The organism is Gemmatimonadota bacterium, assembly GCA_026706345.1.
In the GTDB taxonomy this organism is placed as follows: domain Bacteria; phylum JAAXHH01; class JAAXHH01; order JAAXHH01; family JAAXHH01; genus JAAXHH01.
Genome location: JAPOYX010000013.1, coordinates 1 through 57,671, shown reverse-complemented (window position 1 = coordinate 57,671; position 57,671 = coordinate 1). Strand labels below are relative to the sequence as shown.

Here is a 57,671-nt window from a genome sequence, read left to right as displayed (position 1 = left end):
TTCGCAGGGTCCGGCAGGTCAGCCCGGAGCGAAGGGTGATCAGGGTCCGGCAGGTCAGCCCGGAGCGAAGGGTGATCAGGGCGATACTGGTCCGAAAGGTGATCCAGGTCCCAAGGGTGATAAGGGCGATACTGGTGACTCAGGTATACCGGGTGGCATTCCCGACCTCACCACCATTCTCGCGGACGTTCACCACATCACGATCATCCGCGGTTCCAATGAGAAGAAGTACTATTATCTCGCTCCGAATTTCGATCAGGGTGGTGACAAGAAAGACGGAACAGGTAATAAGTTGTCGCCTCTCAACCTGATTGCCGGTACCGAGGATATGCTCACGGCGAAAGCGGCGTCTCAATCAGGCGACATGGTTGACGTGATGTTTTCATGGTCGTCTAATTCTGACGAGGTTGTGTCGATAGATGGAGACGGCATGATCGAAGCTGGCCTTTCCGGTGAAGCCAAGTTATCCTTAATGGTCGACGGACGGGGCATTAAGATAGATATCAATGTCAACGTCGCCGGCGCCATAGACCATGTTCTCGTAGCCGGTCCAGGTTCCCAGAAGACTTCAAAGGATGCCGGTTACAGCCTTGTCATACCCGAGGGGTCTTCGGTGAAGTTGGCGGCTACGGCGCATGAAAAAGATGCGTCCGAAATAGCCGGCGCTTCGTTCGAATGGGCTTCCAGCAACCCCGCGGTAGCATCCGTCGATGGAGGGACTGTTTCCGCAAATGGTGCGGGCTCGACGTCCATCACGGCAACATCAGGTGGAAAGACCAGCAAGCCGGTTAAGATCACCGTTACGCCGATTGGAGATTTCCAATATCGGTTGCGTGCTGTCCGTAAGTCTGACTACACGCTGAATATCGCTCGGAAGAACACCGACAAGACGCATGATGACTACGGCGTGCCGGCACTGACGGAAGCTAATTTTAACCCAGCGAACACCTTGGAAGGTACCACCAAGATCACCTACACGATACGCGTGGAAGAGCGAAATGCGGAAGGGAATTGGGTGGTTGCTACTACGGACCCTGGCCGAACCCTAGCTATATCGCTTGAGAGCAACGATACTGATGTCATTAGTTTCGATAGACACAACGATCTCGCTGATCCTGGTGCAAGTCCGGCGGTAGAGGTCGAAACGATCAGGGATATGGTCACTGCGGCTGCTGGACTAGCCACTTACGAGTTCGACCAGCGCCATGTTAATACGGCGTACGGCGAAACATCGGTTACGGCTACAGCCGACGGTGCTGAGAGTACTTCGTTCGTGATTGGTGTTGCGGCTCCTTAATAACCATCGAATCTCGGGATAATCCGGGCCCGTAGCCAGGGTACTGACAGAGTCCTGTGATGGGTGAGTGGTCATGCCTGCCAAGGTTGTGGCCACTCGCCAAGTTCAAGGGTGGCTCCCGGTATTATCCTGACAGGACAGTGTGACAAGACTACATCCTGGACACACTCGTCTTGGCATTTGTATCAAGTCACCTTAGAACGTCTTCCCGTTCGCCCCAAGTAGGAGCCTCGGCCACTGAAAAGGGCGATCGGTCCCGCGAAAAAGAAAAGCCCCGTTGCAGGTACGGGGCTTTTCTGCGTTCAACGATTTAAGGAAAGGAAATTCGCGGTTCATTCCCTTGACCCTCCCCTAGTCGAACGGTTATCATTCAGGATGACGACATTGCCGGTCGTCCGTGTCCTCCGGTAGACTTAGTGAGGGCCATCGTTTCCATCAGTTCGTACCCGCGTGTTGATCTTCCCGGAGTCCTGAATCTCCTTGCGAACCCTGTTCATCGGCGACATTCACGGCTGCGCCCGTGAATTCGAACAACTGCTTTCCAAACTGGAATTCCAACGGGATACGGACCTCCTCTACCTGACAGGCGACGCCTTTACCAGGGGACCGGACCCCGTCGATGTATGGACACTGATCCATGATACCGGGGCGAGGATGGTCCTCGGCAACCACGACTACCGGCTGCCGGACCGGCTCCGAAAGCACTTGTCCGGAACCCCGGTTCCCACGCGATGGCGCGATTACCTTCAGACCCTGGAATCACTCGCACGGGTTGCCGATTCCCTGATCCCCTGGCTTGAATCGCTGCCCCTGTGGATAGACGAGTCCGAATTTCTCCTGGTCCATGCAGGGATCAATCCTGAAAAAGGCCTGCAAGGCACTACTACGGACGAGTTTCTCGTCATCCGGACCTGGCCGCCCGTGGACGGTCTTGTGGGACCGCGATGGCATGACGCCTACGATCCATCGGGAAAGCTGATCATATTCGGCCACGACGCGCCCGGGGGGCTCGTCGTCAAGCGTCGGGACGACGGCTCGCCCTACGTGATCGGCCTGGATTCGGGATGTATCTACGGCGGCCGGTTGACTGGTTACGTGCTGGAGGAAGACCGGTTGGTGCAGGTAGAATCCAGCCATCCCCGGAGCGTGCGCGCGGATTCAGGACCCTCAACACTGTCTTGATCCGTGCCTGGTTGTCCGCTCGGAACCTACCTTGCCTTCAAAAATGTTTTTATTCTTCGAGAATCAGTGGAGGTATTCTGTCTATTCCATTTAGAGAATACCCGCATCATATTTGCTAGATGGGATTACAGGCATGGCATGTCAACAAGGAGTAAACCGATGTGGGGCAACTGCAAAGAGACCTGGGGCATTTGCAAAGAGACGTGGGGCAATTGCAAAACGATATGCGAAGGTTGGAGAATACAGTTGGCCGGCTGGACAACGCTGTTCACGGTTCCGATAGCCAGGACGGTATACTAACCAGATTGAGCGTGATAGAACAAACGATGGCGACAAAAACCTGGGTATTGGCTCTCGCACTGGTGGGACTGGTTAACTTCGCCGGGTTGCTGGTCGCTATGATCAAGATATGGTAATGGGGCTTGGCCAACGGAAGGCCGTTTGAAAGGACTGGTTCAAATCATGTCGACTGAAAGTACGAACCACGAAGGACGGATAGAACGCCTGGAAGGCATCATCGAACAGATAGACAAACGCCTATCCCGGATCGAGACGGTAGTGATCGGTCAATTGGTTATGACCGTTGCGATCCTCTTAAAGTTGTTTATCTCGTGATCCATTACACAGGTACACACTAAAAAAATCGCCCAAAAAGAGATTCAAATGGAATCGATACCTTTGTGGTTGCCCGCGGTTGCTGCCGTACTGTTGATCGCTGTAATCGGGGCTGTCGGAAAACTGTGCCTTTGGATGGGGAAGAGAGAAGCAATAGAAAGTGGAATCTTAACGACTCTCGAAGACATCAATGAAGATATCCGGGTGATCCGGATTGCGATTACGGATCTTGTAACCGGCAACGATTCCAGCCCCCGTCAGTAAGATTCAGGAACCACAGGCATCGTGGACACAATGCGTAATGTATTGGGAGGGAATGGAATGACCGAGTCAGGTTGGTGGCAGCGTCACGGCGCAGTCTTTACATCGATAATCACCCTTATTTCAGTATTAACGTATTTGCATGTTTCGTTAAACTCCATAAGGGATGAAATTGGAAGTGAAACAGGTAGCTTGAGAAACGAAATGGGTAGCTTGAGAAACGAAATGGGTAGCTTGAGATCTGAATTGCGCACTGAAATGAGTAGCTTAAGGACCGAAATCAAAGCGGAGATCAAGGATTTGCGGGCATCGTTGGACCGGGTGGAGACTAAGGTGGATGAGGTGAGGGGTTACTTGAGATTCAACGCTTCCGCACCACAGGACGAACCACCCCCAAGGTAATAAACCCAGATCATGGGGGCGATAGCACAGCCTGCTGCTCCCGACCAGGCATTCAGACGTGCCAGATGTACAGATCCCGGTTGACCAGCGGGAGATCCACCCAGGCGCCGCCGCGGCGGTGGCTTTCGGCGACGGCGATGCAGGCTTCCGTGATGTGGTGGGCGATCTCGACATGGCCGAGGCTTTGCTCGTCCGTCTCGTATGCACGGATGAGATCTTCGAGGCAGGACACGACCGTGCTCTCAGGCGTAACGAATTCGAACGGCACTTCCTCCCAGGTGCTGCGACCCTTATGATCGTCTCCTTCGTCGAGCGGCGCGCGCCGCAATGATGCGCCGGCCCCGTTGTTCAGCGACCGGATGGTCCCTTCGGACCCGATGATCTCGTACTCCCATCCCGCCGCGGGGATCGACCACGCACGCACACCGTTCTCGAAGTCCAGTTCGTACGTCGCGATCGGGTCGTAGGGGATGTGATCGTCTTCGATGACGTAGTCCCGGGGGTCGATCTCGCCGCGAACGGACCTGATGACGGGATCACCGAGCAGCCAGGAGAGCGTGTCGATGGAATGGATGTGACCGTGCATCAGGGATGAACGCGCGTAGTGGATAGCCGCCCTGGGTTCGCCCACGTCGCCTCTCAGGACCGCGTTCCGCACCACGCCGTAGCGGTTGTCGAATCTGCGCAGCACGCCCGTATTGAACACCGTTCCGTGCTTCAAAACGGCGTCGTGGATATCGTCGGCCGCGGCCATGGAGCTGGCCATGGCCTTTTCCACGTAGAGCATGGGCACGCCCAATTCCGCCAGTGCGACGGCCAACTCGGCGTGGGAATCTCCGCGGAACGACGCGTCGGGCGCCTCCCGGGCCGGTTTCTGCAGACCCGAGGCGGTGGTGCATACGGCAACTATGTCGGGGCGTTCCTCCCGGACCATCTCCCGGAAATCCTCGTACAGGGCGTGGACGCCCCAGCGCCTGGAAAAGTCCTCCCTGCGTTCGGAGCGCAGGTCGCAGCCGGCGGCGATCTCCAGCCGTTCGCTCGCCCTGCTGGCCGCCGCGATGGAATAGGGCAGGGGCGTGTGGCCTTCGTCGTCGATCGTACTGCCCATGCGGCCCAGTCCGATGATCCCTACGCGATAAGTTTTCATGATGCGCCTCGGATGCTATAGATCTTTACGATTGGCCTATGAAATAAACCAGGGAATGTGAACCCCGCTGAAGATAGAACCGCGACCGCAACAAGGCAAAAACAATCTGGATCGCCTCGCAACGGCACCGGCGAAATGTATTGACACGCCGGTGGTGTCGGTTTAGCATGGCCTTACCCTATTTCCCCCCTTAAAACGATGGCCAAAATCAAAGTTCAGCAACCTCAGGAGACGGATCATGGCGTCGCTACCCACCACGAACGCGGGCTGGCTTGAACTCGGCAATGAGTACCTGTTGCGTCATCCGATGCGCACCGCGCCGCTGGTTCCCGAACGCGGCGACGGGCTTTACATGTGGGACGTGGAAGGCCGGCGGTTCATCGACTTTCAATCGGGTCAACTTTGCGTGACCCTGGGCCATTCCCACCCGGAATACGTAAAGGCCCTCTGCGACCAGGCCCACAAGATCATCCAAGTGGGTACGACTTTCATCGCACCGTCGGAGGTGTTGCTGGCCAAGAAGATGGCCGAAATCGCGCCGGACCCGCTGCAGAAGTCCTTCTTCGCCTGCACGGGATCCGAATCCAACGAAATGGCCCTGCGCCTCGTGCGGAAGTACACGGACCGCTTCGAGGTGATCGCCCTCATGCGCGGCTACCACGGGCAGTCCTACGGCAGCGCGTCCATCACCGGAAGGGGCGGCATGCTTCGGGAAGGATACGGGCCCATGCCCACCGGCGCTTCTTTCATCCCGACGCCATACGAATACCGGTGCCAGTTCTGCCGGGATGAAGCCTGCTGCAACCTGGGATGCGCAGACGCGGCGGAGAACGTGATCGACTCGTCCACCTCCGGACGGCCCGCGGCCTTCTTCTTCGAACCGCTGATGAGCGCGGCGGGACAGATCGTGCCGTCCAAGGAGTGGATCCAGCGGATCGTGGAGATCTGCCGGGAACGGGACATCCTGACCGTGGCGGACGAGGCCCTGACGTGCTTCGGACGGACGGGCAAGTGGTTCGCCTTCGAGCACTTCGATTTCGTGCCCGACATCGTGACCTGCTCCAAGGGACTCGGCGGCGCCGTGCCCCTGTGCGCCGTGATGACCAGCGCGGAAATCGCGGACGCCGCGGTGGCAAAGGGATTCATGCCCTTCTCGTCCCACGCCGGAGACCCGCTGCTCTGCGAGACCGGCCTGGCCAATATCGAAATCGTCGATCGCGAGAACCTGGTGGAAAACGCCCGGGTCGTGGGCAACTACTTCATGGACCGGCTCAAGGTGATGGAGGCGGAATATGAAATCGTGGGCGAGGCCCGGGGGCTTGGCCTGTGCCTGGGGCTCGAACTGGTGACGGACAAGCAGAGCCGGGAGCCCAATTTCGAAGGCGCCGCTATGGTGACGGAGTACTGTTACGAGAACGGGCTCTGGCTGCCCATCGTGCCCAGGATGCTCAACAAGGACCCGTTGAGCCTGCGCTTCATGGAACTGTCGGGTTCCCAGGTACTGCGGTTCATGCCGCCCATCACCATCACCGAAGCGCAGATCGACGAATCCCTCGAGATCATCGAGGCCGGGGTACGCATCGCCGAAGAAAGAACGGCGCGGATGGCGCCAGCGGTGGTGTAGTAGGAATAGGCTTCGCGGGCGACGCGGTGCCCCGAAATTATCGATCGGGGTGGATTCCTGCGCTCAGGACAGGCGCACGAAGATGTACCAGAGTCCGATGGAGATGTAGGTCGCGGTGATGGCGACCATGATGACCCGGGTGAGCGGATGGGGCTTCACCCACGCGGGGAAGGCCCGGGGAACGAGCACGTAGTTCAGGTAGATCAGGCCGGGACAGAAGAGCCCCATGGCCATGAAGGCGATGACGCCCCGGATGATGAGCAGGTCCCCGGGCTGCGCGAGGGGTAGCGTGATCGTGGTCAGCAGGGTGAAGACCACGACGAAACCGTAGTACAGCGTGCGGAAATGAAACCGCCTCGCCCGCTTCACGTTGGCGTAGATGAAGTCGGCCTGGATGCGGGCGAATCCGTCGGTGGACTGCAGCCAGGCATCGCACAGAAAAGCCGCGGCGACGATCAGGAAAACGACTTTGCCGATGGCGCCCCAGCTGACCTCGAAGAAAGCGGACTGCACCACGGCGATTTCCCAGCCCTCGGGAACGATGCCCTGCGGCTTCAGCAGGGCCCAAGCCAACCAGCACATGATGATGGTCGTGACCAGGTTCAGCGCGACGCCGAGTCCGGATTCGAGCTTCAGGTACCGCATGAACTTCCCGTAGTTTATCCGGTTGGCCTCGTTGTCCTCGAAGGCATAACCCGTCGCCGAAATAGCCTCTGGCGCGGCGCGCAGGGGACTGGTTATGCGCCCGATATAGGCCGACATCCCCACGCCTTTGTCCCGCATCCAGTAGGACAGGAAGAGCTGGCCGAACCCGCCGGCCCCGGCGAAGACGATGGCGGTGAGCACCGTGGACAGGTCCGCGGGGTCCCAGTTGGCGGGCCTGTGGTAACCGGGCGTCAGCAGGACGCCGAAGAATTCGCCCGCCACGTCTAGTACAGGCCGCTGGAAAACGGCAAAAGCGATTCCCACCATCGTGATGACGACCACGGCCACGGTAAGTCGTTCCACGATCAGGTAGACCACCCGGCCCATGAACAGGGCGACCAGGTAGATGCCGATGGTCAGGTAGGCCCAGAAAAGCGACTGACCCCGGACCGTCCATCCGAAGGGAAACCCGGTAAGCTCCGCCAGCGCGCCGCCACCCGCCGACGCGTAGGCGCCGAACCAGATGTTCTCCAGGAACACCCCGACCCAGATGGCCGACACGTACCACTTCCCGATGCGGCTGAAGCCGGTCAGGGCCGTCTCGCCCGTCATGATTGTATACCGGGCGATCTCCACGTTCACCCAGAACTGCATCAGGGCGGCCGGGATGAGCAGGCCGATGAAGGCCGCGCCGTACTTGGCGGTCAGGTAGGGCCACCAGATGAGCTCGCCGCTGCCCTGGGCCAGTCCGGCCCAGACGATGCCGGGACCGATGTACTTCAGCATGCCGGCGAAGGTGGGCACGGCGGCCAGTTTCAGGGGCGCCAGCTTGCCGAGCGGACGGGTAGCTTCGGTAGGGGTTTCGGCAGACATGAAATAGGATCCGAGAATTGGCGTTACTTACCGTCTAATTCATATAGTCCAATTAACGTAGAAGACGAACTTTCGACCAGAAAACGGGGAAAGTTGAAGGATCCGTCGAACCGGCATAGTACACGGGGGTGCGAGATAGTTCAAGCACAAAAACAACACCACAGGCGCTTGATTCTACAGGTTTCTCAAGGTCGGACTCGCAGCCAGTCGCTTGATGAATTTGCGGCTGTAAATCCATTGACTGCCTGCCATTGCCCCGATAGCTTGCAATTGAAGGAGATCAAATGTGAACGAAAGAAAACCACATAGCTCCAACGAAGAAGTAATGGTCGAAATCTATTACAAAGACAACAGTATCAAAAACCGGTTGGCCAGACTTGAAGCGTCAGATGATCACATCAGATACCTGATCGAAAGTAACGCTACGTATTTTCGGTGGATCATCGGCATTATTCTAGCCGCCTGTATTTCTATAATGATCAAACTGGTTTTTATTCCATGAGGATGGGTTATGTCGAAGAAGAAAGGACGGATTCTGGACGTGGACGTCGGCGAGCGTCTCAAAAGCGCGTTGATGGATGTTTTAAGCGACGAAGAGATCGTCGCATTGCGCATGGAAGTCGACGTTGAAGTCAAGAGCGGATATACCGATAAAGCGTGGTACGCCTGGAAGAACCCTGTTTTTACCCAAAGCGTCTCCTCCGGAGGCATCTAACTAAACCACGTACTCGCAACGCGACACACCCTGAAAGAGACCAAACCATGATGGACTTCCCCATTGTAGACACCCACGTACATCTGTGGGACCCGAATCACCTGAGATACAGCTGGCTGGACGACATACCCCTGCTGAACCAGCGGTACCTGCTGGAGGAATACCGGCAGGCCTGCGGGGACGTCCAGGTGGAGCAGATGGTCTTCGTGCAGTGCGAATGCGACGCGGGCCAACACGTCCAGGAAGCGGAATGGGTATCCGGCCTTGCCCGGCAGGACGACCGGATTCGCGGGATCGTGGCCAACGCGCCGCTCGAACGGGGCGCGGCCGTCGATGAAGATCTCGAGACTCTGGCCGCCATTCCGCTGGTCAAGGGTATCCGCCGCCTGCTGCAGTCCGAAGACGCCGGCTTCTGCCTCCAGCCGGCGTTCATCGAAGGGGGCCGCCTGCTGCCGTCCCACGGGCTGTCTTTCGACATCTGCATCTTCCACCCACAGCTGGCGAATGCGATCGGATTCGTAAGACAGTGTCCCGAAGTCTCCTTCATACTGGATCATATCGGAAAACCCGACATCAAAAACCAGGTCTTCGACCCGTGGAAGGACGAACTGAGGACCCTGGCGGAAATGCCAAACGTGTCCTGCAAGGTGTCGGGCCTCGTCACGGAGGCCGACATGGAGCGGTGGACGCCCGAGGACCTGAAACCCTACATCGACCACGTGATCGCGTGTTTCGGCATCGACCGCGTCATATACGGCGGGGACTGGCCCGTCGCCTTCCAGGCTACGGAGTACCCGCGCTGGGTGGAGATCCTGTCGTGGGCGACCAGCGGACTCTCCGACGCCGAAAGACGCAAGCTGTTTCGGGACAACGCCATCTCCTTCTACCGGCTGTAACGGCTACTTTCTGTTTCATGACCCTCGCCTCCCTGCGTCAGAAGCTTCTACCCGACGGACCGGTACTGGACATCCACGTACATCCCCTGAACTGTTTCGGATCCTTTGGGGTTTCCTCGCCTGTCGAGGATGCGGAAAGACTGATCGCGACCGCCCGCCGTTCCGGCGTGACCCGGATGTGTGTGTTTTCGCTGTACGAAACCACGCCCTATGAACCCACCTTCGAACAGTGCCGACTGGCCAACGACTACGTGCTGCGGATGCGAGACGTACAACCCGACGCGATCCTGCCGTTCTGCTATGTCACACCCGCTTTCCCGGACGAGGCCGTCGCCGAGATCGAGCGATGCGTGGGAACTCACCACATGGCCGGGGTCAAGCTCTGGGTGGCCCGCAGGGCATCGGGCCCCGGTCTCGACCCGATCATGAAAGCGGCTGTGTCATTGGACGTCCCGGTGCTGCAGCACGCCTGGCTGAAGACCGCCGGCAACCTGCCCGGCGAGTCCACGCCCTTCGACGTGGCCGACCTCGCCCGCCGCCACCCCGAGGCAAGGATCATCATGGCCCATCTCAACGGAGTGGGTCTCCGGGGCATCGAGGCGGTCGCCGACGTGCCGAACGTCGTGGTGGATACGTCGGGCGGCGATCCGGAAAGCGGCATGGTCGAAGCGGCCGTCAGCAGGCTTGGCGCTCACCGGGTCGTTTATGGCTCGGACGCGCCTATCCGCCACTTCGGCGTCACGATGAACAAGGTCCTGGGGTCGGACATACCACACATCGACAAACGTGCGATTCTGTGGGATAACGCATTGCGGATATTGAAGTTGGGCAACTGATTGGGGGCTCTGGACGAGGTTCGGTACCGGGGATTGCAAAACGAGGCCCGGAGCTGGGGAGATAGCGGGGCGGAAACTACGGAGTGAATCATGATCATCGACGTCAACGCATGGACCGGTCCGTGGCCGGCCCTGGTCAACGTGCCGTACGACGTCGCTTCGGTGCGAACCTCGTTACGCGAGTACGGCGTGGAGCGGATTTTCATGGCCCCACTGGCGGCCGCGTGGAGTACCAACCCACATCTCTGCAACCCTCTTGTATATGAAGCGGCAGAGAAGTATGGCGACATCAGCCCTGTACCGGTCATCGACCCGACGCTGCCCACATGGCCGGAAGAGTTGGCGGAATCGACCGGGCATCGTGCCGTCCGCATGATCAAGCTGCTGCCGGGTTATGGAGGGTATGGACTGGATGCGGCGGATGAACTGTTCGAAGAGGCGGGTCGGGTGAATCTGGCCGTGATGGTGCAGATTCGTATCGATGACCCACGACGACAACACCCTTTGGCGATGGTGCCCGATGTACCGGCAAGAGACGTGGTGGAAGCGGCGAAACGCCATCCCGATTTGAAACTGGTCATGGGCGGAACGAGCGCGGCTACTTTGAGGGAATTCGCGGCGCAAGTCCGTGAATTGCCCGGTCTTTACGCCGATACGCCCCAGGTGGATGGGGTGGACAGCGTGAAGATGCTGGTGGACGCCGGAATCGGGGGCAAGCTGCTTTTCGGGTCTCACGCCCCGGTATTCATGCCGACGGCGGCATTAGCGCGGGTGCTCATCGATCTTCAAGATGACGCAGCCATGGGGATTGTGAAAAATAACGCGGCGGGATTGCTGAGTATCTGAACCTCCGAATTGAACTCTGAGGCTTCCGGTGCGCCTTCCCAAAACAATCCCCTTCAGTTCCCCAGTACGGCGCGGATCCATTGGCCGATCTGGACGATTTCCTGCGGAGACACCTGGTGGGCCATGGGATACGCGTGGTATTCGGGAACCATGCCCAATCGCCTGAGGGATTCGGCGGCGTCGCGCCCCAGGGATTCATTCAACATCGGATCCATTGATCCGTGACAGACCAGTACGGGAAGCCTGGACTGGGCTGGATGCACGACGATGCTGGCCGCCGTGGGAAAGTAGGTGGACAGGGCAATGATGCCGCCGATCCGGTATTGAAACGACAGCCCGGCTTCGAGACAGACCGCGCCGCCCTGGGAAAAGCCCGCCAGCAGGATCCGTTCGCTCGGTACGCCCCGATCGATCTCCCGTCGCAACAACGCCTGCACCTTGCCTGCTGAAGCGCGCAATCCGTCTTCGTCGAGACGCCGGGTTTCACCCAGCTCCAGGATATCGTACCACGCGGGCATCACCATCCCCTGGTTGATCGTCACCGGGATGGATGGCGCTGATGGAAACACGAAGCGGACTGCGTAGGCCGCCGGCAGCCCCAGTTGCGGAACAATCGGCGCAAAATCGCCTCCGTCCGCCCCCAGACCATGGAGCCATATGATGGACGCGTTGACCTCGGCCGAGTTATTGGATACGCGTTCTATAACGGGGAGATCGGTCAAAGTGGTCTGTAACCGGACTGTGTAGGGCCTGACAGGTTACAGCTCAAAAAGATCAGTGTGTAAACCTGACCGGACCGGGTGTAAATACAACGAACCGGAATCTGCATTTCATGTTTCGAGGTCTTGGTACAAACCTTCGGCAGTGTCGAATCGCTGACCCTTACCCTCTTCCAGTTCTTTCATCGCCTTGGTAGTCGCAGGACGCGGTACCTGAATCGAAAACGGCAACCGTTTCTCGTTCGCTACACGCACCATTAGTAATCGAATCGCATCGGACATGGACAAGCCTATAGCCTGAAGCGCTGTCTTAGCTCGAGCTTTGGTTTCTTTATCTATTCGTGCTCGAACAACTGCATCGGAATTCACGATGAACGATCTCCTTGTAGCCTTATTGTAGTAGCTACAACCGAAGAGTAAAGTACGAGTTAGGGTATAAGTTTGTGTCTTCTGGTGTAGTTAATAGTCAACACGTCAGACTACCCGGGTAGGAAACGCTCAACTTCGATTTGATCCTCTCGGGCCTGCGCCTGTGCGACGTCGTAAGCCGCCTGCAGACGAATCCAGGTCTCCGGGGTCGAGCCGAAAGCCTTTGCAAGGCGAACCGCCATGTCGCCGGAAATCCGTGAATGGCAATTCACCAGATTCGAAAGTGCCTGACGGCTTACGCCCAGTACCTTCGCGCCCTCGGTCACGCTGAGCCCGAGCGGTTCCAGGCATGAAATGCGCACCACCTTGCCGGGATGTGGCGGGTTCTTCATGGGCATTTTCGATCCTACTTTCTTCAGTGATAATCAATCATATCTACGTCGTAGACATTTCCGTTCTCGAAGCGGAAGATGATACGCCAATTGGCTTTCACGGTGATCGACCAATGGCTTTTTAGGTTACCCTTGAGAGCGTGCAGCCGATATCTGGATAGACGCATTGCGTTCACGTTTTCTGCCACGTCGAGTTGTGCCAGCATCACTTCGACTCTCTCGCGCAGGTCGGTACGAATGAGGCTGGGATCTCCGCGCTCGTATAAGCGTCTTAGCTCCCGATGTCGAAAACTGCGAATCATTAATGTAAAGTGTCTATTGTCACTTGTCAACCACGAACAGAAAAGGAGACACTTCACTATTTCGGTACTTATTATGAACGATCTCCTTGTAGCCTCTACGAGCTACATCATTTCAGTCGAGATCCATATTCACGATCTAGCGCACTAAACCGCCAGTTTTCGTGCTACAATAAGACTGTGGGTTTAAGTGTAAGGGGGCGATTCGCGCCCTGATGAGTGCTCAGGGCCGCACACTAACCGGCCCTAAATCCGCCACGCCTCCAGCACAGACTCCTCGACCGGGGACGGTTCGAGGATGCGCTCGTCATCTTCGTAGCGGCAGGCCACCGGGGTGCCGGCATCGGCCTTCGACCCCGCGTAACGGACGGTCATGCCCGCGATCTGCCGGAGGTCGTCGTCGGTAGGATGGCCCTCGACGAGGGTGGTCGGACCCGTTACGTCCTTGGTCTCCAGTCTCCAGCGGCCCGGGGCGTAGCGTTCCAGGAACTTGTTTTCCCCTTCTTCCCTGCCCATCACCACTTTCACATCGGGCTTGACGCGGAAGTGGCGGCCGATCTTGAGGAGCATCACGTCGTCCATGGTCAGGTTTTCCTTGCCCTCGTGTTCGAAAAAATCGAGGATGCGACGGCCGAAGTTCTGGTCGGTCAGGTAGCAGCAGCCCCCAGCGGGCGAAGGATAGTCCTCGATGCCGTACTCCTCGGCCAGTTCCATCTGCTTCTGGCGGGAACGGCCCTGGATGTCGCCCAGTTGCTCCCGGTCCACCCACCCCTCCTGTTCCGGCACGGTGGGCGGCAGGCGCTTGGCGGAGAGAGGGCGCAGCAGCAGGCCGTCGAGTTCGGCGTCCCGGTCGATGACGTTCATGGGCTGGCGGCGCTGGGACATGGGCCGCTGGCCGAGGACCTCGCCGGTGAACATGAACTGGGCGCCGATCTCGTCCATGTACTGCCGGGCCCGCCTGAACATGAAGATGCGGCAGTCGATACATGGATTCACGGTTTTTCCGTAGCCGTATTTCGGATCGGTCAGGACTTTCAGGTAGTCCGGTCCAGAGATGTCGATCATCTCGACGGGCAGGTCCAGCTTGGCGCCGGCCTGAAGGGCCTCGTTGCGCACCGGTTTCTTGCGCTTCCGCGTCTTGGACCTGCGGTTGTGCTCCACCACGCAAAAACCGGTGTAAAACGTGAGCCCCTGTATTTCGATGCCCTGCCGCATCAGCATGGCGGCCGCGATCGTGCTGTCCAGTCCGCCGGACAGCAATCCGACTGCTTTCACGGGTTTGGACATGGTCTATTCTCCTTCCGGACCGCTCACCGGATCAGGGTTTCTCCCAAAATCTGCCGCGTTCCGTCAGACACCGAATCCTCACACCCCGATCGACGCCCGCAGCGTCTCCGCCACCTGGCGGAAGGCTTCCGTCTGCTGCGAGTCCGGTTCCCGTCGGACGATCGGCGTGCCCTGGTCGCCCGCCAGGCAGACCGCCGGATCGATGGGCAGCTCGCCGACGAAGGGCACGCCCAGCGCCTCGCTGGCCCGCTTGCCTCCGCCCGTCGTGAAGATATCCGTGCGCTCGCCGCAGTGGGGACAGTTGAAATAGCTCATGTTTTCGACGATGCCGAGTATGGGCACGTTCACCTGCTGGAACATGGCCACGCCGCGCCGCGCATCGATCAGGGCCACGTCCTGCGGCGTCGTCACCACCAGGCCGCCGGTCAGCGGCACGGACTGGGTCAGCGTCAGGTGCGCGTCCCCCGTACCCGGGGGCATGTCGATGACGAGGCAGTCCAGTTCTCCCCACAGGACGTCGCGCAAGAGTTGCTGCACGGCCTGGTGGACCATGGGACCCCGCCAGGTGACCGACTGGTCTTCGGGTATCAGGAATCCGAAGGACATCATTTTTATGTCGTGGGCGATCATGGGCAGGATCTTCTGCCCCACCACGCCGGGCTGGTCCTTCACGCCCATCATGGTCGGGATGCTGGGACCATATATGTCGGCGTCGAGCAGGCCCACGCTCGCACCGGCGTCGGCCAGGGCTACGGACAGGTTCACCGAGACCGTGGATTTGCCCACGCCGCCCTTGCCGCTGGCTACCGCCACGATGGTCTTGACTCCCGGCAATTCGATTTTCCCGGGCTGTCCGGGCTGCCCCGCCGGCCCGCCCGCGTGCCCCTGGGCCGTAGCCGATTGTCCCGGCGGCGGTCCGGTGATCTGCACGTCCTGCACTCCGGGCATGCGTTCCACCGCTTCTTTGGCCGTCAGGGTGATCTGGCGCCGCATGGATTCGTCCTGTGTGGAAAACGCCAGGCTGAAGGCCACGTGACCGTCGGAGGCCTGCACGTTCTTGACCAGGCCGAAGGAGACGATGTCGCGGTCGAATCCCGGGTACATGATCTGCTTCAATCGGTCCACAACGTCCCGCATGGTCACTTCATGGGCCATCTTTTTCTCCCATTCGGCGGCGATCTGCCGCGAAGCGCGCTACGGCTGAATCTCGTTGCGCAAAATACACTCCGGGACACGCCATTGCAATCATTTTACCTTTCTGACATATAACCTGAACTCTTCATCTTCTTCGATCGTATCGAGCAGGGCGTGCCCGTTACTCGCGCACCAGGCCGGCATGTCTTCCAGGATCTGCGGATCGTCGGCCAGCACTTCGAGCACGTCACCCACGGCGATCTCCCTGATGGCCGACGCGGTCTTCATGATCGGCACGGGACAGAGCAGGCCGTAGGTATCGAGGGTCTTGGCCGCCTGGATCATGTCTCGTCATTGCCTCCGCTGCTGTTGTGCCTTAGTCATCCCCGACCTTCGCGCATGCCTCGCGGCCGACATTTACGCCGGTCGAGTCAGACGCTCACGCCAGCGATAGCGCGCAGTTCGCCCACAACCTCGGCGAGCGCGTCCAGTGCCTCCTCGACCTCGGATTCCCCGGTGTCCGGACCAACGGTGACCAGCAGCGAGCATCGGGCCTCGGCCGCCGTCCGCCCCAGGGCCAACAGCACGTGAGAGGGCTTGAACGCGTGAGCGGCGCACGAGGAACCGACGGAGACGGCGATTCCCCGGGCGTCGAGCATCAGCACGAGGGATTCCCCGTCGGCCTCCGGTATCCACAGGTTCAGGTGACCCGGTACGCGCTGGAGGGGATGCCCATTGATAGAGATATCCGGCAGGCGATCCTTCAAACCGCGCAACAGCGCCTCATCCAGCCGCTTCAGCCGGTCGATCCGGCGGGGTAATTCTTCCACCGCCAGTTCCGCCGCCCTGCCGAACCCCACGATGGCGGGGATGTTCTCGTGGCCGCCGCGGCGGCCCTCTTCCTGCACGCCTCCTTCCACCTGGGGGCGCAGCCGGGTGCCTGCCTTCAAATAGAGGGCGCCGGCGCCGGGTGGGCCGTTCAGGGTCCGGGCGGAAAGGGAGAGAGCATCGACGTTCAACTCATCAACGTTGACGGGCAGCCGCCCTACGGCCGCTACGGCGTCCGTATGCATGACCGCGCCGCGACGGCGGGCGACTCCGGCGATTTCGCGCACGGGCTGGATGGTACCGGTCTCATCGTTTGCGAGCATGACGGAAACGAGGACGGTATCTTCCCGCATAGCCCGTGCAACCCGGTCAGGTTGCACGACGCCGTCCCCGTCGGCAGGGACCTGCGTGACGGCGAACCCCTGCCGTTCCATGGCTTTCGCGGCGTAGAGCACCGCATGATGCTCAATGCTGGATACAACGATGTGCCGGCCCTGATTCGTCCTCGCCTGCGCCAGCCCCTTGACGGCCAGGTTGTCCGCTTCCGTACCGCAGGCCGTGAATACGATCTCGCCCGGACCTGCGCCGATCAGTCCGGCGACCTGGCCGCGCGCCCGGTCCAGCGCCCGGCGCGCCTCCGCGCCCAGCCGGTGCAGGCTGGACGGATTGCCGGCGTGTTCCCTGAGATAGGGCACCATCGCGTCGATGACGCGGGGGTCCACCGGCGGCGCCGCGTTGTGGTCGAAGTAGATCATGGCAGGGGCCGGTTTTCAGGAACTGCGTTCCACCCATTCCCACTCCCCGTCTGCCCGGATTTCTTTCTTCCAGACGGGCACGATCTGCTTTACGCGGTCGATCGCGTAGGAACAGGCCTCGAATGCATGCTTACGATGGGGGGTCGCCACGGAAATCAGGATGCTGATTTCCCCGATCTCGAGCGTGCCGACACGGTGTATCATGGCCACGTCCTCGATGTCCCACCGCTCGCGGATTTCCTCGCCCACTTCCTGCATCTTGGCTTCGGCCATCTCGGCGTAGGCCTCGTACTCCAGCCGAAGCGTCCGCCGGCCATCCGTGTTGTCCCGCACCGTGCCGGCAAAGGTGACCACCGCGCCGTGGTGGGGCTTGAGAACCCATTCGAAGAGGGCGTCCGGCTCGATTCTATCGGTCGTGATCCTGTACACGCGCTTGATTATGCTCCTTCATCGAAGAACCGCGCCGCCGCTCACAGGCGGAAACCGTATCCGCGCCGCCGCTCACAGGCGGAATGCACGCCAGTTCATCCCCATCTTCCAGCACCGCCTGCCGATCGGCGTACTCACGGTTCACGGCCAGCATCACGCTCCGGTCGTAACCCGCGAGGCCAGGATAGGACTCGATCAGCCCCGCAAAGGCCTCGCCCACGGTGGTTCCCGCTGGAACATCCACTGAAACCGATGTCGCGCCCACCGCGTCCCTGCACCCGGCGAAACACTTCACGATGATCCGCATGGCCGTCCTTTACAGGTGTCGTTCGAAGGCGGAAAAACCGTTACAGGATAAGGCAAAAATGCCCGAATGTCAAGCGAGGCGTCCGTTCAGGGTGGAAAGGCGGATGGTTGTTCGGAGCGCCTGGCGCCGGCTGACAGGCGGGGGATCATGCAGAGGCTACTGCCGGAGAGCGGCGGGAGATCGCACCGGTGACGCGGCGGTGACCGGCGGAGGATCGCGCCAGTGATCGGCGGAGGATCACCGGCGTGGAAAATGGAGCCGGGAGACTCCGTGGCAACCCGTTCGCGTGTCGGGGCCTACTTCAGCTTTCGCACCCGGTAAAAACAGGCGGCGGTCACGGCCGTGATCACGGTCCAGGCGAGAATCAGAAAGACCCATCCGCCCGCGGTCAATTCGGTGGTTTGATGTTCCATAGGGAGCAAACTCCAGGTTTCTGCTTCAGATTCGAAGTGGTTCGAGCATACCCTAATCCCTGCCGTGGCCCCTGTCAAGCCATTTACCTGCGGTTACCGGTGTGGAACGCCAGGCGTCCGCCGACCGTCCTTCCTGCATGGAACGCCAGGCGCCCGCCGGTCGTACTTCCGTACTATGAACAGGTGTTGCGAGTGTAACATCCCCGGTTTATTTTCGTTTATCTATGAAACGCATTTGCACAATTTTCCTCAGCCACGTGCTGGTATCTCTGTGGACCTTCGCCGCACAGGCGGAAGGTCCGCAGATCCGGCTCGAAAGCGCACGGCTGCATATCGTAACTTTCGAAGAGGTTGACGAAATCGCCCACGGGCAAAACAGATCCCCGTTACGTACCCTCACCGACCGGCCGCGGCCTTCGGGCGGACGGACCATCGTTTATCCCGACCTCCAGCTACTCGCGTTCATCGACGACGAAGGACTGGACCGGCGCGTGCCGCTGGTCCTTTCTTTTGACCAGTATTACCGGCTTCGCAGCTCGGCGCAGTTCAGGAAACTGTGGCGGACATCCGTGCTTTCCTACGTCCTCGATACCGAAATGCGCATGAACCAGGAGGGACTGCTGACCCTCGACGTGCCGGTGAACCTGCCCACTTTTCTGGGCGGCGGCTCACCTGTCATCCGGATTCTCGGAAGGCAACGAATCGAGATGGACATGGACAGCAGATGGACGGAGGGTAACGCGAGCACGGCGACGAACCGGGTTTCCCGGGCACCCAACGTATCCATGAAACAGAACCAGGAATTCACCGTTACGGGGAACATCGGCGAGAAGATCGAGGTGAACATCAAGCAGAACAGCGAAGCGTTCACCGACCTCGACAACAACCTCGCCATACGCTACCAGGACGTTGCCGACGACGGGCGGGAAGGAAACGGCATACTGAAGAGCTTCGAGGCGGGAAACGTATCCCTCGAACTGAAGAATACGGAATTCACGGGCTACACGCAACAGCACACCGGCCTCTTCGGAATCAAAATGAGAAGCCAACTCGGCAACTTTCACCTGACCGCGATCGCCAGCCAGGAGAAGGGAGAAGGCGAGTCGGCCACGTTCCAGGCGGGCTCGCAGGGTTCCAGCCGGGTGATCAGGGACCTCGACTTCAGGCGCAGGACGTACTATTTCATCGACGAAAGATACCGCCGGGATTTCTCGCGGAGAGACGAAAACGGATACCGCGTCGCAAGCGAGGACTCGGTCCGGGTGATCCAGGTCTACGTGTCGGGGCAACTCACCCCGACCGACGAGCCGAAACTGGTCATTGCCAACGCCTATCCGGATCCCCCGGTGTACGATTCGGCGGGCGCGCTCATCCAGGGATCGGAGGAAGGTGAATACGTAAGAGGGAAGTTCAAGTACCTGGAATCCGACGAATTCTACGTAAACGAACGATTCGGCTACATCGCGCTGAATTCGCCGCTGCAGGAAGACGACATTCTCGCGGTTTACTACGAGACCGTGAACCGGGACGGAGAAGTCAAAAGGTACGGCCGCCTGGGCGGCGATGCCCCGCTGCTTCGCCTGCTCAAACGGCAACAGGAACGTCCACCCGATGTGCCGGACGATCCCGCACAGTGGGGCACCTGGCAATACGAATGGCGAAACGTGTATTACCTCGGCCAGACAGATATCGATCCGGAGAATTTCGAACTGAGGATATACCAGTTGAAGAAAGAGGGCGAGCACAGTGAAGTCGACGAGAACGGAACACCCTACATACAGTTGTTGGGACTCGACCGAAGGGGGGTGGACCCAGGTTCCGAACCCGACCAGATCGTCGATATCGACTACGCATTGTTGAATCTCGAGCGGGGTGAATTGATTTTTCCTGACCAGTATCCCTTCGCGCCGGACCTGACACGGACCGCCGCCGGCGAACTGGCCTATCCGGATACCCAGGGCGAAGGCCTTCCCGACGAAACACCCGAGTTCTACACCCTCACGGCCAAGCTGGTCAACAGCCAGTTCAGTACATTGAACAAGTACTTCATGGAGGTCAAGTACCGGAACCAGCTTTCCCAGTACTCACTCGGGCGGTCCAATATCATCGAGGGAAGTGAAATCGTGCTGCTGAACGGCGAGCAACTGCAACGGGGATCGGACTACATCATTCTGTACGAGGTCGGTCAGATCCGCTTCACGAACGAGGAGGCCCTGAGCCCGGACGCGGACGTCACCGTGCAGTTCCAGTTCGCCCCCTTCTTCAAACCCGTGTCGAACACCCTGCTGGGTGTGCAAGGGGAATACCAGTTCGACGAACGGTCCTGGATAAAGGGCACCTTACTCTACCGTTCCGACAAGGCCCTTGAGCAGAAGTCCCGGATCGGCCGCGAGACCGGCCGCTACATGATGTGGGGAATCGACACCCGCCTGGCCTTCGAACCGGACTTCCTGACTTCGTTCATGGACTTCATCTCCCCTGCCGACCTGGGGGATGAAACGTCCTCCCTGGTCATCGAGGGCGAACTCGCCCAGAGCGTACCCAATCCCAATATCCTGGGCGACGGGTTCATCGACGACTTTGAAGGGAGCAAGGAGGAAACCGACCTGGGCGTGCGCCGCAGCGGCTGGCGGCCGGCCAGTCCACCCGACGAGTATGCGCACGGCCAGCGGGGCAGGATGATCTGGTACAATCCCCTGGAGCAGGTCGATGTCCGCCAGATCTATCCAACCCGCGAAGTCACGGGCCGGGACCAGTTGCAGCACGTGCTGATCATGGAATTCGACCCCACGGAACCCGACTTGCGCTGGGGCGGAATCCACTCGGATTCGACCTTCAACGCACCATGGCGGCAAAGCGGACCGGATGACGTAATGGACCGGTGGGCCGGGTTGATGCATCCACTGGCCGGGAGCAACGTGGACCAGACGCGCAGCAGGTTTATTGAGTTATGGGTGAATGGCAACCGGGGTGAACTGCACATCGACCTCGGGAAGATCAGCGAGGACGTCAACGACGACGGCCGGCTCGATACGGAAGACGACAGAAGCGACGGATACGGCAACAATCTTCTGGAACCGGAAGAAGACATCGGCATGGACGGTCTGCGGGACGAGGAAGAGACCGGTTACGATCCGGTGGCCAATCCGGACCCGCACGGAGACAACTTCTCCTTCGAGGGCACGATGGGCAGCGCCGTGCCGGTCGCCCAGGTCGACTACAGCAAGATCAACGGACCGGAAGACAATGCCGGCGATCCGGACCAGAACCGGCGTCCCGACACCGAGGACCTCGACTACTCCGGTTTCCTGGACAGCCGGAACGATTACTTCAAGTACGTCGTGAATCTGAGCCCGGACCACGAAGACACCGTATTCGTGGCCGGGGGCGACCGGGAGTACTCCAACTGGGGGAGCCCGGACAGTTGGCGCATGTATCGTATTCCCCTGGATAACGAACTTTTTGTTGCCGATACTACGGGCTCCGAGCCTTCGGAGAACGCAGGTCAGCAGGATGTTGCGGGAGGCGGAACGGCGAAGGTAAACCGGGCTTTCGATGGTGTGGTAGGCGTGCCGGGATTCGACGAGATCGAAATGGTCCGCCTCTGGATCACGAAAGTGAATGAACCGGTGAAGATGCGTATCGCCTCCATCAATATCGTCGGCAATCAGTGGCAGGAGGACTTTTCCGGAGCGATCATCGATTCCAGCGGCAATCCGGTACCGGCCGACTCGCTGTCAGTCGATGGGGAGACTTTCGATGTCGCCGTGAAGAATACCTATGACAATCCGGGTGAATATACGTCGCCGCCCGGCGCGATCATCGAGTACGATCGCGTAACCGGTCTGCAGAACAAGGAGCAGTCGCTGGTCCTGACCTATACCAACCTGCAACCCCACCACAGCGCCCAGGCCTACCGTACCCTGTTCTCCGACCAGGACTACACGTTGTACAATACCCTGAGACTGTACATCCATGGCTCTGACAACTTTGAACCCGACCGTTCGCCCGAGTTTTTCATTCGATTCGGTGGCGGAGTATCCGACTATTACGAGTATCGTACGCGTGTTTTACCCGGCTGGGACGAAGCGAATCATCTGAGGGTGGACTTTGACGACTTGACGATCCTCAAGAGCGAAACGGAATCGGCACGGAGAACGGCGACGGTAACGGACACCACCCATACGGTCACGCTGAGCGACGGGAAGGAGCGTTCCGTTCGATTCAAGGAGGGTCCTCCGGGAGAGGGGCTTATGCTGGCCATAGTCGAACTGGAAGGAAACAGACAGTACAGAGTACTCGGTTCACCCGCCCTGGCGCGGATACGTCATATCACGGTGGGGATCTACAATCCTTACGAGAAGCCGCTTTCGGGCGGTGAGCTCTGGCTGGACGAACTTAGGGCGGGCGACGTCAGGCGTGACCGCGGTCTGGCGGGCCGCTTGAAGATCGACGCCGATTTTGCAGACGTATTCTCGCTATTCGGAAGCGTAAGAAGCGTGGGCAGTCACTTTCGAAGAATAGGCGAGGAAGAAGCAAAAAGCAGGACCACGGTGATGAATTTTACCAGTCTGCTGAACCTCGGAAACATGCTGCCGGAGGACTGGGGGTTGTCCATCCCCATGCGATTTCGGTGGAGAAACGATCTGAGGCTTCCGCGTCTGCAGGTCGGCTCCGATATCCTGCTGCTGAACCAGGAGCAGCGCGAAGCACAGCGCACGGAGAACACGAACCAGTCCTTTTCGGCATCGTTCTCCAAGCGAGTCGGTTCAGAAAATCCCTTCGTCGCCTGGACCATGGAACGTATCCGGCTGGATTTTACGTCGACCAGCTATTTCCGGCACACCGTCTCGCGAATCGACACATCGGGTTCCTACCGTGCCCGTCTGTATTACAATCTGACCCCTCGCTCCGAGATCCAGTGGCAGATTCTCGGGTGGACGCCGTTACCGGAATTCATTACCGGCCTGACTTTCAACCCACTTCCGGTGCGACTGGAGCTGTTCTCGGAAATCAACCGCGACAGGCGGATCTATCGCAGCAGGCTGACGCAGACTGTCGAGGTCGAAGATACCGGTGAAATGGAATCGGCCAGTCCGGACCGCGGCGAACGGTTCACCCGTTATTTGAATCGTAACGTAAGAGCAACCATGAAACCCTTCAGAGCGGTGACAATGAACTACAACCTGTCCGTTTCCAACGACATGAAATCCGATTCCACGGTATCGTTTGCCAGACTGGATTTCGGACCGGAAACCAGCTACCGCCAGAGCGTGGCCATCGACTACCGTCCCGAGATCACGACCTGGTTCAGGCCCTCATACAATTTCACCACGTCTTACGCCGAGAATCGGAATCCCCTGTTACAGCCCGCCGGCGCTTCGCCTGAGGCCCGGAACATCACATTCAACAACCAGCAGGGCGTACGTACAAACGTCAATATGGCCAGGATGGCATCGAACGTTTTCGGGAGATCTTCCCGAGGATCGAGTCAGGAGGGCTCGGGATGGTTCCGCCTTAACGTGATAGACCAGCTTGCCGCGGTCTTTCGCAATCTCGCGCCGGTCACGCTGGACTACAAGATCAGTCGCAACCAGAACTTCTTCAACGCGATATCCCGTCCAACCTTCCGGGAGCGCATGGGGCTGTCGGATCATTTTTCGGTGCCGTTCGATACGCTGGGATCCGGCGGTCAAGTTACCGGGATTCAGCGTAACCGGGAAGCGGAAGCAAACCGGTCTTCCTTCAACCTCCGAACGGGATTCAGGTTCCTCGGGGCGACGCTGTCCGTTGGGCCCACATGGGCATCGACCCACAACCGGTCCACGAGTCTAAACCGAAAACAGAACAACATCACGTGGCCCGAAATGAACCTGCGCTGGAGCCCCAATCCAAGGAATATGGGCGACTTTGGCCGGATGTTCCGCCGCATCGAATTGTCCAGCGGGTATTCGAGACGCAAGGGGAAGAACACCGACCTGAAACTCACTGCCCTTGCGGCCGCCCAGGGGAACGCGACTTCGGGGGCCGCGGATCCCGGTGAAGCCGGAATCACCCGGACGACCACGACCAATCTGTCTCCGCTCATCAGTTTCGTCGCTGATCTGAACGCCGGCGTGGTACTGAGAGGCAATTTCACCACGTCGGAACAATTGACCCAATTCGGAACGAGCGCGACCGACCGGAAAGATCGGAACAGGCGACTCACCATCGCGTTAGACTACCGGCTCAGGCCCGGGATCCGGATCTTCGGGAAGAGGACGAGCGGGGACATAAACGCCCGGCTGCAATTCATCCGGAATTCCAGTAAGACCCTGATTTCACGCATAGGTGGCGATTTCCAACCCAACAACGGGCAGAATCAGAATCGGTTCTCGGTCACGACGGACTACCGTTTCAGCCGATACGTCCGCGGTGGCATCACGGTCGAGCTGACGAATACGATGAACGTAATAACCCAACAGAAACGGCTTCGGCGGGGAGGCGGCCTGTGGACCGAGTTTACATTCAACTGACTTGCCAGGGGCGCGACTTCAACTGACTTGCCAGGGGCGCGACCACGGTATTGGCTCGACACACAGATGAGTAACGACTGCCGATAACCGCTGACAAACGGTGAAACCATGACAAAAGGGGAGATACAGGCCATCCTGTTCGTCGCGGTCAGCATGCTGGCCGGGGGTCTCGTTCTGCTGGTGAAACAGTTCGATTCGGATTTCATGCCCGATCTGGTTCCAGCCGCGGCGGACGGACGGCTGAACGCCGGAATCCAGGGGCAATCAGCGCAAACCACGGGAAATGCCATGACCATGGCGGGAGGAACTTCGGGTGGGGAGGCCGATGCCGGCGGGGGGAGGTCCGGCGGGGGGAGGTCCGGCGGGGACTTGCCGTATCCGCAGACTTTGGCCCCCGGGGCGGATAGTCGATACCTGGCCCCCGGGGTCCCGTCAAAGTCCGCCTTTTCAAACGCGAACCTGCGTGTGCCCATAAATACCGCCCCGGCCTCCGAACTCCAGAAACTGCCCGGCATCGGTCCCACGCTGGCGGAACGAATCATCGCTTTCCGGGAACATGCAGGCTCCTTTGCACGTGTCGAACAACTGCTGGAGGTGAAGGGCATCGGTCCCGCCAAACTCGACCGGTTACGTCCCTTTGTGGAACTCCCGTAGACGGCTGACCGGACCCCTGCTACCCTGTGCCGGTTACCCCCGCGGACAGCCGTGGAACAGGGGTTTCACGCCCGCCTTTTTTGTTGACAATCACCCCCTGCAATTCTATTTTCGGTGTGGTCCAAACGGTAATGGCCGGAAGTGGGGGACTATGCTGCGAATCGGCACGGGTATCGCCAAGGGAAGGCGGCTGAAGTCCGTAACCGGTGCGATTCGTCCCACCGGCAGCCGCGTACGTGAATCGTTGTTTGACATCCTTTCGGCCCGAATCGCAGACGGCACCGTGCTGGATCTGTGTGCCGGCAGCGGGGTTCTGGGCATTGAAGCCCTGAGCCGGGGGGCGCGCTGCTGTCTGTTTGTCGACCATGACCGGCGTGCTGTCCGGATGATCAGGGACAACCTGGATCGCTGCGGATTCGGTGGTCAGCCAGGGCGGCATGGTCAGCCAGGGCGGCATGGCCGGCATGATCGGCAGGACGGGCACACCGGGCAGGGCCCGCGTGACCGGGGCGGTCCGGATGGACAGGGCAGGGTCTGGATGGCAGACGCCGTCCGGAGTCTGGGTCACCTCGCCGACCATTCCTGCGCGGTGGACATCATACTCGCCGATCCGCCCTATGGCGATCCTCTTGCCCGGGAAATCATCTGGACCACAGGCGAGCGGAGCGTCTTGGCTCCCGGCGGCCTGCTCGTACTGGAGCATCGCGGAGACGACCCATTGGAACCCTGCGCCGGGCTCGACCTGGTACGCAGAAGAGATATCGGCGAGACAGCGCTATCGTTCTTCCGGTCCACCCAGACCGCCCAGGCCGCCTGGCCGGCCAGGTCCGCCCGGACCGCCGGGTCCGATCAGCCTGTACCGGCGGCAAACGTGAATCGGTCGGAAGTCCTGCCGCTGGATCTTTCACCTCCTTCATCGAGAACCCGGCGATGAGCGTTGCGATATATCCCGGCACATTCGACCCCGTGACCAACGGACATCTGGATGTACTGAGACAGGCGTTGACCGTGTTCGACCGGGTGGTGGTGGCCGTCGCGCCCAACACGGGCAAGCAGCCGATGTTTTCGACGGAGGAACGGGTGGAGATGTTCAGGGAGGCCGTGGATGGCTGGTCCGAGGTCGAGGTGTTGTCCTCGGACGGGTTGACGGTCGACCTGGCGGCAAGGCTTGAGGCCCGTGCCATTATCCGCGGCATCCGTTCCGCCGGAGATCTGGAGACAGAATCCCAGATGGCGCTCATGAACCGGCGCCTGGCCCCGGCGGTGACCACGGTATCGTTCTTTCCCGGTGAACCATCGGTGTATGTGAGCTCTTCGCTCGTCAAAGAGGTCTTCCGTTTCGGTGGCGACGTAAGCCATCAGGTCCCGCCTCCCGTGTTGAAGGCGCTGTCGGAAAAGCGCGGCTCGATCAGCTGACTCCCGGTAAATCCAAGGATTCCCGACACCACCTCCCGTCCCTTTCCCATGCCCGCTATTCGTCTCCTTTCCCGAAAACTGGATCGCATCGCACCCTCCGCGACCACCGTACTCAACGAACGGGCCATCGCCATGAGACGCGAAGGCATCGACGTTTTCAATTTCGCCGTGGGCGAGCCGGACTTCCCCACGCCGGACCATATCAAGGAAGCGGGCATGGCCGCGATCCGGGACAACATCACCCGGTACACGCCCGCGACCGGTATCCAGGACCTCAAGGAAGCGATCTGCCGCAAGCTGGCCAGGGACAACGGGCTCGAATACGCGCCAAACCAGATCGCGACGACCTCCGGGGGCAAGCACGCCCTCTACAACCTGCTCTACGTGATCTGCGACGAGGGAGACGAAGTCCTCGTCCCGGCGCCCTACTGGGTCAGTTATCCCGAGATGGTGAAACTCGCGGGCGCCGTGCCGGTGGTGCTGGACACGGATTCCGACACCTCTTTCAAGGTGACGGCCGGCCAGGTGCGGTGCGCGATTACGCCGAAGACCAAGGCGCTCATGCTCAACACCCCTTCCAATCCCACGGGTATGGTGTACACGCGGGACGAACTCGCCGCCATCGCCGAAGTGGTCATGGACACGGGGATATACGTCATTACCGACGAACTGTACGAGAAGATCCTGTATGACGGCCATCGCCATGTAAGCATCGCCGCCCTCCATCCGCGGATGAAGGAACAGGCGCTGGTGGTCAACGGACTGTCCAAGGCGTATGCCATGACCGGCTGGCGCCTGGGTTACGCCGCCGGCCCCCGGGAGGTTCTGGACCTGGTCGTGAAATTCCAGGGGCAGACCGTCATGCATCCGAGCGCCATCACCCAGCACGCCGCCGTTACCGCGCTGACCGGTCCGGAGGACTTCCTGCCGCCCATGATCAGGGCATTCGACCGCCGTCGGAACTACATCCTGGAAAGACTCGGGAACATGCCCGGCGTAGCCTGCTCCCGGCCCGGCGGTGCATTCTACGTGTTCCCGGACATGTCGGCCTATACGGGTTACAGACGGCCCGACGGACGCGCCATCGAAGGATCGCTGGACCTCGCCATGTACCTGCTGGAGGATTACCAGGTGATCTCGGCGCCGGGCGCCGCCTTCGGAACGGAAGGGTGTCTGCGGTTTTCCTACGCCACTACGCTGGACATTATCGAAAAGGGCATGGACCGGGTGGAGGAAGGGTTGGCGGCGTTAAAGGGTTGACCGCGCAGTCCCGCGGGGCCTGCCGAACACATCGCGAATACGGCGAATACATGGAAAACTCGAAAACCACGCTGCCGGATTACGGGCATCTTTTCAGCAGGATCGACGAAAAGGGGCTCACAAGGGTCCTGGAACTCGCCCTCGACCGTCAGCTGATCGTCAAGCTGTTGCACATCTGCGGCCTGGTCGGCGACGGCCGGGACCTGGAGTCCACGGCCATGCATACCCTCGCCGCTCAGCTCGCCGGTGATTGCTTCGAGCGGGAAGTTACCGCCGCGCAGGTCATCCGGACCCTGGTTCAAACCAGCGCCCGGGAGATCGCACAGATCGGGAGCACGCCCTCCGAAGACATCAATGCCCTGCTGGGCGACCGGACCGACGCCTACACCCGGGAGTGCGGGCGGATGACCTTCGCCATGTTACTGGATGAAAGAGAGGCGGTCTACGCGCCGGCTGTCGAACGCCTGAACCGGATTCAGGCCTTTCAATCCGGCTCCGGCGTATCGGAGGAGACGGCGTCTTCCTACCTGCGGGACGATCCGGTGCTGAACGGCGGGCCGGAGGACGCGCGCCAGATGGAGGACGCGCGCCAGATGGAGGATGCGGACCTCGCGTTGATCGAAGCCCGGCGGCACAGCGTGGACCTGGAAAAACGGAATCGGATTCTGGAAGATCGCGTCAGGGAGATGCAGCGGCGAATCGAACAGTTCGACGAAGGAGCCGGCACAGCTTCTGAAAGGGCGGCCCTCTTCATCGACGTGCAGAACATGTGGTATGCCGCCCGGCAGCAACACGGGATTTCGGCGCGGGTGGATTTCGAGAAGCTCATGCAGGCCGCCGTGGGCGAAAGACGACTGATTCGTGCCTACGCCTACGTGATCCAGACGCCGGAGGTTGACCAGAGCGGTTTCGTAACGATGCTGGAACAGTTCAGCTACGAGGTGAAGCGGAAGGACCTCCGCAGGCGCAGCGACGGTTCGGCAAAGGGCGACTGGGATATGGAGATGGCCATCGACATGATCAGGATAGCCGACAAGGTCGACGTCGTCGTCCTGGCCAGCGGCGACGGTGATTTCGTGTCGCTGATCCAGCTGCTCAAGGAGCGGGGACCGCGGGTGGAGGTGTTTTCCTTCCCGCACAACACGGCGCGTGACCTGATGGAAACCGCGGACCATTACCATCCCATGGACGCCTCTCTGCTGATCGATATGGATCCGGCCCGCTGAACGGATCGCGGCCGATTCGAACGGCGGCCGGCGGGGACCGGCACGAGCCGACGGACAGTTGAACCCAGAAAGAACAGGAACGCCCGAATTCATAATAGACTTCGGTGATCATGAGCGGATCGTACGAAGACCGATACATCGTTATTATACGGAGGATCAAATGGTAAAGATCGGCATTGTCGGTGCGGGCAACGTGGGGGCGACCGCGGCGCTGTACGCCGCCCAGAAGGAACTGGGCGATATCGCTCTCATCGACGTCGTCGACGGAATCCCCCAGGGCAAAGGACTGGACATGATGGAAGCCGGACCCGTACTGGGATATGATTCCGCGATAGAGGGATCCAACGATTTCGCGGCCCTGGAAGGCGCGGCCCTCGTGGTCGTCACCGCCGGCCTGGCCCGCAAGCCCGGCATGGACCGGCTCGACCTGCTGAAGAAGAACGCGGAGATCATCACGTCGGTGACCGAAAGCATCGTCAAGTACGCGCCGGATGCCCAGGTCCTGATGGTCAGCAACCCGCTGGACGTCATGACCTATGTCGCCCTCAAGGTATCGGGGTACGGGCGGAAGCGCGTCTACGGACAGGCCGGCGTGCTCGACTGCGCCCGTTACCGTTCCTTCGTCGCCATGGAACTCGGCGTCTCCATGGAAGACACGCAGGCGATCATCCTCGGCGGACACGGCGACACCATGGTCCCCATTCCGCGGTACACCACGGTCTCCGGCATACCCATCACCGAACTGCTGTCCCGGGAAGCCATCGACCGCATCGTGCAGCGGACCCGCGACGGCGGCGCGGAGATCGTCAACTACCTCAAGACGGGCAGCGCCTACTATGCTCCGGCGGCTTCCGTCGTCCAGATGGTGGAATCCGTCCTGAAGGACAAGAAACGCGTGCTGCCCGCCTCGGTGATGCTGGAAGGCGAGTACGGACTGCGGGACGTCTGTGTGGGGGTGCCCGTGAAGCTGGGAAGCGAGGGCATCGAGGAAGTGATCGAACTGGAACTTTCGGACGACGAGCAGGCGGCGCTGCGAGCTTCCGCCTCAGTGTACCAGGAGAGCCTGGACGAACTGGGCATATAGATCCATGCAACCGGGCATATGGCATCCACATCACATGAAGGAAACCTGACTGAGGAGGAAGAAAGCGACATGGCTGCAAAACCACCCGCTGGTGGAAAGCACATTACCATCGATGCCCGGGGCGTGCTTGACGTCCCGGATCAGCCCGTCATCCCTTTCATCGAAGGCGACGGCACGGGACCGGATATCTGGAGGACGGCCCAGCGCGTTTTCGACGCCGCCGTCGACAAGGCGTACGGCGGTGACCGGCGCATCGCGTGGCACGAGGTGCTGGCAGGAGAAAAGGCCTTCAACTTTACAAACAGCTGGCTTCCGGATGAAACGGTAGAAAGTTTTCGGGAATACCTGGTGGGCATCAAAGGGCCCCTGACGACACCCGTGGGCGGGGGCATCCGCAGCCTGAACGTGGCGCTGCGCCAGATCCTCGACCTGTACGTATGCCTGCGGCCGGTACGATGGTTCACCGGCGTGCCCAGCCCCGTACGGCATCCCGAGAAGGTGGACATGGTCATTTTCCGTGAAAATACGGAGGACGTGTACGCCGGGAAGGAACAGGAGGCCTACAGCGACGAGGCAGGCAGGCTGATCGCATTCTGCCGGGAGCAGTTCGGATGGGACATCCGGTCCGATTCCGGCATCGCCATCAAGCCGGTGAGCGAGACCGGCAGCAAGCGGTTGATCCGCGCGGCGATCGAGTACGCCATCGCGCGGAACCGCAAGAGCGTCACCCTGGTACACAAGGGCAATATCCAGAAGTTCACGGAAGGCGCCTTCCAGAAATGGGGATACGAACTCGCGAAGGAAGAATATCCGGACCGGCTGGTCAGCTGGGAGGAATGCGGGGGCAACGTCCCGGAGGGCAGGATCCTGGTCAAGGACGCCATCGCCGACATCTTCCTGCAACAGATCCTGACCCGGCCCGACGAGTTCGACGTCATCGCCACCATGAACCTGAACGGCGACTACATTTCCGATGCGCTGGCCGCCCAGGTGGGCGGTATCGGCATAGCGCCGGGCGGCAACATCAACTACAAGACCGGGCACGCCGTGTTCGAAGCGACCCACGGCACGGCGCCGAAATACGCCAACCAGGACAAGGTCAACCCGGGTTCCGTCGTCCTTTCCGGCGAACTGATGCTGCGCTATATGGGCTGGAGCGAAGCGGCCGACCTGATCATTCAGGGGATCGAAAAAGCCATCGGGGGCAGGATCGTGACGTACGATTTCGCGCGCCTGATGGATGGCCCGCGGGAAGTCAAGTGCTCGGAATTCGGCACGGCCATCATCGAGCGGATGTAGGTCTCACGTAACGCGGCCATCATCGAGCGGATGTAGGCCTCGGGCGACTTGTACAGTCCTCGAACGGCGCGATCGTATTGCCGATCGCGGGCGACCGGATCTTCGGATATCCCTCATGTTCGTCGACTTCGCGAGAATCCACGTAAAGGCCGGACGCGGCGGCCACGGCTGCTGCAGTTTCCGCCGTGAGAAGAACGTTCCGCGCGGAGGGCCGGACGGCGGCCACGGCGGCCACGGCGGCCATGTCGTTCTGCGGGTCGACCCGGGCAAGCGCACCCTGCTCGACTTCCAGTTCCAGCACCTGTACCGCGCCAGCAACGGCACCCACGGACAGGGCAAGGACATGCACGGGCGGAACGCCCCGGACCTGGTCATCGGCATCCCCCCCGGAACCATCGTCAAGGACCGCGAGACCGGCACGGTGATCTCCGACATGGTCGGAGAGGACCAATCCCTGGTTATCGCCCGCGGAGGAAGCGGAGGCCGCGGAAACTCGGCCTTCGCCACGTCCACCAACCGGGCGCCCCGGCGCTGGGAGGAGGGCCATCTCGGCGAGGAACGCCTGCTGGAACTCGAACTGAAGCTGATCGCCGACGTGGGGCTGGTCGGTCATCCGAACGCGGGCAAATCCACCCTGCTGTCGCGCCTGTCCGCCGTAAGACCCAAGATCGCCGACTATCCCTTCACCACGCTCGAACCCAACCTCGGCATCGTCAAGCTGGGGGACTACGACCGCTTCGTACTGGCGGACATCCCCGGCCTGATCGAAGGCGCCCACGAAGGCAAGGGGCTCGGACACCAGTTCCTCAGGCACATCGAGCGGACCCGGATCCTCGTCTTCCTGCTCGACGCGAGTCAGCCCGATCCCCTGCACGACTATGAAGTGCTCGTCAACGAACTCAGGCAGTTCAATCCCGTGCTCCTCTCCCGCCCCGCCCTTGTCGTATTCTCCAAGCTGGACCTGATCGTAGACCGTTCCATGCTGGAAGGATTCGTGGTGGACCCCGACCACGCGAAACACGCGGGCCAGCGCAACAACCCCGTGCTGGCGATCTCATCCGCCACCGGAGAAGGCATCTCCGAGCTCCTCGGGGAAATCGGCCAGATTCTTCACGAGATCGGACCCGCCGCGCTCGACTAAACTCTAGTAGAACGGTTTTACGCCAGTATAATGCGCGGACGACTGTCCGGAGACCCGTAGCCCGAAACCTGCATCGATATCCCATACTGCAAGGACCTGCCCATGTCGGATCTGGCATCCTGGCTGACCCTGGCACGCGTGCCGGGCGTGGGCGCGGCGCGGTTCCACGCCTTGCTGCGCCGGTTCGGATCCCCCTCCGCGGCCCTGTCCGCCTCCGTGGAGGAACTGACCGCGACCGAAGGGCTGGGGCCGCAGATCGCCCGGGCGATACGCACTTGCCGGGACGACGCCTTCGCCGACCGCCAGTTGCGCCTCCTGGAACGGCACGAGGCGCGAATCGTCACCTTCCGCGACCGGAGCTATCCCGAGCGCCTGCGGGAGATCTACGACCCACCGCCGCTGCTGTTCGTTTCCGGAGGTTGGGAAGCGCGCGATGAGCAGTCCGTTGCCATCGTGGGGACGCGGTTTACCTCTGCCTATGGCCGGAAGATGACCGAGTCGTTCAGCGCGGAGCTGAGTTCATACGGATTCACCGTCGTAAGCGGCATGGCGCGGGGCGTGGACACCCTGGCCCACAAGACCGCGCTTCGGGGAGACGGCCGCACCGTGGCCGTACTGGGATCGGGGCTGGACCGGCCCTATCCCGCGGAAAACCACAGGTTGATGTCATCGATCCGTCATCACGGCGCCGTGATGACGGAACAGCCCTTCGGCACCGGCCCGGACGCCGTCAATTTCCCCCAGCGGAACCGGATCATCAGCGGCGCCACCCTGGGAACGATCGTGGTGGAGGCCGGTCAGCGCAGCGGTGCGCTGATCACCGCCCGCTTCGCCCTGGACCAGGGCCGCGAAGTCTTTGCCGTCCCCGGTCCGCTGAACGCGCCCGGCAGCGAGGGCGTAAACAGGCTGATCAAGGACGGCACCGCCAAGCTGATCCAGCGCGTCGAGGACGTGATCGACGAACTGGCGCCCCGCCTGGGTTTCGATCCGGCCCGGATAGAACGAAAACCGCCCGTCCCGGCGTTCGACCTGCTGCCGGAGGAGAAAGCCGTGTACGGCCGACTGTCTTCGGAGCCGGAACACATCGATCAACTGGCGTCCGCTCTTGCCCTTACTTCCTCGCAGGCGCTCGGCGTCCTGCTGGCGCTCGAGCTGAAGGGGGCGGCGCGGCAGCTCCCGGGCATGATGTTCGTCCGGTCCTGACCTTCTGATCCCGGCCGCCCTCCGGCTGGTTATTTCGGTTGACACGGCCCGACTCCTGCGATATTACATCAAGGACGACCCGCTTGAATCGCTAACGGTATCCTGTGGCCAGTCATGCACACTCGGCAGACCCGCGGCAAACTCATCGGCCGCGATGAACTTGCAAAGGCGGCGGAGCACACCCGGCGGAAGGGCGGTACCGTCGTATTCACGAACGGGTGTTTCGATCTGCTCCATCCCGGCCACGTCCATCTGTTAGAGACCGCGCGGTCATTCGGCGACCTGCTTATCGTGGCCATCAACACCGACGCGTCCGTCCGGTCAATCAAGGACGAGGGACGCCCGATATACGACGAAACGGAGCGGGCCTACATGCTCAGCGCCCTGGCCTGCGTAGATCACGTGGTCCTCTTTGACGAACCGACGCCCATCCCACTGCTCAATCTGCTCAGGCCGGATGTCCTCGTCAAAGGGGGCCACTACGCACACGAGGAGGTGGTGGGCTGGGACGTGGTGGAGGGGTACGGCGGCCGCGTGGAAAGAGTGCCCGTACTGGACGGCATGTCCACCACCGGCACGATTGCGCGCATCACCGGAACCGCGTGACGGATCCGACCATGAATGACGTTTTCGTACTGAAAGACGCAGGACCAGAAAGGGAGCTTCATGTCTGAAACACGCCAGAAACTGCTGGTGCTTTATCTGCGGACCCCCGACCTGCATGCCGGCGTCGTGGCCTGGTCCGAATTCGACGGGACCTCGCCCGCCGACGAACGCCATACTTCGGGTGACGCCGCGGACTCCGGCGGGGATACGAGTCCGCCCTACGGCTCGGTTGTGGACGCCATGCGGGACGGCTGGCGGGTCGTCCAGTTTCCCCAGCAGTACCCGGCCTACCCGGGAACGGAATACCAGGTGTCCTATCTCAAGTACGAGTACATACTCGAAAAAATGGAGGTGGTCGATGGCTGACAGGACGCATCTTTTGAATTCCAAGCAGATGGCCCGGTTCGTCGCGGAAGGGTATCTCCGTTTCGACGAACTGGTTCCCGACGATCTGAACCGGGCGGTGAAGGCGGAAATGGACAACCAGGCCATTCCCCGGGAAGAGGCGGGATCGCCTCTGAGCGCCATATGGCCGGACGCGGCCGTGGGACGGGTGTTCAGGCTGCCGGAAATCGAAGGCATCATTCACAGTCTCGTCGGACCGGATCCGCTATACGATCACCACGCCGTGCACACCGTAGCGGCGGGCCACCATTTCGGACAGCACTGGCACGCGGACGCCATAATCGACACGCGGCTGCATTTCGACATCCAGTTCATGTATTTCGCCCACGACACGCCCCGGGAGATGGGCGGGACGCTGATTCTGCCCGGAAGCCATTACCGCCGGATCAGCGAATCCGACATCGCCCGGTACCACAACTTCGTGGGCCAGGTGCCGATGGTGTGCAAGGCCGGGACGGTGATCGTCCTCCATCACGGCATGTGGCACTGCGCGCAACCGAACCGCACCGGCCAGATGCGATACATGTTCAAGCTGCGCCTCAATCCCACGGTCCGGCAGCTTCGCCTGTGGAACACGGATGATATAGACGACCCGGAAGTCAGTCACATCCTGAGCACGAACCAGCCCTGGCATGGGAACGAAGAACGCATCGAACATGTCAACCGGATCCACTTCTGGCGGTTCTTGACCGGCGACGACCAGTTCGACAATCACTACTGGCTGAGCCGGATCGAGAACGAGCCCGAACTGGTGTGAGGAAACAGCCGTTATCCCGTATCTGAAAAGCCAACGTAATGACCACGGCTAATCTGCGCCGCCAACTGGGCATCTGGCCGACCACGGCCATGGTCATCAGCGGCATGATCGCCGTGGGTATCTTCCTGGTGCCCGCCGGGATGGCCAAGTCCCTGGGATCGCCCCTCCTGCTGCTGGCCATCTGGCTGGCGATGGCGGGGATGGCCCTGTGCGGGTCGCTCTGCTTCGGGGAACTGGCCTCCCGTTATCCCCACGCGGGCGGCGGATACATCTATCTCCGCGAAGCCTACGGCACCCCGACGGCCTTTCTCTACGGGTGGATGTCGCTGATGGTGCTCGACCCCGGCATCACGGCGACGCTCGCGACCGGACTGGCGAGCTACGCGGGCCACATATACCCGATGGATCCGGTCGCGATGAAGCTGCTGGCCATCGCCACGCTGGTCGTCCTTACGGGCGTCAACATCTACGGCGTGCGCATCGGCGCCTGGATCATCGTCCTGCTGACCGTGTTCAAAGTCGGCGTGCTCGCGGTCATATCCATCCTGGGGTTCGGCCTGGGACTCGGCGACTGGTCGAACTTCACGCCTTTCGTGGAGCGGCCGGCGGATTCGGGTCCTTTGTTCGGCGCCCTTGCCGGCGGCATCGTGGGCGCCTTCTTCGCCTTTGCGGGATGGTGGGACCTGAACAAGGTGGCCGGAGAAATCCGCGATCCGGCGAGGACCCTGCCCGGGGCGCTGCTGCTGGCGGTGGCCATCGTACCGCTGACTTATATCTCCCCCAGCGCCGTCTTCATGTACCTCGTACCCGTATCCCAGGTCACGAGCGACGAGACCTTCGCCGCGCAGGCCGGTGAAGTGCTCTTCGGCCGCAGCGGCGGCATTCTGTTTTCCTCCGTGGTCATTCTTTCGATCGCCGGCAGCCTCACCGGGTTGCTGCTGATGGCGCCGAGAGTATACTTCGCCATGGCGAGGGACGGGGTCTTTCTCCGCTTCGCCAGCGCGGTCCATCCCACCTTCGGAACGCCCTACCGCGCCATCGCCATCCAGGGCGGACTTGCTTCGGTGCTGGTGTGGCTGGGGACCTTCAGCCAGATCCTCGACTATTTCATCTTCGTGGCCGTGCTGTTCATCGCCCTGACCGTGGCGGGCCTGTTCGTGATCCGCCGCAGACAGCCCGACATGCCGCCGTACCGAACCCCCTTCTATCCCGTCACGCCGATTGTCTTTCTGATCCTCGCCGCGGTCCTGCTCGTGCTGCTCTTCGGCCACAGTCCGCTGCAGGCCATGCTGGGCGTCGGCGTGACCGCCCTGGGGATACCGGTGTACTATCTCGTGTTCCGAAATCAGTCCACGCGGCACAGGCAGACAGGAGAAGACCATGGCATGGATTAAGACCGTTTCCGCGACAGACGGGGACGAACGCCTGCTCGCGGCCCTCGAGGCGCAACGCGCGCTCTATCCGGCGGAGTACGACACGCCGGTGCATCCCACCGACGACGGCACTTCCGGCATCGTGGCGTCGCATTCGCTGATTCCGGAGGCGCTGCACCACGCCTTCGCCACCTTCGGGGTGCTGCTGTCGCCCGACCTCCCGTTGACCCGCCGGCAGCACGAGATGATCTCGACCGCGGTCTCGGCGGTCAACCGATGCGTTTACTGAATTGATTCGCACGCAGAGTTTCTGCGTCGGGTCACGCTGGACGGCGAACTGGTCGATTCGATCAAGTATGATTACGAAAAGGCGCCGCTAGGCGTGCAGGACCGGGCGATGCTGGATTTCGTCATCCGGCTCACCAAGGATGCCACGAAGATCCAGAAAACCGATCTCGATGGGCTGCGGTCCGTGGAATTCGACGACGTCGCCATCCTGCAGATCACCCTGATCGCGTCCTGGTTCAACTACATCAACCGCGTCGCGGACGCCCTGGGGGTGGGGCGGGACGCGGACGATTCGTAAGACGCCGCCTTACGGCAGTATGGCGATGGCCCTTCCGGGTCCGCCGTGGTTGTCTTCGAGCCGGGGGCTCAGGAAGACGTAGAACGCGCCTTTCGGCGGAAGTTGCCCTACGCCAATCAGATACTCGGTGAAGATCATGTCGTGGTTCACTGCCGCCCAGTGCGTCTTCATAGATTCCACCGCATTCACCGATCCCATGTCGGGCGCGTCGATGCCCACGTGCTTCACGCCTTTCCCTGCCAGGTAGGTGATAACTTCCGCACCCGGCGCCGGCCAGCCCTCGGACAGGCCGTCCAGGGGCGCCTTCACGCTCTGGTCCGCGCGGCCCCGCTCGAAGCGGCGGAAGTGGGCGTCCGTGTGACCGGTGTGGAACAGCACGACTTCCCCCTCCTCGATATCACCGTATAAATCTTCATGCCGCCTGACGTCTTCCAACTCGATGACCGGCGACGCCGGCCAGTCATCCCGGGAGGTCGCCCCCACGCGGTGCTGCACGTTGACGACCCGGGCGGGACCCATGAAGTGGTGCAACGGGACCTTCTCCGTCGTCATCTCCGTGCGCTTCAGCGGACCGTGCCCGGCCTCGAAGTCCCCCAGCGCCGCGCGGGTCGTTTCGTCATATCCGGCGACGTCGAAACCGGGCGGCGGGCCGTAGTGCGCGGGCGGGTCCACGTGCGTTCCGGTGTGGGCGTCCATGATGTGGGTGTTGACCCAGTAGGGGCCGAAGGGCCCATCGAAGTAGTTCACGGGCTGCACCCTCGAATAGGGAAAGACGTGGCGGCCCACGCCGCGGCCCGGCCACCAGACAGGGCGGTCCATGGACAGCGTCACGGAGAGATCGACAACGCGTTTCGCCTTGACGGCCTCGAGCAGGCGCGCGGCCAGGGGCTGGTTGGTGATGGCGACGGCCCGCGTCTCGACAGTAGGGGAGTTCTCGTGTTTAACCGGCAGGGCGATGTACAGGGAACCGTTAGGGGTTCTGTCCAGGTTGATCAGTCCCTCCGTGTGGACGGCGCCGTACTTGAAATGGCCGAGATGGCTTTCCAGCGCGAGGGGGTTCTCGAACATGCCCTCGGGACCCGGCGCCGTGTAGCGGGGCGGACCCAGGCCGCCCATGCTCGGACTGTCGATGCCCATGAGCCAGACCCCTCGGCTGCCCACGTATTCCGCGGCGTCGTAATCCGGCGCGGGCCATCCCGGTACCGTCCCGGCGACGGGTTCGACGATCAGGCGGCGGTCGTTCGGCGCGGGCCGGTCGTGGCGGTCGTCGTACCCGCTCCAGTAGAGCACGGCATCGCCCGGTCCCATGGGCCTGTGGGCTGCCTCGGCTGCCTTGACGAGCTCAGTGGTGAACAGGGGACTCACGCCCGCCGGCGCCTGGTCGAGCATGGACCGGCCGTCGATCTTGTACACCTCGCCTACCAGCTGCCAGGCCGGGACTTTTTCGACCGTCAACTCGCCCCAGTAATGGGCGTTCGGCAGCCCGCTGTGCTGGGGCGGCATCATGTGGGCCGGGGTGTCCGTCTGCGTCGCCGTGTTCTCGTCCAGGATGATCAGGTCCGACGCCCAGGGGCTGGCGCCGTGGACAATGTACGGCACCACCAGGGGCTGGTGGTGGACCTGGCCGCCCGGCCAGTACTGGTAGTGGCGCCCCGAAATGACCGGCGAAAGGTCGACCACGTCATCGGGGCCGACCGGCATGTACTGGGCGTAGGCTGTCAGGGTGGTCAACTGGATGAGGACGATGAGGGCCAGGCTGCGGGCTGGTTTACCCATGCGTCGGTACTTTCGGACATGATTCATGATTCGCTCCCTGGGCGTTCGAATTTGTCAGGTCACGGGGTCAGTTGTGACCGGATGACAAGAACCGATAAATACCGGATGGTATGCCTTTATGGTGACAGAAGTTTGGTGTTTTCCTTCCCGGTTGTCAACCTATCAGATACCTCCTGCCGAGCACCGAAGGAAATCGCATTCTATCACCTCGGGTTGTCGGGAAACTCGAACAACACCGGTCTATTGGTCGAAACGAGCGAAAAACGCCGCTAAAGACGGCGACCTGAACTTGCCCCGGAATGTGGACCATATGCCGGGAGTAGTGTCAACGATCCACTTTAGGCATACGGTCTGGTTTGAGAGAAATTGATACTGTCGACCGCGTTTTACGGTTGTCAACTGACAGCCGACAAATTACCGTAGTACTATAATCACATCGCTTCGCCATTGCGGTCTGAAGGCGCGCTACCAAGGTGAGTTGATAAAGACCACTATGCTGTGCCAGGCATCAGGCAACTAGCACGTGACGTTCCGTTTTGGAGGATGGTATGGCGGGGTTCGGGCAGAAGTGATTTCCGCAATCGGGACACGAGGAGAACGATGAAACTCAAAGTCATTGTACATCGAGCCGAAGAAGGCGGATCTTGAATTTCACGGATGGCAACTCAGACGAATTAATGGCAGTCATCACATTTATGCCAAAGATGGAGAAGTCGCCCGCATTTCGGTTCCGGTTCATGGGAATGCAACTCTAAAACGTGGATTGCAGGCACACTTGATGAGGATCGCACAGATTACAGAAAACGAATTGTAGTGTTCAACCTCAAAAGGTACACCCGTTTAAGCTACAGTGTTAATACACGTCGCCGTCTGCTCGAACTCGGCCGGTCCGGGATTCACGGCGGCATATATTAATTGTCGTTGATCCGCCGGAAGGATATCCCCAATACCAGGGAAACCCGTCCTGCCATAAACCCGATTAACAATCCAACTGCCAGGAAGATGAATTGAGTTAGATCAAAAGCAAAAACCATGATGTCCCTCCGTTTTTGAACAGTCACTGATTCGTGCTCGTCGACTTTTATTTCGGTTAAAATACAAAGACCTGATACAGCTGGCAACGAAGAACATACCGGCGATAAGGGCAGTCCGCACCGCCGCCGACCCACTTCCATGCACCCATCAAAGGAGCATCGCCCGTGTCTAACCTGCGTGTCGGCATCATCGGACTGGGCGGGATCGCGCGATCCCACTGCGAAGCCATCGCGAACCAGGACGGTGTGGAGATCGTGGCGGTCGCCGACCTGCTCGAGGATAAGCGCCGCGAATACATGGAAAAGTACGACATACCCAGGGGGTACGCCACCCACACGGAGCTGTTGGCGGACGACGAAGTCGAAGCGGTGGCCGTCGTCCTCGGCCACCAGTTGCATCACAGGTTGACCGTGGACGCCTGCAACGCCGGCAAGCACGTCCTGGTGGAGAAACCCATGGCCATCAGCCTGGACCAGTGCGACGACATGATCGCCGCCGCGTCCGCCAACGGCGTCAAGCTCATGGTGGGGCTGACGCAGCATTTCTACGGAACCAGCGTCAAGGCCAAGGAAATCCTGGATTCCGGCGTCCTGGGACCGGCCATCACGGCGGTGTGCTACATGTCCAAGCACTGGGGGTACGGTGGCCGCAGGCCCCAGTACCGCAGCCGGTACCACGGCGGCGGCATGTGGATGACCAACGGGGTCCACGTGGTGGACCGGCTGTCCTGGGTCATGGCCTCGCAGGCGGTCTCGGTCTCCGCCTCCATCGGCAACCGGGCGCACTACCAGGCCGCGGACGACTCCGCCACGGCCTTCATCCGCTACAAGAACGGCACGGCTGGCGTGGCGGTGGCCGTCGGCTACGCCGATGGCGGTCCCAACCACGAATGCCAGGTGATCTGCGCCAACGGTTCGCTGCGCTTCTGCGAATCCGGCGAGAAGTACGTCAGGGTAGGCAAGGGCAACAAGTGGGAGGACGTGCCCTTCGACGATCCGCCCCATCCCATGTACAACGAGTGGAAGGGGTTTATCGAGGCGATACGCTATGACATAGAGCCGCCCACGCCGGGGGAATGGGGCCGCCATATCATGGAGATCCTGTTCGCCGCCGAACAGTCATCCATTTCAGGCAGGGAAATCCCGCTGGCCAGCGGTGGAAACTGGACGCACCAGCAGTCCGGCACGCCGGTAAACATCGATCACGGCTGGATTTAGACGGCACGCCGCCTGGACGCCGGCGGAATCCTTGAAATCCGCCGGGACGGGGACGTCAGGTGTGTTCCACCACGGCCAAGGTGACGTCGTCACATTGCCTGGATCCCGCGGAAAAATCGAACACCTTTGCCATGACGGTGTCCTTCAAATCCCGCGCGTTCTGATGCCTGTGCTCCGCGAGCAGAGACTCCAGCCTGCGTTCTTCGTACAGTTCGCCGTCGGGGCCGGCCGCCTCGGTGACGCCGTCGGTATACATGACCAGCTTGGTCCCGGGTTCAAACCGTACCGTTTCCTTCTCAAAAGAAACTGCGGCGATCCCCAACGGCGGCGTAACGGAATGCAGCTTCTGAACCGGCCCGTCCCGCGACAGGAGCATGGGCGGATTATGCCCGGCGTTGCAATAACGCAAGGTTTTCGTCCGGGTATCGATATCGGCGTGGAAAAAGGTAATGAACTGGCTCCCCGCGGAATGGTGTATCATGTATTCGTTCAACCTGCCGACGCGTTCCACCAGCGGCATGCCGATGTCGATGAGCGTGGTCAGCATGGTCTTGCACGCGACCATCAGCAGGGCGCTGGACGGACCGTGGCCGGTCACGTCGGCGATCGTCACCGTTAGAACGTCGTCGCTGTAGGGAATGAAATCGTAGTAGTCCCCGCCGATCTCCTCGCAGGATACATGGGCGCCCGCGCATGCCAGCGCATTGAAGGCATAACTTTCGCCCGGCAGCAGGCCCGCCTGTATCTCGCCGGCCAGGGCCAGTTCCTTGTCCAGCGCGCTCCGTGCCACGGCGGCGTCGAACAGGCGCAGATTATCGATTTTTATGGCGGCCAGATTGGCCACCGCGCTGACCAGGCCGAGATGATCCACGGTAAACCGCGCGGTCGGATCCGAAGAATCGAGGTACACCAGGCCAAACACGCGGTCCTCGTGCCACAGGGGCACACATAGTATGGACGCGAGCCCGCGGACGATGACGCTCTGCCGGTCCCTGAACCGGTCATCCTCCATGGCGTTGGTCGTGATCGACGCCATGCGGTTCTCCAGGGCCTGATTCACCGCCGTCGTGCTGATCGAGATCTCCCGGTCTTCCTCCCCGGTTCGCGTGGCGAGGGCGCGGACGTCCAGTTCGTACCCTACTTCAGACTCCCGGGGGTGGACGACCGCGCAGCAGTCCGCGTCCAGCCAGTCCAGCAGACGCCGGGTCACGAGGTCTCCCAGTTCCGCTTCGCTGCGCACTGTCATGACGGCCTTGCTCAGTGCCGTGAGCTTCAGCAGTTGTCCGCCGGCGTCGCCGCGCCGGCGACCCGGCTTACTGCCGGCCAGCGTATAGGGTAGTTGATCCGCCCGGAAGAGGGACGGTTGCGCCGGGGGTTCGTCCGCGCCTGCCGCGGCCCCCGCTCCTGCATGTTCTCCCGCCTCGAAGACCAGGATCGTCCGGCCGATCCGGATGTGGTCACCCGGAAGCAACGGGGCGGGCTCGCCCCCAACCCTATGGTCGTTGACGTAGGTCCCGTTCCGGCTGTCCAGGTCCACGATGGCGTAGCCCGACACCTCTGGTTCGATACGCGCATGCAGCTTCGACACGCCCCGGTCGCCGCCTATGGCGATATCGGCCTCGCCGGAACGGCCCAGGGTAGTGACATCCCTCGACAGGACATGGACTTGCGGGTCTTTTGCGTGCAACAACTTCAGGTAGGGCACGAGTGTGCTCCGATTCGCGCGGTTTCAGTTGATAGCGCCGGCGGCGCCCAACTCACTTACGACCCCGGTTCGTTTCTCAGGTCGAAGGCCACCTTGACGGCGCCGTGCCGGCCGGCTTCCAGGGCCCGGCCGATGGCCTTCCGGTATTCCTTCAGGGGGAAGAGGTCTGTCACGAGGGGTTTAAGGCCGACCTTCTCCGACGCGATCAGATCCATTGCCAGGTCGAAGGTCCGGACGGATCGGCCTTCGTGTTCCTCCGTCCCGTACGCGTAGGCCCCCTGCACCTTCAATTCCTTGTACCACACCGCGGTCCAGTCGATCCCGGAGGGAATGCCCGGCATGCCCACGACGGTAACGACGCCGCCGGAGCCGGTCAGCCGTAGCGCGTCATCGATGGTGCGCGACGAACCGACGCAGTCGAAGGTCCGGCGCACGCCGCCGATGAATACGGGCCTCCCGATCTCGGGCCGGTGGATCTCCGCCCCCGTCACTTCGCTGACCGTATCGTAGAGGTCTTCGCCCCGGCCGATGACGCGGTCGGCGCCGAGGGCGGCCGCCAGGGCCTGCTGATGGGGATAACGCGCGGCGGCGAGGATGCGGCACTTACCGCCGAGGGTCCGGACGGCCGCGATGGTGAGGAGTCCGATGGCGCCGCAGCCGATCACCAGGATGGTCTCGTCGTCACCGGGGAAGGACTTGAGCACGGCGTGCAGGCAGCAGCTGAAGGGCTCGACCAGGACCGCTTCCTCGTCGGAAAGCCGATCGGGCACCCGGTGGACCTGGAAGGGGTGCGCCACCAGAGACGTACTCCATCCACCGCCCGTGTCCCTGCAGTACCCCGTCTGTATCCCTGGGGAAATGTCTCCGTGCGTGACCATCTCGCACAGGCCGAAGTCTCCTTCCCTGCAGGACGGACAAGGAGGGTGGATTCCCCGGACGGCGCAGCAGAGTCCGGGTTCGATCACCACGCGGTCGCCCCGGGAAACGTCCCCGGGACCTGCACCGGTCTCCTCCACCTCGCCTACCACTTCGTGACCCAGGACAAAAGGCGCGGAGATCAGGGGCGAAAAATAGGGGCTGCCTTTCGCCCGAATGGTGGAAAGATCCGATCCGCAGATTCCGCTCAACAGCGGCCTGACCCGCATCCATTCAGGCGTCGGAAGCGAGGGGGGATCGACGTCCGCCATGCGGATGCACGACAGCGCGCCGGTGGCCGAGCGGGGGCGCCGGTGGCCGAGGGTGCGGACGAACAGGTACCGGGGTACGCTCTTGATGTACTGTACGGCTTTCATACATGGGTCCAGTGCACGACTTCCCATCCGCCGGCATCGGCGGCCTTCTTCAGCTTCCCGCCGGGGTTCACGGCGACGGCGTGCCCTACCACGCTCAACATGGGCTCGTCCGAACTGCTGTCGGCATAGGCATAGCACCGGGCCAGGTCGATACCGCGGCGCTCGGCGTAATCCCGGACGATTCGGGCCTTCGCCTCGTCACCGATGGGCGGGCCTTCCGTCTCCCCGGTCAGCCGGCCGTCGTCTTCCTTCATGGAAAGGGCGATGAGGTCGTCCGCCTTGGTGTAATCCGCCAGCGGCTCCATGACGAAATCCAGGGACCCGGTGACCAGGACCACGCGCTCACCCCGTTGCTGGTGCGCCCGAATGCGATCGACGGCCCCGGCGTACATGCGTGGACGCATGACTTTTTCGAAAAGCTGTTCGCTCCTCGAAACGCATTCCCCGCGACCGAAACCCCGGTACTGCCGGTAGAACGCCTGGATGAAACGGCTCCTGCTGATCTTGTCCAGGACGATGTAATAGAGGACTTTCGGCAGGAATCCAATGGTCCAGAGGAGGCGTCGCAGGGAGGAATACCCCCAGGTCCTGTAAAATGCGTAGTAGTGTACGATCGTAGCGTCCACGATGGTGCCGTCCACGTCGAAGAAGGCCGTCGCGGCGTGTTCCCGGCCGTTTACGAAGCGTCCCGCCCGTCGACCGGCCGCTCCTTCCGGGCCTCCTGGCGCGGATCCGGCGGGCCCGGCGGACCCGGCAGACCCGGCAGACCCGGTGGACCCGGCGGCGCCGGTGGACCCGGTTGCCTGGCCCAGGCGCTCCATGATGTACAGATAGCCGTCACGGTCGATGCGCCCGATGTCCCCCGTGTGAAGCCACCCGCCGCGGAGGCGGTTCTCCGTCGCCGTAGGGTTCCTGTAGTACCCCTGCATGACGTTGTTCCCGCGCACGATGATCTCGCCGTTGCCTTCCTTGTCGGGGGCCTGGATTTCAATGTCTACCGCCGGCAGGGCTACACCGACGGAGGACGGCTTGCTTCGGTCCATGGGGTTTACGGTAACGACCGGGGCCGCTTCCGTGAGCCCGTATCCCTCGTGGATCGTCAGGCCGATCTCCCGGTAGGCGTGGTACAGATCAGAATCGAGCGTGCCGCCGCCGCTGACCAGCAGCCGCATGCGGGAAACGACGCTTTCGCCGTTTTTCTCGGCCGTCTGTCGCAGCGACCCGTGCAACAGCCCGAATAACCGTGGCGCAGCGATCAGGCAATTGACCCCGGTTTCATCCATCAGGCCGACCAGGGACCGCGGCCTTACCGACGTGGTATAGGTAATGGTCGCCCCCGCGTAGAACGGCATGAGGAAGCCGCCCGTGAACTCCAGGGCCTGGCTCATCGGCAGCAGGGAAAGGAAATGGTCGGTCCGGTAGGCGCGCAGGATCTCGGCAAGGGACAGCAGGTTCGCAACGAAGTTCCGATGGGTCAGGACCACGCCGTGGGATTCGGCCGCCATGCCCCGGGTAAACATGATGGCTGCCGGCGTATCGGGATCCACCGGCGCCCAGGGGGGCGGCTCCTCGTTCAGTGTGACGGGCGACGCGGACCTTCGCGGCGCGTCGAACGGCAGTCCGTAGTTTTCGATGTTCCAGAACATGACGTCGCCGCCGGGCTCAGCCGGTTCGCCGCCGGGCTCAGCCGACGCCGTGAGCAATGCGTGACCGCTCTCCGTGCAGAGAATGGCCTTCGTTTCGGTAAACCGGGCGATGCGCCATACTTCCTGGGGCGTCGAGCGGCGGTCCACGGGCACGAGCACGGCCCCGGCCACCATCCCGGCGAAACAGGCGATTCCCCATTCGGGCCGGTTCTCCGAGAAGAGCAAGACCCGGTCACCCGAATGCAGGCCGCTGGACCGCCACTGCCAGCCGATGTGCCCGGCCAGGGCGAATACGTCCTTGAAGGAATAGCGGATCCAGCCATCGTCCCGTGGCATCTGCAGCGCGGTCTTGTCTCCGTACATGTCCGCGCTCTTGGCCAGTATGTCCGTCAGCGTATCGAGATGGGGCAGGGCGTCCTCTCCGGCCTGGGCGAACCCGGACCGCTCCGCCACCTCCTCTTCTTCCGTGACCGCGGGCTTCGGCTCATCGGTCTTCAGCACGTGGCGTTTCAGGCCGGGGATATGGATCTCCTGGAAATACGTCTTCCAGTGGATCCTGGATACGTCGCCGTTGAAGAGCAGCCGGTCCTCCGGATCCAGACTCTCGTGCAACCTGACCGTGCGGTCCGTCTCGAAGGTGCATTCCAGGGACGTGTAGGGACTGTAGATCGCGGCGTAGTACAGCATGCGCGAGATCGCCGACTTCATCACGGTGATTCTGCGCTTCAGGTTGTTCAGCAAGGTGATCCGGGTGAAGCGGTTCAACGTCCACAACGCGGCGTTCAGGGGGTAGACGTAGCGCAGGTTGTACCGGCGCCGGAACTGGCCAAGGGTCGGGTAGGTCCACCGCTGGATCGGTATGGGCTCGTTGTTCCGGTTCAGGCGCGGGTTCTTTTGAAAGTACTCGTAGGAATATTCGAAGGCCTGGTGGAAGAGGACGGGATTCCGGTCGCCCGTCGATACATGATACACGCCGATCCCGCCTTCGCGGGCCTTGCGCACCATGGCCGCCAGGGTCGTGTTGGCCACGATGTCCACCGGGATGATGTCCACGATCATGTCTTTCTGGCCGGGGAAGTCCGGCAGGCGCCCCTTGCTCACCGCGTCGATGAGCGGGTCGGCCACCTTGAGCCCCTCGATCCATCCCGGTTCCGGCTCGACCAGCGCGCTTTCCACGATGGACGGCCGAATGATGGCCGTGGGCAGGTCGCCCCGGTGCTTGACAATCAACTGTTCGCCCATGGCCTTCGTCAGGGTATAGCTGTCGTGCCAACCCCACTGCTGCCCCCGGCGCATGCCCTCTTCGATGAGCCGTTCCTTGAGCCAGCGCTTGCGAAAGGTCTCCATCTGGGCGTCGAGCCAGCGCTGCGTGGGGCTCGGGTTCTGCTGCAGCGCCATCTTCCTGAAACGCTCCTGCTGTCCCGGCGAACGGGAGTCGTCGTGGATCTCATCCGCCCGGGCGAGTATGTCCCGGATTTCCCGTTCCAGGTCGAAAGGCGCGTCGCTTCGCCCCATTTCCTGGGCCATGGACCAGTCCGGTCGGGGCGGGGCTTCGGGAATCCGTCCCTTGCTCTGTCCGTTGACGTAGGCCGTCGAGACGTGAACCAGCGTGGCGTCGCCGCACGACTTGGCGAAATCCAGCATGCGCCGCGCGCCGAGGGTATTGAGCTGGAGGGCGGCGTCGATTTCTTCGTCGAAGGTCACGGAAGCCGCGCAGGTGAGCACGACGTCGACTTCCGCCGCGATCCGGCGATACAGGTCCGGCTCCAGACCGAGGTGGTCCAGGGTAAGATCGCCCTCGACGGCGTGGACCTTTTCATTCATCACCTCCGCGAAACGATCGCCGTGGGTCTCGCGCAGCCGGGCGAAGGCGGCGGACTGGAGGATCTCTTCCTCCACCCGTTCCCGCGCCGACAGCGTGGTGCCGTCCTTCCTGCGGCGGGACCGGACGACCAGGTATATGCGGCCGACTTCCGGGGCGCACCGCAGGATCTTCTCCACGACCGCTTTCGCAAGAAAACCGGTGGCGCCGGTGATCAGCAGCGTCTTTCCCCGCAGGTAGGTGACGATTTCACTCATACCTTACCGTCTTTGGATGCCATCAGTCGCTTGAACTGATCGACCCAGGGTATGGGCGACGGATCGGTGTCGTTCAAGAGCGCCTGGTAGAAGCTGGCGTAGGTGCCGAGCAGGAGCAGATCGCAGGCTTGCTCGAGCGCCGTCTCTCCCCGGGGCGTTACGACGGAACACGCGATCCCCTGCTGCTCGAGCAGCGTGCGGGTGATCTCGTGGCGGCGCCGGTTGCGCGGATCGTACAGGCCGGACTGGATCAGCACGGCGGCGGTCCCGTCCCTATGCTCCCCAGGGTGGGTCATGCCTTCGAGCAGGTGGTGATTCAGTTCCGGTATGGCGAACCACGCGGCCAGGTTCTTGGCGTTCTCGTTCCACTGGTTGGCCAGGATGTGGGCGTTGCCCGTGAGATGCTCGGAAGCCATGATCAGGACCGACTTCCCCCGCGTAGCCCAGGCTAGTTCATAGGCGGGGTTCTCCGCTCCGGGCGCCGCGTAGACCGGGTTGGTCTCCCGAAGGAGCATGAGGGCGCCCGTTACCTCGGTTCCGGCAAGCTCCACGAACCCCAGTTGCCGGAACATCGCCAGGAGATAGGTGACCGCGTAGCCGAGGCCGATCCGTGGCTGACCGCAGGTATTTAGCTCGCTGCCGAACACTACGGCCGACAGCCCATGGCGCGCGGCGAACGATTCCAGTTCGCCCCCCGTGGTCAGGGCGATCATCGGTATCCCCCTGGACGCGCCGTATTCCGCCATGGCCATCACTTCTTCCGTGCCGCCGGAATAGCTGGACAGCACGATGAGCGTCCGCTCGTCGATCCACGAAGGCGCCGCGTAATCGGATACAATGGTTACCGGCACGCGCAGCCGGTCGCGGAAGACGTCCTGTATCAGGTGGGCGCCCAGGGCCGATCCGCCCATGCCCGCCACGACCACGTGGTGGACATCCCGGCAGGCGTCGGGGAAAGTGCGTCCCGCCATTTCCTTCCAGGCCGCCTCCATCTGGTCGGGTATCGATCCGATGGATCCGTGCATGTCGGATTGGTCCAGGCGTTCCATGTTCATTTCAACCGCCTTCTTTTCAAATGGTCACCGGGATGAAAGGAGAAGCTCATGAATCGACCTGCCTGGTTCGGTTCAGGATGTGCCGGAGTCTGTCCGGACGGCTCCGATTTCCTTCAGATAGGCGACGCTTTCTTCGAACTCCCGCGTCTCGTACGCCTTCAGGGCCTCGATGGATTCGTCCTTCTCCCTGGGCGTGCGCCAGTCTTCCCCGCCGGGGCGGACGTGGGACCAGTACAGCCGCAGAAACGGCAGCATGTCCCTGACGTCGCGATCCGGGTATTCCGCCCAGTAGTCTTCCATGAGCATGCGCACATGCCGGGCGTAGATGGCGCCCAGCTCGATGGTTTTCGTGATCTCGCCCGCCGGGCCGTGCTGGGGCGCCGGGCCGGATTGATCCGCCGGGCCGCGCTGGTCGTGCTGAGCTAGCCGATCTTGCGCGCCCTCCGATCCAGGCTGGCCACGCTGGCCCCGGTATCCGTCGATCAGGGAAAGCAGGCCGGGGTAGTCGACCACGCCGCTGCCCAGCGAACACCGCGCGATGCGGTATCCCTCGTCGGAGGGATGAATCGTATAGTCCTTTAGGTGGACATGCCGCAGATACGGAAGGAGGCGTTCGGTGTATCCGAAGGGTTCCTCGCAGACTGCCAGCACGTTGCCCACATCGAGCGTGATGCCGATGTACGCGCTGTTCAGTTCTTCGCAGAGCCAGCGCATGTCGTGGGACGTGGCGTCTGAATGATTCTCCACCGAGATGACGACCCCGTGTTCTTCTGCCAGGGGCAACGCCTCGCACAGGATATCACGGCACCCGGCGAGATGGGCGCTCCACCGGCCCGACAGCGGCCGGCGGTCGCCGCCGAGCACGCCGCTCATGACCACGCGCAACGTAGGGGCGCCGAGGGCCGCGGCCGCGGGAATCAGACGCCGCAACATTTCGCCCTCGACCTGGCCGCCGTCCGCCACGACGAACAGCCCGCTTTCCTCGGCACGGGCACGGGCTCGCTCCAGCGAGGCCGGGGACAGATCGGGCAGGCAGTCCTCGGCTGGAAACTCTACACCGACGAGGCCGTGTTCGACGGCCATGTCCATGAGTTGAAAGGCGTCATATCCCGTGTTGAACGAGTATGCGCAAACCCCTACTGACATAGGTTCTCCTTGCCGCTATTCCGTCGGCTGCCGGCCCTGGACCGCGTAGCCAGGCGGCTGAAGACGGACGAATCGTTCCTTGCCGCTATTCCGTCGGCTGCCGGCCCTGGACCGCGTAGCCGCCGTCGCACCGGATGTCCGTCGCCGTGATGTCGCTGGATTCGTCGCTCGCCAGGAACACGAATACGTTGGCGACCTCATCGATGGTGGCGACCCGGCCGATGGGGTGCAGGCGGTCGAAAGCCCTGAGCGCCGCCTCCGGGTCCCCGGCGTTCTCCTTCACGAAGTTGTGCAGCATGGGCGAATCCACCGTGCCCGGCGAAACCGTGTTGACCCTGATCCGGTATTCGGCAAGCTCCATGGCCTGGCCCCGCGCCAGGGCGATCAATCCGCCCTTCGTCGCCCCGTAGACGGCCACGCCCGGATGGCCGTTATGGCCCGTCACGCTGGCCATGTGGATGATCGATCCGCCGCCTGCCGCCCGCATATGCGGAATGCAGTACTTGCTGAACACAACTGGCGCCAGCAGGTTGACGGAGAGGATGCGGGACATGGTCTCCTCATCCTGGTCCTCGATGGGGCTGACCGGCATGATGGCGGCGTTGTTGACCAGGACGTCGATCCGGCCGAACCGGGAAGCCGCATCGTCCACGAAGGATCTGACCCGGCCGTGGTCGGTGATGTCCAGCGACTCCACCAGGACGGGCCGGCCCGCGTCCGCGACCAGGCGGCCGGTCTCCGCAACGGTTTCGGTGTTAATGTCGCACACCGCCACCGCGGCGCCTTCCCGGGCGAGCGCCAGCGCGATCCCGCGTCCTATCCCGTCCCCTGCGCCCGTTACGATGGCGGCCTTGTTCGCTAACCGCATGATGATCCTTTATGACGACTCAATTGTACAATTGTACAATTGTACATGAGGTGTGAATCCCCAGGTTCCCATGAATCGCGTATCTCGGGCCGGCGCGGTCAGCGCCGATGTCGATGTGTTTCGTATCCTCAGGCCGGCGCCGTCAGCGCCGATGTCGATATGTTTCGTATCCTCAGGCCGGTACGGTCGCCACCGATGCCGATACCGAAACATACCCCCGGTGGTTCAATCCGCGGTTCAGTCCTGCCCCTTCCGCAACCGTTGCTCCAGCCAGTGCGTCATGGGCGCCGGGGCGGGATCGCATACCTCCACCATCCGGCCGGGGAGGGGCTGGCCCAGGACCGCCTCCACGTCGCCGCGGCGCGCCGAGACGATGTCGAGATGCGATCCCGCGACATTCTGCCGCTCTTCCGGGTCACGTTCCAGATCGAAGAGCTCATCGCCCGCCTCGTCCTCGTAGCCCACCGACGTGCAGAAGTTCCAGCGATCATCCCGCACGCTGGCCCGGCCCACGGCGTTGCCCGTGACGAAGGATGCCCACCCGGTCACGATGCGGTCACGGACGGTGGCCTTCTCACCCGTGACCAGCGGCCACAGGTCCTCCCCGTCCGTCCAGTCCGCCCGGACCCCGAGCCGACCGAGCAAAGTCGGCATGAGGTCATGGTTCTGCACAAAGGCGTCCACGTCAACGTCCGTCGGTCCGCCGGGTACGCGCATCATGAGGTTGAGCCGGGTATTGAAGGGATGCAATTCGTCCGGCCCCTTGCCGAATCTCCCCTGGTCCAGCAACTGGGTTCCGTGATCCGACAGGATCACGATCATGGTCTCATCGAGGAGGTTCAGGTCCGCCACCGCGTTCAGCAGCCGGCCCACGTACTCGTCCACGAGGGTGACCTCCCCGAGGTACAGCGCCTCGATGCGCCGGAGTTCCGCTTCCGATGGTCGGCCTGGGCCGCCTGGACTGCCTGGTCGATCTGACTCGCCTGACCCGTCTGATCCCCCTGGACCACCCGAGCCGTCAACCGCGTAAGCGGGACCGGGCACGATGAAATCGAGGCCGTCGTGTTCGAAGTACCGGTCGGCGTACGCCGGCGGTGGATCCCAGGGCTCGTGGGGATCGAAGCTGTCGACCCACAGGAAGAAGGGCCCCGCCGTATGGTTGTCCGCAAGCCACGCGCAGGCCGAGTTGAACACCCGTGCACACTGGTAGTCGTCCTTGTCCTTCCTGTGGCGCTGGTTCAGCAGGTAGTTGACCAGGCCCGCGTGCCGGGACATGTCCACGGGCGCTCGCACGTGCCGGGCGAACTGCGCCTCGACCAGCGCGGGATCGCCGCTCTTCCAGTTGTCCGATTCCTGGCCCCGCACGAAATCCAGGTGAGCGAAACCCCGGGAGAAGTTCATGGTGGGCTTGAACATGTGGTACGTATCGGCGATGAGGGCCGTCAGGTACCCCCGTTCCAGCAGCACCTCCGCGATCGTGTCCTGCTCCGGCGGGATCTTGTGCCAGCCAGGCGCATGGTGCCAGTGGCCGCGCCGATCGAAGTTGTACCGCCACGGGAAGCTGCGCATCCCGGTGAACAGGGCGCGGCGGACCTGCAGCGTGGGCTGTCCTTCGCCGAAGGCGCGGTTGAACCGGATGCCGCTGCCATGGAAGGCGTCGAGATTGGGCGTGTGCGCGTGACTGTACTTCCTGCCCGGGCCGATGATGTCGGCGCGAAAGGTGTCCAGGCAGACGCAGATGACGTTCACGGGGGCTCCGCGGGGTGAGGGGATGGAACTTTTGCAATGAGATTCCGGAATTGCAAATAATGGGAAAACTAAGCGGAAGAGGCCGTTGCGTCAACGGATTTGCGGGAGTGTCACAAGGATATGCCGGCTGGGTAGATCGCGCCCCGCAGGTGCAGGGCAAGAAACCGGGGAGCGTCGAAAGATCAGAGCCAGGAATGGCAGTAATAATGATTTTTAAAAAACAGGCTTGGACAATTACTAATCATATATATAGTATATCATCATGCCCATGACACGGGCGTAACGACTGGCCGCATCAGAATACCCTCGCGTCCCTTCAGCGGACCCGCACCCCGCGGACCTTCAGCATCCCCGTGCTACTTCTGATCGCAGAAAGCACGCACGGGGATTTTCCATGTCCGCAAGAACCGCAATCTCACATCCAGAATCTGATTCGCAGGAGCAAGGCCGGACGCCGGCGCGGCCTGCCGGCTTTTCATTGAGGTTCGGGCACCGGCACTCCCCTGCAAGGCCGCATCACGTCCGCGCTTTCCGCCGGCACCCGCCGTCTTACCAGAGATACGATGCCTGCCCGCCGTCTCACGAGGCGCCCGTCCCTTATCAGCCAGTTCCGGGGACCGCCGGGAACGCGGCCCGCCATATGCCGTGGAAACCGCCGTGACCGGATGCAGCCGGATCATGCAAACGATACCGACGATCGCATCATTCAACCACAAAACCGCTATATCCATATATAAAGGAGTTCATCATGCAAAGACCCATGCACTGTTTTATCGCCCGGACGCTCATCGGCATCGTCCTGCTCACCATGTCGGCGCTGGTCGCAAGCGGCCAGGAGACGCCCGCGGACGCTTCCAAGAGCGCCTATGACTTCGACAGCCTCTCCGGCATTGTCGACGCGGACCAGGTCGACTATTTCTCAGGGCACTGGTCTTATGTCCTGCCGCTGGGCGAGGTAGAGGGCGCGGGCGGCATGTCCCTGCCTCTAACCATGCGCTACAGCAGCGCGGTGACCGGCACGGACCGGCTGATCAAGCTGGGCACTGCGGAGCAGACGTCCACGATCAGCAAGGGCACGGTGACGCTGAACAACGCCACGTGGGTGGGCCTGGGCTGGAACCTGGAGTTCGGCGCGATCAGGGTTACCGGCGGCTACGACCTGACGGACCTGAGCAGCCCGGTGAACCATCCCTTTTCCTTCAACCTGTCCCTGGTGCTGCCCGGCGGCTCGCATCGTCTCGTGCGACAGCTGGAGGAATCGACCCGTTCCACCGGCACGAGCTCCTCCCGGGCTCCCACCAACGTGTACTACGCCGAGAACCGTCGCTTCATGGACATCAGGTGGAACTACGACCGGTCGGCGCCGCTTTCCTCCACCTGGACGGTCAAGACCGTATCGGGCCTGATCTACACCTTCGGCGCGGTTACGATCGCGGGCCGGGACTACGGCATGAACCAGACCGTCAAGGGGGGCGCCGTGCAGCAGGGAGGTTTCAATGAGATGCAGCCCGAACTGGTGTACCAGTGGAACCTGGCCGAGATCCGCGACCAGGCCGGCAACACGATCCGGTTCCGGTATGCCTCCGACGGCCCGGTGACCACGGTGCGCCATCGCGCCGGGGAACGCGCCGAAGCCACCCGGTCGTTCCGCAACCTGCTGGACAACGCCGACATCGATCCGCGTTTTCCCAACGGGATCACCGTCGGCGGCACGCTCAACGACCTCATCGTGGTCAAGACGTTCAACACGGCGCACCTCTCGGAGGTCATCCTCGCAGGTTCAGACGGCAAGGTGGCAAGGAAGATCAGGACCGAGACGAGCGCCAGGCCCGACATCCATATCGCCACGCATACGCCGCTCAACGCCGACTCGGCGGTGAAGATCACCTACGACAACTATTTCGATACGCCCGCGGGCGAGACCCTGCCCTACGGACACTACCTGATCAATGACAACCGCAGCTACCGGATGTACGACGGTCTTTCGAGCGCACACCGCCTCGACGCCCTGACCGTCACGGACGGGGCCCTGACCGCCACAGTTCCTGATGGCAATCAGATTGCCCGCTACGTGTTCCGCTACGACGGCACCAACGGTGGTCCGGCCCGGCCCGCGGTGGCCTCGGGCGATGACGCGCGCACGCTCCTGCTCGAAGAGATCGCCGTCATGGGCACGGGACGCGCCGCCGCGGACCAGCTGCCGCCGTACCGCTTCACCAACACCCTTGCGGACAGCTACCGCATGACGAAGATGGTCACGCCCACGGGCGGTGAGCTTCAGATAGGCTACGAACAGGTTCCCAAACCCGACACCACCTGGGCCAAACATATCAATTTCGACGAGGCCTTCTTCGCGCGTTCGCGGCGCATCAAACACCGGATATGGGACGCCGACGGCAGCGGGGGGCCGGTCCCGCCGGACACCACGGCGTTCACCTATGTGGAGACCGTCCCGGTCATGGATACCGTCGACAGCAGGCGCATGCGGCGCATCACCTTCCCCGTGGTGGACGAGGTCCTGCCCGGCGGCCACGGCAAGATACGGCGCGACTACGTGGGCGAGGCCGACCTTAACGCCCTGGGCCTCTCGGCCACGAACAAGAAGCATGAGTCCGAACGCGACATACGCCGGGGTCTCCTCGAGGAAACCACCTACTACGACGCCACCGGAACCGTGATCCAACGCGAGCGGACGGACTGGCGGGTCACGGCGGCGGGCACCTGGACCGGCGACTGGGAGTGGTACTACCACCGGGGCATCCCCCAGCAGGCGTACTGGACCAGGGCCGATACGCTCACCACCACCAGGGACAGGGTGAGCACTACGACCGTGCGGACGCACAACGCCAGGAACGGCCTTGTTGCCAACGAAACACTCAAGTCGGGTACACATACGCTACGCGTTACCGAGACCAGCTATCACGCCGACCAGGTGACGAGCAGTCCGGTGACCCTTTCCTTCGGACAGCCGGTCCTCAATACGGCCCTGTCGGCCGGCGACCGGGTCCACGCCGCCTTCCTGAGCCGGGATGATCCGCCCACGGCCACGGTGGAGGCGTTCCTGAACGCGGACTCGGGCATCGAGAGCGTGGGCGTCTACGACTTCGAGGGCCGCCGCTTCGCCGTGACGGACCATGACGTCCTTCGAATCAGAGGCGTCCTCGGGACCGACCAGTTGCAGGGCACGGGCAACATGTACGCCCGCGCCGTGGTGACCGTAGACTGGAAGGACGGCGGTTCCTACGCGGCGGGTTCGTTCACGCACAATGTGCCCGCAGGCGGAGGACTGCCCGATCCGCAGGAAAAAACCTTCGACGTCCTCGTGCCCGTGCCGTCGGGGACGGACAGCGCCCGCGTCAGCCTCGAGCTGCGCGCCGCGGTGCACAAGCCGCAGCAGGCCGTGTACCGCAAGATCAGGGTGTACGCCAAAGACATCGTGGTCACCGGGATGAGCTCAGGCGACCCCGAGGACGTGTTCCTGGAGCGCGCCCATATCCTAGACCGGCCCCGCGTGGTCACCGTCAAGGACGGATCCGGCAGGAGGCTGCAATCCACGAGATACCGCTACGGACGGTTCAACAGCGGTGCCATCGTCATGCCGGACACCACCGCGGTATGGCTCGACAGGAACGGCGACGGGCAGGCGGGTACGGGCGAGTGGATCGACCGGCAGGTGGCCACCGGCTACGACGCCTACGGCAACCTGGTCGAATCGCGGGACGCCCATGGCACGGTGACGTCCACGGTCATGGGCTACGGAAAGATGCGGCCCGTGGCGGCCTTCACCGGCGCCGCGGCGTCGAAGGCAGTCGCCGAGGTCTTCGACGAATACGGCAACTGGGACGCGCTCGCCGCCGCGGGACCGTGGCGCAGGACCTTGAACAGCCCGCGCAACGCGATCACCCTGGAGGGCGGGGCCCTCTCCGTGGACAACGCCGTGGCCGAGCGCACCCTGCCCGCCCTGGCTGCCGGCGTGTTCGAGGTCGACGTCAGGGTCCAGGGCACCGGCGAGCGCACCAAGATCACCCTGGGAAACAACCGCATCGAGTGGGCCTTCGACCGCGACGGACGCGTCCGGGTGATGCAGGCCGGGGCCTTGATAGACACCGGCGCGCGCTACGTACCCGGCCGCTGGCACCGCCTGCGCATCGCCTGGAAGGACAGCAGGTGGCATGCCCGCATGGACGGGGTGCGCTATCCGACAACAGGCGCCTGGGACATGCGGGTCCGAAGAGGCGTCGTGGACGCCGTGAAGCTGTACAACGGCGCGCTGACGACTGAAGCCGCCTTCGACAACCTGCGCGTAT

Annotated in this window: 49 protein-coding genes (1 of these 49 running past the window's edge); 29 read left to right on the top strand and 20 right to left on the bottom strand. The window is 61.9% G+C overall.

What is annotated here, in order from left to right; genetic code table 11:
• From OXG98_01205 to OXG98_01190, 4 genes are all read left to right on the top strand, one after another.
• Nucleotides 1-1,297, top strand: partial view of an Ig-like domain-containing protein gene (locus OXG98_01205; protein ID MCY3770631.1) — the 3' portion only. Its footprint begins 122 nt before the window's first position; only the last 1,297 of its 1,419 coding nucleotides appear in the window; the start codon falls outside the window, past its left edge; its stop codon occupies nt 1,295-1,297.
• 480 nt (nt 1,298-1,777) lie between these two features.
• A complete protein-coding gene (locus OXG98_01200; GenBank protein MCY3770630.1) occupies nt 1,778-2,479 on the top strand; it encodes a metallophosphoesterase in 702 nt (233 codons plus the stop codon).
• 161 nt (nt 2,480-2,640) lie between these two features.
• On the top strand, nt 2,641-2,895 hold the full coding sequence (locus OXG98_01195) for a hypothetical protein (protein ID MCY3770629.1): 255 nt from the start codon (nt 2,641-2,643) through the stop codon (nt 2,893-2,895).
• Between the two features lie 46 nt (nt 2,896-2,941).
• The gene (locus OXG98_01190) at nt 2,942-3,094 is read left to right on the top strand and encodes a hypothetical protein (protein MCY3770628.1); all 153 of its coding nucleotides are present in this window, start codon (nt 2,942-2,944) and stop codon (nt 3,092-3,094) included.
• 715 nt (nt 3,095-3,809) lie between these two features.
• Here OXG98_01190 and OXG98_01185 read toward each other — a convergent pair.
• Nucleotides 3,810-4,904, bottom strand: coding sequence for a Gfo/Idh/MocA family oxidoreductase (locus tag OXG98_01185; GenBank protein ID MCY3770627.1), 1,095 nt, complete (start codon nt 4,902-4,904; stop codon nt 3,810-3,812).
• A gap of 238 nt (nt 4,905-5,142) precedes the next feature.
• Here OXG98_01185 and OXG98_01180 point away from each other — a divergent pair, with 238 nt between their 5' ends.
• Complete coding sequence (locus OXG98_01180; GenBank protein MCY3770626.1) at nt 5,143-6,528, top strand: aspartate aminotransferase family protein; 1,386 nt, start codon at nt 5,143-5,145, stop codon at nt 6,526-6,528.
• Between the two features lie 63 nt (nt 6,529-6,591).
• Here OXG98_01180 and OXG98_01175 read toward each other — a convergent pair whose 3' ends face one another.
• A complete protein-coding gene (locus OXG98_01175; GenBank protein MCY3770625.1) occupies nt 6,592-8,046 on the bottom strand; it encodes an Nramp family divalent metal transporter in 1,455 nt (484 codons plus the stop codon).
• A 286-nt stretch (nt 8,047-8,332) separates the two neighbouring features.
• Here OXG98_01175 and OXG98_01170 point away from each other — a divergent pair, with 286 nt between their 5' ends.
• The 5 genes from OXG98_01170 to OXG98_01150 all read left to right on the top strand — a co-directional run bounded on the left by OXG98_01170 (nt 8,333) and on the right by OXG98_01150 (nt 11,339).
• Nucleotides 8,333-8,548 carry a hypothetical protein gene (locus OXG98_01170; protein ID MCY3770624.1) on the top strand — a complete coding sequence of 72 codons (216 nt, stop codon included), beginning with the start codon at nt 8,333-8,335 and terminating at the stop codon, nt 8,546-8,548.
• Between the two features lie 9 nt (nt 8,549-8,557).
• Nucleotides 8,558-8,761: a hypothetical protein gene (locus OXG98_01165; protein ID MCY3770623.1), complete on the top strand. Its 204-nt coding sequence runs from the start codon at nt 8,558-8,560 to the stop codon at nt 8,759-8,761.
• Nucleotides 8,762-8,808: 47 nt separating this feature from the next.
• Complete coding sequence (locus OXG98_01160) at nt 8,809-9,657, top strand: amidohydrolase family protein (protein ID MCY3770622.1); 849 nt, start codon at nt 8,809-8,811, stop codon at nt 9,655-9,657.
• A 17-nt stretch (nt 9,658-9,674) separates the two neighbouring features.
• On the top strand, nt 9,675-10,493 hold the full coding sequence (locus OXG98_01155) for an amidohydrolase family protein (protein ID MCY3770621.1): 819 nt from the start codon (nt 9,675-9,677) through the stop codon (nt 10,491-10,493).
• Between the two features lie 90 nt (nt 10,494-10,583).
• A complete protein-coding gene (locus OXG98_01150) occupies nt 10,584-11,339 on the top strand; it encodes an amidohydrolase family protein (GenBank protein MCY3770620.1) in 756 nt (251 codons plus the stop codon).
• A 53-nt stretch (nt 11,340-11,392) separates the two neighbouring features.
• On the opposite strand, the gene OXG98_01145 is transcribed toward OXG98_01150, so the two are convergent.
• The 10 genes from OXG98_01145 to OXG98_01100 form a co-directional block, all read right to left on the bottom strand.
• A complete protein-coding gene (locus OXG98_01145) occupies nt 11,393-12,061 on the bottom strand; it encodes a carboxylesterase (GenBank protein ID MCY3770619.1) in 669 nt (222 codons plus the stop codon).
• A gap of 108 nt (nt 12,062-12,169) precedes the next feature.
• Nucleotides 12,170-12,427: a type II toxin-antitoxin system RelB/DinJ family antitoxin gene (locus OXG98_01140; protein ID MCY3770618.1), complete on the bottom strand. Its 258-nt coding sequence runs from the start codon at nt 12,425-12,427 to the stop codon at nt 12,170-12,172.
• 110 nt (nt 12,428-12,537) lie between these two features.
• Nucleotides 12,538-12,825, bottom strand: coding sequence for a HigA family addiction module antitoxin (locus OXG98_01135; protein MCY3770617.1), 288 nt, complete (start codon nt 12,823-12,825; stop codon nt 12,538-12,540).
• Between the two features lie 17 nt (nt 12,826-12,842).
• Nucleotides 12,843-13,121 (bottom strand): type II toxin-antitoxin system RelE/ParE family toxin, encoded by a 279-nt coding sequence (locus OXG98_01130; GenBank protein ID MCY3770616.1) that lies wholly within the window; start codon nt 13,119-13,121, stop codon nt 12,843-12,845.
• A 243-nt stretch (nt 13,122-13,364) separates the two neighbouring features.
• Entirely contained in the window at nt 13,365-14,405 is a 1,041-nt protein-coding gene (locus tag OXG98_01125; GenBank protein ID MCY3770615.1) for a 7-cyano-7-deazaguanine synthase, read from the bottom strand.
• A 78-nt stretch (nt 14,406-14,483) separates the two neighbouring features.
• Nucleotides 14,484-15,560, bottom strand: coding sequence for an Mrp/NBP35 family ATP-binding protein (locus tag OXG98_01120; protein ID MCY3770614.1), 1,077 nt, complete (start codon nt 15,558-15,560; stop codon nt 14,484-14,486).
• Between the two features lie 90 nt (nt 15,561-15,650).
• A complete protein-coding gene (locus OXG98_01115; GenBank protein MCY3770613.1) occupies nt 15,651-15,884 on the bottom strand; it encodes a sulfurtransferase TusA family protein in 234 nt (77 codons plus the stop codon).
• Between the two features lie 86 nt (nt 15,885-15,970).
• Nucleotides 15,971-17,122, bottom strand: a complete 1,152-nt coding sequence (locus tag OXG98_01110; protein ID MCY3770612.1) for a cysteine desulfurase family protein — start codon at nt 17,120-17,122, stop codon at nt 15,971-15,973.
• A gap of 15 nt (nt 17,123-17,137) precedes the next feature.
• Nucleotides 17,138-17,551, bottom strand: coding sequence for a molybdenum cofactor biosynthesis protein MoaE (locus tag OXG98_01105; protein MCY3770611.1), 414 nt, complete (start codon nt 17,549-17,551; stop codon nt 17,138-17,140).
• On the bottom strand, nt 17,529-17,858 hold the full coding sequence (locus OXG98_01100) for a MoaD/ThiS family protein (protein ID MCY3770610.1): 330 nt from the start codon (nt 17,856-17,858) through the stop codon (nt 17,529-17,531). The genes OXG98_01105 and OXG98_01100 overlap by 23 nt, the downstream gene beginning before the upstream one ends.
• Nucleotides 17,859-18,528: 670 nt before the next feature.
• Between OXG98_01100 and sprA the strand changes: the two genes are divergently transcribed.
• The 16 genes from sprA to OXG98_01020 all read left to right on the top strand — a co-directional run bounded on the left by sprA (nt 18,529) and on the right by OXG98_01020 (nt 37,796).
• Nucleotides 18,529-24,786: a cell surface protein SprA gene (sprA, locus tag OXG98_01095; protein MCY3770609.1), complete on the top strand. Its 6,258-nt coding sequence runs from the start codon at nt 18,529-18,531 to the stop codon at nt 24,784-24,786.
• A 108-nt stretch (nt 24,787-24,894) separates the two neighbouring features.
• A complete protein-coding gene (locus OXG98_01090) occupies nt 24,895-25,440 on the top strand; it encodes a helix-hairpin-helix domain-containing protein (protein MCY3770608.1) in 546 nt (181 codons plus the stop codon).
• Between the two features lie 151 nt (nt 25,441-25,591).
• Entirely contained in the window at nt 25,592-26,374 is a 783-nt protein-coding gene (locus OXG98_01085; protein ID MCY3770607.1) for an RsmD family RNA methyltransferase, read from the top strand.
• On the top strand, nt 26,371-26,856 hold the full coding sequence (gene coaD, locus OXG98_01080) for a pantetheine-phosphate adenylyltransferase (GenBank protein ID MCY3770606.1): 486 nt from the start codon (nt 26,371-26,373) through the stop codon (nt 26,854-26,856). Before OXG98_01085 ends, coaD begins: the two co-directional genes overlap by 4 nt.
• A 48-nt stretch (nt 26,857-26,904) precedes the next feature.
• Nucleotides 26,905-28,116: a pyridoxal phosphate-dependent aminotransferase gene (locus OXG98_01075; GenBank protein MCY3770605.1), complete on the top strand. Its 1,212-nt coding sequence runs from the start codon at nt 26,905-26,907 to the stop codon at nt 28,114-28,116.
• A 50-nt stretch (nt 28,117-28,166) separates the two neighbouring features.
• Entirely contained in the window at nt 28,167-29,342 is a 1,176-nt protein-coding gene (locus OXG98_01070; protein ID MCY3770604.1) for an NYN domain-containing protein, read from the top strand.
• A gap of 160 nt (nt 29,343-29,502) precedes the next feature.
• Entirely contained in the window at nt 29,503-30,426 is a 924-nt protein-coding gene (gene mdh / locus OXG98_01065; GenBank protein ID MCY3770603.1) for a malate dehydrogenase, read from the top strand.
• 69 nt (nt 30,427-30,495) lie between these two features.
• The gene (icd, locus tag OXG98_01060; protein MCY3770602.1) at nt 30,496-31,725 is read left to right on the top strand and encodes an NADP-dependent isocitrate dehydrogenase; all 1,230 of its coding nucleotides are present in this window, start codon (nt 30,496-30,498) and stop codon (nt 31,723-31,725) included.
• A gap of 115 nt (nt 31,726-31,840) precedes the next feature.
• Nucleotides 31,841-32,866, top strand: coding sequence for a GTPase ObgE (gene obgE, locus OXG98_01055; protein MCY3770601.1), 1,026 nt, complete (start codon nt 31,841-31,843; stop codon nt 32,864-32,866).
• 102 nt (nt 32,867-32,968) lie between these two features.
• Nucleotides 32,969-34,069 (top strand): DNA-processing protein DprA, encoded by a 1,101-nt coding sequence (gene dprA, locus OXG98_01050; protein ID MCY3770600.1) that lies wholly within the window; start codon nt 32,969-32,971, stop codon nt 34,067-34,069.
• Nucleotides 34,070-34,183: 114 nt separating this feature from the next.
• Nucleotides 34,184-34,675 (top strand): D-glycero-beta-D-manno-heptose 1-phosphate adenylyltransferase, encoded by a 492-nt coding sequence (rfaE2, locus tag OXG98_01045; GenBank protein MCY3770599.1) that lies wholly within the window; start codon nt 34,184-34,186, stop codon nt 34,673-34,675.
• A gap of 60 nt (nt 34,676-34,735) precedes the next feature.
• Nucleotides 34,736-35,041 carry a hypothetical protein gene (locus tag OXG98_01040; GenBank protein MCY3770598.1) on the top strand — a complete coding sequence of 102 codons (306 nt, stop codon included), beginning with the start codon at nt 34,736-34,738 and terminating at the stop codon, nt 35,039-35,041.
• Nucleotides 35,034-35,837, top strand: coding sequence for a phytanoyl-CoA dioxygenase family protein (locus OXG98_01035; protein ID MCY3770597.1), 804 nt, complete (start codon nt 35,034-35,036; stop codon nt 35,835-35,837). The genes OXG98_01040 and OXG98_01035 overlap by 8 nt, the downstream gene beginning before the upstream one ends.
• A 38-nt stretch (nt 35,838-35,875) precedes the next feature.
• Complete coding sequence (locus tag OXG98_01030; GenBank protein ID MCY3770596.1) at nt 35,876-37,231, top strand: amino acid permease; 1,356 nt, start codon at nt 35,876-35,878, stop codon at nt 37,229-37,231.
• Nucleotides 37,218-37,499 (top strand): hypothetical protein, encoded by a 282-nt coding sequence (locus tag OXG98_01025; GenBank protein ID MCY3770595.1) that lies wholly within the window; start codon nt 37,218-37,220, stop codon nt 37,497-37,499. The genes OXG98_01030 and OXG98_01025 overlap by 14 nt, the downstream gene beginning before the upstream one ends.
• 108 nt (nt 37,500-37,607) lie before the next feature.
• Nucleotides 37,608-37,796 (top strand): hypothetical protein, encoded by a 189-nt coding sequence (locus tag OXG98_01020; GenBank protein MCY3770594.1) that lies wholly within the window; start codon nt 37,608-37,610, stop codon nt 37,794-37,796.
• 9 nt (nt 37,797-37,805) lie between these two features.
• On the opposite strand, the gene OXG98_01015 is transcribed toward OXG98_01020, so the two are convergent.
• Complete coding sequence (locus OXG98_01015; protein MCY3770593.1) at nt 37,806-39,599, bottom strand: cyclase family protein; 1,794 nt, start codon at nt 39,597-39,599, stop codon at nt 37,806-37,808.
• A 589-nt stretch (nt 39,600-40,188) separates the two neighbouring features.
• Between OXG98_01015 and OXG98_01010 the strand changes: the two genes are divergently transcribed.
• Both OXG98_01010 and OXG98_01005 read left to right on the top strand, forming a co-directional pair.
• Complete coding sequence (locus OXG98_01010) at nt 40,189-40,386, top strand: type II toxin-antitoxin system HicA family toxin (GenBank protein MCY3770592.1); 198 nt, start codon at nt 40,189-40,191, stop codon at nt 40,384-40,386.
• Nucleotides 40,387-40,771: 385 nt separating this feature from the next.
• Nucleotides 40,772-41,824, top strand: a complete 1,053-nt coding sequence (locus OXG98_01005; protein ID MCY3770591.1) for a Gfo/Idh/MocA family oxidoreductase — start codon at nt 40,772-40,774, stop codon at nt 41,822-41,824.
• Between the two features lie 55 nt (nt 41,825-41,879).
• On the opposite strand, the gene OXG98_01000 is transcribed toward OXG98_01005, so the two are convergent.
• From OXG98_01000 to OXG98_00970, 7 genes are all read right to left on the bottom strand, one after another.
• Nucleotides 41,880-43,529 (bottom strand): SpoIIE family protein phosphatase, encoded by a 1,650-nt coding sequence (locus tag OXG98_01000; GenBank protein ID MCY3770590.1) that lies wholly within the window; start codon nt 43,527-43,529, stop codon nt 41,880-41,882.
• Between the two features lie 56 nt (nt 43,530-43,585).
• Nucleotides 43,586-44,821: a zinc-binding dehydrogenase gene (locus OXG98_00995; GenBank protein ID MCY3770589.1), complete on the bottom strand. Its 1,236-nt coding sequence runs from the start codon at nt 44,819-44,821 to the stop codon at nt 43,586-43,588.
• Nucleotides 44,818-48,546, bottom strand: a complete 3,729-nt coding sequence (locus OXG98_00990) for an HAD-IB family hydrolase (protein MCY3770588.1) — start codon at nt 48,544-48,546, stop codon at nt 44,818-44,820. Before OXG98_00990 ends, OXG98_00995 begins: the two co-directional genes overlap by 4 nt.
• Nucleotides 48,543-49,601, bottom strand: coding sequence for a hypothetical protein (locus OXG98_00985; GenBank protein MCY3770587.1), 1,059 nt, complete (start codon nt 49,599-49,601; stop codon nt 48,543-48,545). The genes OXG98_00990 and OXG98_00985 overlap by 4 nt, the downstream gene beginning before the upstream one ends.
• Before the next feature lie 72 nt (nt 49,602-49,673).
• The gene (locus tag OXG98_00980; GenBank protein ID MCY3770586.1) at nt 49,674-50,747 is read right to left on the bottom strand and encodes a sugar phosphate isomerase/epimerase; all 1,074 of its coding nucleotides are present in this window, start codon (nt 50,745-50,747) and stop codon (nt 49,674-49,676) included.
• 85 nt (nt 50,748-50,832) lie between these two features.
• Nucleotides 50,833-51,615, bottom strand: coding sequence for an SDR family NAD(P)-dependent oxidoreductase (locus OXG98_00975; GenBank protein MCY3770585.1), 783 nt, complete (start codon nt 51,613-51,615; stop codon nt 50,833-50,835).
• 237 nt (nt 51,616-51,852) lie between these two features.
• Nucleotides 51,853-53,364 (bottom strand): sulfatase, encoded by a 1,512-nt coding sequence (locus tag OXG98_00970; protein MCY3770584.1) that lies wholly within the window; start codon nt 53,362-53,364, stop codon nt 51,853-51,855.
• Nucleotides 53,365-54,112: 748 nt separating this feature from the next.
• Between OXG98_00970 and OXG98_00965 the strand changes: the two genes are divergently transcribed.
• A partial coding sequence (locus OXG98_00965; GenBank protein ID MCY3770583.1) for a hypothetical protein occupies nt 54,113-57,671 on the top strand: 3,559 nt, incomplete at its 3' end.

Excerpts from the sequence above, each read along its gene's own strand:
- OXG98_01190 (MCY3770628.1), top strand. The coding sequence starts at position 2,942 with ATGTCGACTGAAAGTACGAACCACGAAGGACGGATAGAACGCCTGGAA.
- OXG98_01185 (MCY3770627.1), bottom strand. The coding sequence starts at position 4,904 with ATGAAAACTTATCGCGTAGGGATCATCGGACTGGGCCGCATGGGCAGT.
- OXG98_01180 (MCY3770626.1), top strand. The coding sequence starts at position 5,143 with ATGGCGTCGCTACCCACCACGAACGCGGGCTGGCTTGAACTCGGCAAT.
- OXG98_01175 (MCY3770625.1), bottom strand. The coding sequence starts at position 8,046 with ATGTCTGCCGAAACCCCTACCGAAGCTACCCGTCCGCTCGGCAAGCTG.
- OXG98_01165 (MCY3770623.1), top strand. The coding sequence starts at position 8,558 with ATGTCGAAGAAGAAAGGACGGATTCTGGACGTGGACGTCGGCGAGCGT.
- OXG98_01160 (MCY3770622.1), top strand. The coding sequence starts at position 8,809 with ATGATGGACTTCCCCATTGTAGACACCCACGTACATCTGTGGGACCCG.
- OXG98_01155 (MCY3770621.1), top strand. The coding sequence starts at position 9,675 with ATGACCCTCGCCTCCCTGCGTCAGAAGCTTCTACCCGACGGACCGGTA.
- OXG98_01150 (MCY3770620.1), top strand. The coding sequence starts at position 10,584 with ATGATCATCGACGTCAACGCATGGACCGGTCCGTGGCCGGCCCTGGTC.
- OXG98_01135 (MCY3770617.1), bottom strand. The coding sequence starts at position 12,825 with ATGCCCATGAAGAACCCGCCACATCCCGGCAAGGTGGTGCGCATTTCA.
- OXG98_01130 (MCY3770616.1), bottom strand. The coding sequence starts at position 13,121 with ATGATTCGCAGTTTTCGACATCGGGAGCTAAGACGCTTATACGAGCGC.
- OXG98_01125 (MCY3770615.1), bottom strand. The coding sequence starts at position 14,405 with ATGTCCAAACCCGTGAAAGCAGTCGGATTGCTGTCCGGCGGACTGGAC.
- OXG98_01120 (MCY3770614.1), bottom strand. The coding sequence starts at position 15,560 with ATGGCCCATGAAGTGACCATGCGGGACGTTGTGGACCGATTGAAGCAG.
- OXG98_01115 (MCY3770613.1), bottom strand. The coding sequence starts at position 15,884 with ATGATCCAGGCGGCCAAGACCCTCGATACCTACGGCCTGCTCTGTCCC.
- OXG98_01110 (MCY3770612.1), bottom strand. The coding sequence starts at position 17,122 with ATGATCTACTTCGACCACAACGCGGCGCCGCCGGTGGACCCCCGCGTC.
- OXG98_01100 (MCY3770610.1), bottom strand. The coding sequence starts at position 17,858 with ATGCGGATCATCGTGAAGTGTTTCGCCGGGTGCAGGGACGCGGTGGGC.
- OXG98_01090 (MCY3770608.1), top strand. The coding sequence starts at position 24,895 with ATGACAAAAGGGGAGATACAGGCCATCCTGTTCGTCGCGGTCAGCATG.
- OXG98_01085 (MCY3770607.1), top strand. The coding sequence starts at position 25,592 with ATGCTGCGAATCGGCACGGGTATCGCCAAGGGAAGGCGGCTGAAGTCC.
- coaD (MCY3770606.1), top strand. The coding sequence starts at position 26,371 with ATGAGCGTTGCGATATATCCCGGCACATTCGACCCCGTGACCAACGGA.
- OXG98_01075 (MCY3770605.1), top strand. The coding sequence starts at position 26,905 with ATGCCCGCTATTCGTCTCCTTTCCCGAAAACTGGATCGCATCGCACCC.
- OXG98_01070 (MCY3770604.1), top strand. The coding sequence starts at position 28,167 with ATGGAAAACTCGAAAACCACGCTGCCGGATTACGGGCATCTTTTCAGC.
- mdh (MCY3770603.1), top strand. The coding sequence starts at position 29,503 with ATGGTAAAGATCGGCATTGTCGGTGCGGGCAACGTGGGGGCGACCGCG.
- icd (MCY3770602.1), top strand. The coding sequence starts at position 30,496 with ATGGCTGCAAAACCACCCGCTGGTGGAAAGCACATTACCATCGATGCC.
- obgE (MCY3770601.1), top strand. The coding sequence starts at position 31,841 with ATGTTCGTCGACTTCGCGAGAATCCACGTAAAGGCCGGACGCGGCGGC.
- dprA (MCY3770600.1), top strand. The coding sequence starts at position 32,969 with ATGTCGGATCTGGCATCCTGGCTGACCCTGGCACGCGTGCCGGGCGTG.
- rfaE2 (MCY3770599.1), top strand. The coding sequence starts at position 34,184 with ATGCACACTCGGCAGACCCGCGGCAAACTCATCGGCCGCGATGAACTT.
- OXG98_01040 (MCY3770598.1), top strand. The coding sequence starts at position 34,736 with ATGTCTGAAACACGCCAGAAACTGCTGGTGCTTTATCTGCGGACCCCC.
- OXG98_01035 (MCY3770597.1), top strand. The coding sequence starts at position 35,034 with ATGGCTGACAGGACGCATCTTTTGAATTCCAAGCAGATGGCCCGGTTC.
- OXG98_01030 (MCY3770596.1), top strand. The coding sequence starts at position 35,876 with ATGACCACGGCTAATCTGCGCCGCCAACTGGGCATCTGGCCGACCACG.
- OXG98_01025 (MCY3770595.1), top strand. The coding sequence starts at position 37,218 with ATGGCATGGATTAAGACCGTTTCCGCGACAGACGGGGACGAACGCCTG.
- OXG98_01020 (MCY3770594.1), top strand. The coding sequence starts at position 37,608 with ATGCTGGATTTCGTCATCCGGCTCACCAAGGATGCCACGAAGATCCAG.
- OXG98_01015 (MCY3770593.1), bottom strand. The coding sequence starts at position 39,599 with ATGAATCATGTCCGAAAGTACCGACGCATGGGTAAACCAGCCCGCAGC.
- OXG98_00995 (MCY3770589.1), bottom strand. The coding sequence starts at position 44,821 with ATGAAAGCCGTACAGTACATCAAGAGCGTACCCCGGTACCTGTTCGTC.
- OXG98_00990 (MCY3770588.1), bottom strand. The coding sequence starts at position 48,546 with ATGAGTGAAATCGTCACCTACCTGCGGGGAAAGACGCTGCTGATCACC.
- OXG98_00985 (MCY3770587.1), bottom strand. The coding sequence starts at position 49,601 with ATGAACATGGAACGCCTGGACCAATCCGACATGCACGGATCCATCGGA.
- OXG98_00980 (MCY3770586.1), bottom strand. The coding sequence starts at position 50,747 with ATGTCAGTAGGGGTTTGCGCATACTCGTTCAACACGGGATATGACGCC.
- OXG98_00975 (MCY3770585.1), bottom strand. The coding sequence starts at position 51,615 with ATGCGGTTAGCGAACAAGGCCGCCATCGTAACGGGCGCAGGGGACGGG.